The organism is Nocardia alba NBRC 108234, from assembly GCF_001612665.1.
GTDB classification, from domain to species: domain Bacteria; phylum Actinomycetota; class Actinomycetes; order Mycobacteriales; family Mycobacteriaceae; genus Nocardia; species Nocardia alba.
In genome coordinates this window covers 1-57030 of record NZ_BDAX01000017.1, presented here as the reverse complement: position 1 = coordinate 57030, position 57030 = coordinate 1, and the positions used below count along the sequence as shown (strand labels likewise).

The 57030-nt window shown below is 67.9% G+C and carries 56 protein-coding genes and 1 tRNA gene (1 of these 57 only partly in view); 27 read left to right on the top strand and 30 right to left on the bottom strand.

The features are described from left to right. Positions 1 to 694, top strand: the 3' portion of a protein-coding gene (locus tag NA12_RS18870; protein ID WP_243654980.1) for a molybdopterin-binding protein. Its footprint begins 515 nt before the window's first position; the window shows 694 of its 1209 coding nt (coding positions 516-1209); the start codon falls outside the window, past its left edge; it ends in the stop codon at positions 692 to 694. Between the two features lie 48 nt (positions 695 to 742). Here NA12_RS18870 and NA12_RS18865 read toward each other — a convergent pair whose 3' ends face one another. Together NA12_RS18865 and NA12_RS18860 are read right to left on the bottom strand one after the other, a co-directional pair. After that, complete coding sequence (locus tag NA12_RS18865; protein WP_067452684.1) at positions 743 to 1984, bottom strand: SPFH domain-containing protein; 1242 nt, start codon at positions 1982 to 1984, stop codon at positions 743 to 745. Positions 1985 to 1986: 2 nt separating this feature from the next. After that, positions 1987 to 2418 carry an NfeD family protein gene (locus NA12_RS18860; protein ID WP_067452681.1) on the bottom strand — a complete coding sequence of 144 codons (432 nt, stop codon included), beginning with the start codon at positions 2416 to 2418 and terminating at the stop codon, positions 1987 to 1989. Between the two features lie 107 nt (positions 2419 to 2525). Between NA12_RS18860 and NA12_RS18855 the strand changes: the two genes are divergently transcribed. Then, a complete protein-coding gene (locus tag NA12_RS18855) occupies positions 2526 to 3350 on the top strand; it encodes a DUF3097 domain-containing protein (RefSeq protein WP_067452678.1) in 825 nt (274 codons plus the stop codon). A 112-nt stretch (positions 3351 to 3462) separates the two neighbouring features. Continuing rightward, a complete protein-coding gene (locus NA12_RS18850; protein ID WP_067452675.1) occupies positions 3463 to 4275 on the top strand; it encodes an Rv1486c family protein in 813 nt (270 codons plus the stop codon). A gap of 23 nt (positions 4276 to 4298) precedes the next feature. On the opposite strand, the gene NA12_RS18845 is transcribed toward NA12_RS18850, so the two are convergent. From NA12_RS18845 to NA12_RS18805, 9 genes are all read right to left on the bottom strand, one after another. After that, on the bottom strand, positions 4299 to 4694 hold the full coding sequence (locus NA12_RS18845; RefSeq protein ID WP_132370009.1) for a hypothetical protein: 396 nt from the start codon (positions 4692 to 4694) through the stop codon (positions 4299 to 4301). A gap of 86 nt (positions 4695 to 4780) precedes the next feature. Further along, entirely contained in the window at positions 4781 to 5830 is a 1050-nt protein-coding gene (locus NA12_RS18840) for a ferrochelatase (protein WP_067452670.1), read from the bottom strand. After that, on the bottom strand, positions 5830 to 6666 hold the full coding sequence (gene inhA / locus NA12_RS18835) for an NADH-dependent enoyl-ACP reductase InhA (RefSeq protein ID WP_067452667.1): 837 nt from the start codon (positions 6664 to 6666) through the stop codon (positions 5830 to 5832). The genes NA12_RS18840 and inhA overlap by 1 nt, the downstream gene beginning before the upstream one ends. 74 nt (positions 6667 to 6740) lie before the next feature. Then, entirely contained in the window at positions 6741 to 7457 is a 717-nt protein-coding gene (gene fabG1, locus NA12_RS18830) for a 3-oxoacyl-ACP reductase FabG1 (RefSeq protein ID WP_067452662.1), read from the bottom strand. Positions 7458 to 7541: 84 nt separating this feature from the next. Then, positions 7542 to 8546 (bottom strand): VWA domain-containing protein, encoded by a 1005-nt coding sequence (locus tag NA12_RS18825; protein ID WP_067452659.1) that lies wholly within the window; start codon positions 8544 to 8546, stop codon positions 7542 to 7544. Next, positions 8543 to 9493: a DUF58 domain-containing protein gene (locus NA12_RS18820; protein ID WP_067452656.1), complete on the bottom strand. Its 951-nt coding sequence runs from the start codon at positions 9491 to 9493 to the stop codon at positions 8543 to 8545. Before NA12_RS18820 ends, NA12_RS18825 begins: the two co-directional genes overlap by 4 nt. Positions 9494 to 9522: 29 nt before the next feature. Beyond that, positions 9523 to 10680, bottom strand: coding sequence for an AAA family ATPase (locus tag NA12_RS18815; RefSeq protein WP_067452653.1), 1158 nt, complete (start codon positions 10678 to 10680; stop codon positions 9523 to 9525). Between the two features lie 176 nt (positions 10681 to 10856). After that, entirely contained in the window at positions 10857 to 12224 is a 1368-nt protein-coding gene (locus NA12_RS18810; RefSeq protein WP_371856007.1) for an NlpC/P60 family protein, read from the bottom strand. A gap of 322 nt (positions 12225 to 12546) precedes the next feature. Further along, positions 12547 to 13098 carry an Rv1476 family membrane protein gene (locus tag NA12_RS18805; protein ID WP_084472895.1) on the bottom strand — a complete coding sequence of 184 codons (552 nt, stop codon included), beginning with the start codon at positions 13096 to 13098 and terminating at the stop codon, positions 12547 to 12549. 298 nt (positions 13099 to 13396) lie between these two features. On the opposite strand from NA12_RS18805, the gene acnA reads away from it, so the two are divergent. The 3 genes from acnA (at position 13397) to NA12_RS18790 (ending at position 17079) form a co-directional block, all read left to right on the top strand. After that, the gene (gene acnA / locus NA12_RS18800; protein WP_243654979.1) at positions 13397 to 16192 is read left to right on the top strand and encodes an aconitate hydratase AcnA; all 2796 of its coding nucleotides are present in this window, start codon (positions 13397 to 13399) and stop codon (positions 16190 to 16192) included. Positions 16193 to 16322: 130 nt separating this feature from the next. Beyond that, positions 16323 to 16892: a TetR/AcrR family transcriptional regulator gene (locus NA12_RS18795; protein ID WP_067452641.1), complete on the top strand. Its 570-nt coding sequence runs from the start codon at positions 16323 to 16325 to the stop codon at positions 16890 to 16892. A gap of 111 nt (positions 16893 to 17003) precedes the next feature. Then, positions 17004 to 17079: transfer RNA gene (locus NA12_RS18790), tRNA-OTHER, on the top strand. A gap of 69 nt (positions 17080 to 17148) precedes the next feature. Here NA12_RS18790 and NA12_RS18785 read toward each other — a convergent pair. Then, a complete protein-coding gene (locus tag NA12_RS18785) occupies positions 17149 to 17649 on the bottom strand; it encodes a MarR family winged helix-turn-helix transcriptional regulator (protein WP_174551106.1) in 501 nt (166 codons plus the stop codon). 137 nt (positions 17650 to 17786) lie between these two features. Between NA12_RS18785 and NA12_RS18780 the strand changes: the two genes are divergently transcribed. The 4 genes from NA12_RS18780 to NA12_RS18765 all read left to right on the top strand — a co-directional run bounded on the left by NA12_RS18780 (position 17787) and on the right by NA12_RS18765 (position 20388). Next, positions 17787 to 18209, top strand: coding sequence for a cupin domain-containing protein (locus NA12_RS18780; protein WP_207905644.1), 423 nt, complete (start codon positions 17787 to 17789; stop codon positions 18207 to 18209). A gap of 87 nt (positions 18210 to 18296) precedes the next feature. Continuing rightward, positions 18297 to 18716 (top strand): acyl-CoA thioesterase, encoded by a 420-nt coding sequence (locus NA12_RS18775; protein ID WP_067452632.1) that lies wholly within the window; start codon positions 18297 to 18299, stop codon positions 18714 to 18716. 278 nt (positions 18717 to 18994) lie between these two features. Continuing rightward, complete coding sequence (locus tag NA12_RS18770; RefSeq protein ID WP_067452629.1) at positions 18995 to 19414, top strand: hypothetical protein; 420 nt, start codon at positions 18995 to 18997, stop codon at positions 19412 to 19414. A gap of 14 nt (positions 19415 to 19428) precedes the next feature. After that, on the top strand, positions 19429 to 20388 hold the full coding sequence (locus tag NA12_RS18765) for an MvdC/MvdD family ATP grasp protein (protein ID WP_067452626.1): 960 nt from the start codon (positions 19429 to 19431) through the stop codon (positions 20386 to 20388). Between the two features lie 16 nt (positions 20389 to 20404). Here the strand turns inward: NA12_RS18765 and NA12_RS18760 are convergent, their stop codons facing one another. After that, entirely contained in the window at positions 20405 to 20677 is a 273-nt protein-coding gene (locus tag NA12_RS18760; protein ID WP_067452773.1) for a helix-turn-helix domain-containing protein, read from the bottom strand. Positions 20678 to 20802: 125 nt separating this feature from the next. Continuing rightward, entirely contained in the window at positions 20803 to 22434 is a 1632-nt protein-coding gene (locus NA12_RS18755) for an ABC-F family ATP-binding cassette domain-containing protein (RefSeq protein WP_067452770.1), read from the bottom strand. Positions 22435 to 22558: 124 nt separating this feature from the next. Here NA12_RS18755 and NA12_RS18750 point away from each other — a divergent pair, with 124 nt between their 5' ends. Continuing rightward, complete coding sequence (locus NA12_RS18750) at positions 22559 to 23323, top strand: SDR family oxidoreductase (RefSeq protein ID WP_067452623.1); 765 nt, start codon at positions 22559 to 22561, stop codon at positions 23321 to 23323. 54 nt (positions 23324 to 23377) lie between these two features. Here NA12_RS18750 and NA12_RS18745 read toward each other — a convergent pair whose 3' ends face one another. Together NA12_RS18745 and NA12_RS18740 are read right to left on the bottom strand one after the other, a co-directional pair. Further along, on the bottom strand, positions 23378 to 25765 hold the full coding sequence (locus NA12_RS18745) for an MMPL family transporter (protein WP_084472894.1): 2388 nt from the start codon (positions 25763 to 25765) through the stop codon (positions 23378 to 23380). A gap of 207 nt (positions 25766 to 25972) precedes the next feature. After that, complete coding sequence (locus tag NA12_RS18740; RefSeq protein WP_067452619.1) at positions 25973 to 27040, bottom strand: lycopene cyclase family protein; 1068 nt, start codon at positions 27038 to 27040, stop codon at positions 25973 to 25975. 109 nt (positions 27041 to 27149) lie between these two features. On the opposite strand from NA12_RS18740, the gene ku reads away from it, so the two are divergent. The 5 genes from ku to NA12_RS18715 all read left to right on the top strand — a co-directional run bounded on the left by ku (position 27150) and on the right by NA12_RS18715 (position 31344). Then, a complete protein-coding gene (ku, locus tag NA12_RS18735; RefSeq protein ID WP_067452616.1) occupies positions 27150 to 28052 on the top strand; it encodes a non-homologous end joining protein Ku in 903 nt (300 codons plus the stop codon). Positions 28053 to 28067: 15 nt separating this feature from the next. Next, positions 28068 to 28601, top strand: coding sequence for a GNAT family N-acetyltransferase (locus NA12_RS18730; protein ID WP_067452613.1), 534 nt, complete (start codon positions 28068 to 28070; stop codon positions 28599 to 28601). Positions 28602 to 28799: 198 nt separating this feature from the next. Beyond that, positions 28800 to 29672 carry a MetQ/NlpA family ABC transporter substrate-binding protein gene (locus NA12_RS18725; protein WP_067452609.1) on the top strand — a complete coding sequence of 291 codons (873 nt, stop codon included), beginning with the start codon at positions 28800 to 28802 and terminating at the stop codon, positions 29670 to 29672. Then, the gene (locus NA12_RS18720; protein WP_067452607.1) at positions 29669 to 30682 is read left to right on the top strand and encodes a methionine ABC transporter ATP-binding protein; all 1014 of its coding nucleotides are present in this window, start codon (positions 29669 to 29671) and stop codon (positions 30680 to 30682) included. The genes NA12_RS18725 and NA12_RS18720 overlap by 4 nt, the downstream gene beginning before the upstream one ends. After that, positions 30682 to 31344: a methionine ABC transporter permease gene (locus tag NA12_RS18715; RefSeq protein ID WP_067452604.1), complete on the top strand. Its 663-nt coding sequence runs from the start codon at positions 30682 to 30684 to the stop codon at positions 31342 to 31344. Before NA12_RS18720 ends, NA12_RS18715 begins: the two co-directional genes overlap by 1 nt. A gap of 52 nt (positions 31345 to 31396) precedes the next feature. Here the strand turns inward: NA12_RS18715 and NA12_RS18710 are convergent, their stop codons facing one another. From NA12_RS18710 to NA12_RS18700, 3 genes are all read right to left on the bottom strand, one after another. After that, the gene (locus NA12_RS18710; RefSeq protein ID WP_067452601.1) at positions 31397 to 31897 is read right to left on the bottom strand and encodes a DUF4189 domain-containing protein; all 501 of its coding nucleotides are present in this window, start codon (positions 31895 to 31897) and stop codon (positions 31397 to 31399) included. Positions 31898 to 32140: 243 nt separating this feature from the next. After that, positions 32141 to 32695, bottom strand: a complete 555-nt coding sequence (ybiA, locus tag NA12_RS18705) for a riboflavin biosynthesis intermediates N-glycosidase (RefSeq protein ID WP_067452599.1) — start codon at positions 32693 to 32695, stop codon at positions 32141 to 32143. A gap of 145 nt (positions 32696 to 32840) precedes the next feature. After that, positions 32841 to 34118, bottom strand: a complete 1278-nt coding sequence (locus NA12_RS18700; protein WP_084472893.1) for a PucR family transcriptional regulator — start codon at positions 34116 to 34118, stop codon at positions 32841 to 32843. Between the two features lie 156 nt (positions 34119 to 34274). Here NA12_RS18700 and NA12_RS18695 point away from each other — a divergent pair, with 156 nt between their 5' ends. Beyond that, entirely contained in the window at positions 34275 to 34898 is a 624-nt protein-coding gene (locus NA12_RS18695) for a TetR/AcrR family transcriptional regulator (RefSeq protein WP_067452596.1), read from the top strand. Between the two features lie 56 nt (positions 34899 to 34954). Here the strand turns inward: NA12_RS18695 and NA12_RS18690 are convergent, their stop codons facing one another. From NA12_RS18690 to NA12_RS18655, 8 genes are all read right to left on the bottom strand, one after another. Continuing rightward, positions 34955 to 35383, bottom strand: a complete 429-nt coding sequence (locus tag NA12_RS18690; RefSeq protein ID WP_067452593.1) for a DUF4189 domain-containing protein — start codon at positions 35381 to 35383, stop codon at positions 34955 to 34957. Positions 35384 to 35556: 173 nt separating this feature from the next. Continuing rightward, complete coding sequence (locus NA12_RS18685; protein WP_067452590.1) at positions 35557 to 35964, bottom strand: metal-sulfur cluster assembly factor; 408 nt, start codon at positions 35962 to 35964, stop codon at positions 35557 to 35559. Further along, positions 35961 to 36443 (bottom strand): Fe-S cluster assembly sulfur transfer protein SufU, encoded by a 483-nt coding sequence (sufU, locus tag NA12_RS18680; RefSeq protein ID WP_067452588.1) that lies wholly within the window; start codon positions 36441 to 36443, stop codon positions 35961 to 35963. Before sufU ends, NA12_RS18685 begins: the two co-directional genes overlap by 4 nt. Before the next feature lie 3 nt (positions 36444 to 36446). Then, on the bottom strand, positions 36447 to 37709 hold the full coding sequence (locus NA12_RS18675) for a cysteine desulfurase (protein WP_067452585.1): 1263 nt from the start codon (positions 37707 to 37709) through the stop codon (positions 36447 to 36449). A 5-nt stretch (positions 37710 to 37714) separates the two neighbouring features. Then, on the bottom strand, positions 37715 to 38482 hold the full coding sequence (gene sufC, locus NA12_RS18670) for a Fe-S cluster assembly ATPase SufC (protein WP_067452582.1): 768 nt from the start codon (positions 38480 to 38482) through the stop codon (positions 37715 to 37717). A gap of 47 nt (positions 38483 to 38529) precedes the next feature. Then, complete coding sequence (gene sufD / locus NA12_RS18665) at positions 38530 to 39708, bottom strand: Fe-S cluster assembly protein SufD (RefSeq protein WP_067452579.1); 1179 nt, start codon at positions 39706 to 39708, stop codon at positions 38530 to 38532. Continuing rightward, positions 39708 to 41144 (bottom strand): Fe-S cluster assembly protein SufB, encoded by a 1437-nt coding sequence (sufB, locus tag NA12_RS18660; protein ID WP_067452576.1) that lies wholly within the window; start codon positions 41142 to 41144, stop codon positions 39708 to 39710. Before sufB ends, sufD begins: the two co-directional genes overlap by 1 nt. Continuing rightward, positions 41141 to 41935, bottom strand: coding sequence for a helix-turn-helix transcriptional regulator (locus NA12_RS18655; RefSeq protein WP_084472892.1), 795 nt, complete (start codon positions 41933 to 41935; stop codon positions 41141 to 41143). The genes sufB and NA12_RS18655 overlap by 4 nt, the downstream gene beginning before the upstream one ends. 335 nt (positions 41936 to 42270) lie before the next feature. On the opposite strand from NA12_RS18655, the gene NA12_RS18650 reads away from it, so the two are divergent. The 5 genes from NA12_RS18650 to NA12_RS18630 all read left to right on the top strand — a co-directional run bounded on the left by NA12_RS18650 (position 42271) and on the right by NA12_RS18630 (position 47835). Further along, complete coding sequence (locus NA12_RS18650; protein ID WP_084472903.1) at positions 42271 to 43200, top strand: rhomboid family intramembrane serine protease; 930 nt, start codon at positions 42271 to 42273, stop codon at positions 43198 to 43200. 91 nt (positions 43201 to 43291) lie between these two features. After that, positions 43292 to 45010, top strand: coding sequence for a polyprenol phosphomannose-dependent alpha 1,6 mannosyltransferase MptB (gene mptB / locus NA12_RS18645; RefSeq protein WP_067452570.1), 1719 nt, complete (start codon positions 43292 to 43294; stop codon positions 45008 to 45010). A gap of 73 nt (positions 45011 to 45083) precedes the next feature. Beyond that, complete coding sequence (locus NA12_RS18640; protein WP_067452567.1) at positions 45084 to 46016, top strand: ABC transporter ATP-binding protein; 933 nt, start codon at positions 45084 to 45086, stop codon at positions 46014 to 46016. Then, the gene (locus NA12_RS18635) at positions 46013 to 46795 is read left to right on the top strand and encodes an ABC transporter permease (protein ID WP_067452564.1); all 783 of its coding nucleotides are present in this window, start codon (positions 46013 to 46015) and stop codon (positions 46793 to 46795) included. The genes NA12_RS18640 and NA12_RS18635 overlap by 4 nt, the downstream gene beginning before the upstream one ends. Before the next feature lie 68 nt (positions 46796 to 46863). Continuing rightward, positions 46864 to 47835 carry a COX15/CtaA family protein gene (locus tag NA12_RS18630; protein WP_067452562.1) on the top strand — a complete coding sequence of 324 codons (972 nt, stop codon included), beginning with the start codon at positions 46864 to 46866 and terminating at the stop codon, positions 47833 to 47835. 62 nt (positions 47836 to 47897) lie between these two features. Here the strand turns inward: NA12_RS18630 and NA12_RS18625 are convergent, their stop codons facing one another. Beyond that, entirely contained in the window at positions 47898 to 48263 is a 366-nt protein-coding gene (locus NA12_RS18625; RefSeq protein ID WP_067452559.1) for a hypothetical protein, read from the bottom strand. A gap of 76 nt (positions 48264 to 48339) precedes the next feature. Here NA12_RS18625 and NA12_RS18620 point away from each other — a divergent pair, with 76 nt between their 5' ends. Continuing rightward, positions 48340 to 49305 carry a quinone oxidoreductase family protein gene (locus NA12_RS18620; RefSeq protein WP_067452556.1) on the top strand — a complete coding sequence of 322 codons (966 nt, stop codon included), beginning with the start codon at positions 48340 to 48342 and terminating at the stop codon, positions 49303 to 49305. A 73-nt stretch (positions 49306 to 49378) separates the two neighbouring features. Here the strand turns inward: NA12_RS18620 and NA12_RS18615 are convergent, their stop codons facing one another. Continuing rightward, positions 49379 to 49981: a TetR/AcrR family transcriptional regulator gene (locus tag NA12_RS18615; RefSeq protein WP_067452553.1), complete on the bottom strand. Its 603-nt coding sequence runs from the start codon at positions 49979 to 49981 to the stop codon at positions 49379 to 49381. A gap of 96 nt (positions 49982 to 50077) precedes the next feature. Here NA12_RS18615 and NA12_RS18610 point away from each other — a divergent pair, with 96 nt between their 5' ends. Next, a complete protein-coding gene (locus NA12_RS18610) occupies positions 50078 to 51586 on the top strand; it encodes an FAD-dependent monooxygenase (RefSeq protein ID WP_067452550.1) in 1509 nt (502 codons plus the stop codon). Positions 51587 to 51663: 77 nt separating this feature from the next. On the opposite strand, the gene NA12_RS18605 is transcribed toward NA12_RS18610, so the two are convergent. Further along, on the bottom strand, positions 51664 to 52599 hold the full coding sequence (locus NA12_RS18605; protein WP_243655024.1) for a heme o synthase: 936 nt from the start codon (positions 52597 to 52599) through the stop codon (positions 51664 to 51666). A gap of 500 nt (positions 52600 to 53099) precedes the next feature. Between NA12_RS18605 and tkt the strand changes: the two genes are divergently transcribed. The 3 genes from tkt to NA12_RS18590 form a co-directional block, all read left to right on the top strand. Further along, positions 53100 to 55241 (top strand): transketolase, encoded by a 2142-nt coding sequence (gene tkt, locus NA12_RS18600; RefSeq protein ID WP_067452544.1) that lies wholly within the window; start codon positions 53100 to 53102, stop codon positions 55239 to 55241. Between the two features lie 4 nt (positions 55242 to 55245). Next, on the top strand, positions 55246 to 56379 hold the full coding sequence (gene tal / locus NA12_RS18595) for a transaldolase (RefSeq protein ID WP_067452541.1): 1134 nt from the start codon (positions 55246 to 55248) through the stop codon (positions 56377 to 56379). 4 nt (positions 56380 to 56383) lie between these two features. Then, the coding region (locus tag NA12_RS18590; protein ID WP_503826293.1) for a glucose-6-phosphate dehydrogenase at positions 56384 to 57030 on the top strand (647 nt) is incomplete at its 3' end.

Genomic DNA, 57030 nt, shown 5'->3' with positions numbered 1-57030 from the left:
TGCCGAAGCCGAAACCGTTACCGTGCGTGGACCGTTGCGGGCCGATGTGGTGATGACCGGCGACGAGATCCGGGCCGTCGGACCGCTGGGCCCCGGCGAAACCCGCGACTCCCTCGGACCCGTGATGCCGGAGTTCTTGCGCTGCTGCGATATCGAGAGCACCGGGCTGTGGCATCTCGCCGACAGCAAAGACCTGTTGCGCTCCTGGCTCACCCTGAAGTCCCATGCCGACCTGGTCGTCATGGTCGGCGCCACCGGTCGTGGCGCCGCCGACCACCTGCGCAACCTGCTCGCCGACCTCGGCGCCCGCATCGTCGTCGAACGGATAGCCATCCGCCCCGGCGGGTCCACTCTCGTGGCCCAGCTCCCCGACGGACGGGTCCTGCTCGGTCTGCCCGGCAACCCCTTCGCCGCGGTCGCCGCCCTCCTGGCCGTCGCCCCCGCCATCGTCGACGCCCTCACCCTGCGCACCCCCGGCCCCACCATGTGGGGCCGCCTCTCCGACGCCGGTGTCATGGAAGGCGAGGCCACCCGAATCGTCGGCGTCCAACAACACCCCGGCGGCGTCTGGCGCAGCACCGGCCCCGCCCACACCCCCCACCTGGCCGGCCTCATCGCCTGCCAAGCCCTGGCCATCCTCCCGCCCGGCACGGGCCGGGGATCCCTGGTCGAACTGCTGCCCTTACCTCGCTGAGCACCCCATCGGCCCCGCTGATGCCGTAGCGGGCGGGACCGCGCGGGATCAGCTGTGTTGCGGCGGCTGCCAGGGGCGACCGTACGGGTCGTCGGGACGCGGGGCCTGCTGCTCCGGCGCGACGACCGGCGGTGGGGTCGGCAACTCCGGATCAGCCTTGGCCACTGAGGTTTTCGGGCGTGGCGCGGGGGTGTCGAAACCTTCGACGGGGGTGCGCGCGGTGGCTTCGGCGGCGCGCACGGCCTCGGCGATCTTGGGGTCGGAGGCGGTTTCGAACCAGTCGGCCACGTCGCTGTCGTCTTCGATCGTCACCGGCGCTTCGTCGGCGGACGGTTCGTAGCGGAAAACGCCGTCCTCGCCCTTGGTGGCGAAGTTCTGGGCGAATCCCTCCAGCGCCTTGCCGAAATCGCTGGGGACCAGCCACACCTTGTTCGCGTCACCCCTGGCCACCATCGGCAGGGTCTGCATGTACTGGTAGGCGAGCAGTTCCGGGGTCGGCTTGCCGTTCTTGATGGCGGCGAACACCTTCTCGATCGCCTTCGCCTGACCTTGAGCTTGCAGATAGGAGGCGGCGCGTTCGCCCTGGGCACGCAGGATGCGGCTCTGGCGTTCGCCCTCGGCCGACAGGATCGAGGACTGCTTGCCGCCCTCGGCGGTCAGGATCGCCGCCTGCTTGGCGCCCTCGGCGGTCTTGATCTGCGCTTCGCGATTGCCTTCGGCGGTGAGGATCGTCGCGCGCTTCTCGCGATCGGCCTTCATCTGCTTCTCCATCGACTCCTGGATCGACGGCGGCGGATCGATGGACTTGAGCTCCACGCGGGCCACCCGGAGGCCCCAACGGCCGGTGGCCTCGTCGAGCACTCCGCGCAGCTGGTTGTTGATCTGATCGCGCGAGGTCAGCGTCTCTTCCAGGGTCATCCCGCCGACCACATTGCGCAGGGTGGTGACGGTGAGCTGCTCGACCGCGGCGATGTAGTTGCTGATCTCGTACACAGCGGCCTGCGGACTGGTGACCTGGAAATACACCACCGAGTCGATCTGCAGGGTGAGGTTGTCCTGGGTGATCACCGGCTGCGGCGGGAACGACACGACCCGCTCGCGCAGATCCACCTTCGCGCGGACGCGATCGGCGAACGGGACGAGGAACGTCAACTGACCGGACACGGTGCGCGAATAACGTCCGAGCCGTTCGATCACCGCCGCCTCGGCCTGCGGGACGAGGGCGATCGATTTGAACACCACCACCACGACCAACAGGACGAGGACGGCGGCCACGATCAAGGCAACCATTGCTAGGGACCCTTCCAGACGACGGCGGTCGCGCCGTCGATCTTCATCACATAGACAGTCACACCGGCTTCGTACACTTCGCTCGGGTCGAGCGGACGCGCGGTCCAGACCTCACCACCGAGTTTGACCTGACCCGAATACTCCGCGACCTGTTCGAGCACCAGCGCCGACTTACCCGGCAGCGCATCGGCATTCGTCGGAGTGGGCGGTGGGGTACCGAATTTGCGGCGCAGCAGCGGGCGCACCCCGACGAACAGCACCCCTGCCATCGCGGCGAACACCAGGGCGTCGCCCCACACCGGAAGGTCGGTGCCCGCGCTGATCCCCGCTGTGGCGAGTGCGGCCACACCGAGGGTGAGCAGCGTGAGATCCCCGGTGAGCATTTCGGCCGCCGCGAGCACGATCCCCGCGATCAGCCAGATTATTGCGGCCACCCTGCCAGCCTAGCCTCGATGACCGGTTCGGGGGCGGGCTCGCGTAATCGCCGCCTCCCGGTGCGCCGGTACCGCGCGCGCTGTTGCGCGCGCGGTAGTTTCGGGGCGTGAGTGCACGAGACAGCTACGGCGACATCTATTCCGGACACGATCGGACCAAGAAGAAGCCGATACCGACTGTGCAAGCCGAACGCGATCTGGTGGTCGAGGACGCGGCGAGCGGATTCTGCGGTGCCGTAGTCGGTTTCGATCGCAGCTACGACGGCGAGTTCGTGAAGCTGGAGGACGCGCGCGGGGCGGTGCGGTTGTTCGCGATGCGCGAGGCCGCGTTCCTGATCGACGGGAAACCGGTCACGCTGATCAAGCCCACCGCGACCGCGCCGAAACGGCCGACGCGGTCGGCATCGGGGTCGACCCGGGTCGAGGGCCTGCGGGCACGAGTCGCGCGGACCAGCCGGATCTGGGTGGAGGGCGTGCACGACGCGGCGCTCGTCGAACGGGTGTGGGGCCATGACCTGCGGGTGGAGGGCGTGGTGGTCGAGCACCTCGAGGGCCTCGACAATCTCGGCGCCCGGCTCACCGAGTTCGAACCCGGACCGGGCGCTCGGGTGGGGGTCCTCGTCGACCACCTGGTGACCGGCTCGAAGGAGACGCACCTGACCACCGGCCTCGGCCCGCACGTGCTGGTGACCGGCCATCCCTACATCGACGTCTGGCAGGCCGTGCGCCCCGCCGCGCTCGGCATCGACGCCTGGCCGACCGTGCCGCGCGGTGAAGACTGGAAAACCGGAATCTGCGCGCGCCTGGGCTGGGGAACACCGCAGCAGGGTTGGCGCCGTGTCTACGATGCGGTCGGCTCGTTCCGGGATCTGGAAGCCCCGCTCATCGGCGCCGTCGAGCGGCTCATCGACTTCGTCACCGAGCCGGAGTAATCGCACAGCAGGTCAGGCGGGTCCTCGCGCCGAAATCGATGATCCGCGTAGGCACGATCGACCATCTCGGTGCGCGCACGCGATCGCGGGCGAACCTTTATGCTCGATGATTATGTGCTCTCCCAGTGCCACGCTGACGCTGTGGGCCGGCTCCTGGCTGGCCGGTACCAGCGCGCCCGACGACGTGCTGGAGGCACTGCACGCCTGGGCCGCGCGCCACACCATCGCGGCGGGCGACCCGGTGACCGGCGGACGCACGGACCTGCCATGGACCTCGCGCGGCGCGTCGGGCACCGGAGCCATGCCACTGCTCAAGGTGATCCGCGAGGCGATGGCTCCCGCCGGGGCGCAGTTGCGCCTGGTCCTGCCCGCGCCGGGTGACGTCCGTGGGCTGCCGGTCGGCACAGCGTTCGCGGCCGACGCGATCGACGCCGAGGAGGGCCTGCTGCTCGGTGTTCCCGGCGAACCGGGCACCGGCCTGATCCCCCAGTGGGACGACGACGACACCCTGCAGTGGACGGTCTACGGCGTCGATCTGCCCCGGATCGCGGGTCACGACATGTCGCTCGGCGAGGCCGAGTACACGATGCGCGAATCGGTCCGCGACGCCGCCGATGCCCTCATGCAGCTGCACACCACCTCGATCGGCAACGGCGACGACGACCCGCGCGAGCAGATCGAGGCTCAGCTCGCGGCCTACGCGCGCCACGCATACCCGGACTCGATTCCCTTGCGCGCCAAGCGGATTCTCGACACCGCCGATCATGTGGCCGCGATCCTCACCGTCGCCCAGCACGAGCCGGCGTCCTCGCCCACCTCGGCCACCGCGCTCGGCGCGCACGAATCCCTGCTGCGTCCGCTGTGGAACACCCTGCGCGAGGCCCGCCTCGTCGCGGTCCATGCCGCCGCCCGCCGCGACGCCTAGCGACCGAAGGAGCAAGTGCCGGTTCAGAATCCGCCGAGCGCGACTTCGATGTCGGGAACCTCGAGCGAGGCCAGTGTCGCGTCGCGGACTCGCGGACAGGTCTGGATCGTCACGGTGTCGACGATATGGCGGTTGTAGGCGATCGCGGCGTTGGCGACGGTGTCGTTCACGGTCCACAGTCTGATCGCGCCGGTGAACGCCACCCGCGCGACCTGCGGGCCCAGCGCCTTCCACGTCCCCTTCTGCCCGTCGAGGATGCCGCACAGTTCCCGCACGGATGCCTGCGAGATCGTGGGCTCGGTGGGCTGCGGGGGCTGGGTTTGGTAACCGGAGTTCCCACCGCACCCGGTCAGCCCGAGCGCGGCGCCGGTCAGCATCAGGGCGAGCCCGGCAGCGCGGCGCGGCGTTGTCGAAATCATCGGAAATCCTCCGATCAGTCGAGCGCAACTGTGAAAAGGCTACTCCTCGAACCGGGGGCCGCCGGTGAATGGTTATCCGGTTGTGTTCAGCGCCGGACGGGGCGCGCGGGCAGTTCGCAGCAACCGGGAGCGCACAGGGCACCGTCGACGGTGCAGCCGTATCCGGGCACCGTGCCGAGTTCACGCACCGGACCGGCGCTCACGCGTTCGGCGATCAGTTCGACGATCATCCGGGCGAACCGCGGATCGGTGCCGGGTGTTCCCGCGCGGGCGAAGGCCATGCCGAGCTCGGCGGCACGGGTCGAGGCCTCGTTGTCGAGGTCCCAGATCACCTCGAGATGGTCGGAGACGAAACCGACCGGGCACACCACCACGGCGTCGATTCCCTTGCCGTGCAGCACATCCAGGTGATCGACGATGTCGGGTTCGAGCCACGGCACCTGCGGCGGGCCGGAGCGCGACTGCCACACCACATCGTATTCGGCGAATCCTGTTGCCGCGGCGCACAATCGAGCGGCTTCGGCGACCTGCCTGCTGTAGAGGCGGCCCCCGCCGGCCGGTGGGCCCGCCGACAGATCCGCCGAGACGGGAATGGAGTGCGCGGTGAAAACCAGGCGCGCACCGCTGCGACGATCAGCCGGAAGCTGGTGCACCGCAGCGGTGATCGCGTCGGCGAACGACTCGATCAGCAGCGGGTGGTCGAAGTAATGGCGCAGTTTCACCAGCTCGGGCGCACCGGCACCGACGGCCGCGCGGGCCCGGGTGATGTCCTCGTCGTACTGGCGGCACCCGGAATACCCACCCCATGCGGAGGTGGTGAAGACCAGCGCCGAGCGCACGCCGTCGGCGGTCATCCGTGCGACGGTGTCCTCGACCATGGGATGCCAGTTGCGATTGCCGAAGTAGACCGGCAGATCCAGCCCGGCATCGGCGAGGTCGGCCTCCAGCGCCGTGATGATCTGCCGATTCAACGCGTTGATCGGCGAGATCCCACCGAAATGCAGGTAGTGCTGCGCGACCTCGGCAAGGCGTTCCGGCGGCACCCCTCGGCCCCGAGTGACGTTTTCCAGGAAGGGGATCACGTCCTCGGGACCTTCGGGGCCACCGAAGGACAGCAGCAGCAGGGCGTCCGGCATCAGCTCAGGGACATGTTCTCCGGGAACCACATGTTGTGGCTGGCGCCGCCGTCGACGTAGATGATCGAGCCGGTGGTGGCGGGCAGCCAATCCGAGAGCAGCGCCACGATCGACTTGCCGACCGCGCGCGGATCGTTGCCGTCCCAGCCGATCGGCGACGCGCCGTCCCAGTACTGGTCGAGCTGCACGAGCTGCTTGGCATCGTCGGTCGCGGTGCCCGCGATGGCCTTGGCCGCGAGGGTCTTGATCGGGCCCGCGGCGATCAGGTTGGAGCGCACCTTCTTGGCGGCGCCGACCTCCCGCGCCACATAGCGGTTCACCGACTCCAGCGCGGCCTTGGACACGCCCATCCAGTTGTAGTACGGCATCGCCACGCGCGGATCGAAGTCCATGCCGACCAGCGAGCCACCCTCGTTCATGACGGGGAGCACGGCGCGCGCCAGCGAGGCGTAGCTCCACGCGGAGATCTCGAACGACTTGGCGACATCGGGGCCGGGGCCCTCGAGGAACGGCAGCGCGCCGGGTCCCATGATCGAACGCGGCGCGAACGCGATGGAGTGCAGCGCGCCGTCGATGCCCTCGGGCGCCAGCTCACGCAGCTTCTCGGTGAGCGCGGTCAGGTCCTCTTCGTTGGTCACGTCGAGGCCGATGGCGGGCGGCACCTCCTGCGGCAGCCGCTTGGCGATGCGGTCGATGAGCCGCAAGCGGTCGGGGATACCGGTGATGATCACCCTCGCGCCCTGCTCCTGCGCGATCGCGGCCGCGTGGAACGCGATCGACGAGTCGGTGATGATGCCGGTGACCAGGATGGTCTTGCCTTCGAGCAGTCCGCCCATGAGTTTTCGGTTCTCCTGAGATCAGTGTGGGGTGCTGCCACCTTGTCGGTGGCGTGGTGCGATCCGTTAGCGGGTCAGTGACCCATACCCATGCCGCCGTCGACCGGGATAACCGCACCGGTGACGTAGCGGGAGTCCTCGGAGGCGAGGAAGCTGACGACGGCCGCGATGTCTTCCGGCTGGCCGAGACGCTGGAGCGGAATGAACTTCTTCGCCATGTCCTTCAGATCATCGGGCAGATCCTTGGTCATATCGGTCTCGATGAAACCGGGCGCGACAACGTTGGCGGTGATCGAGCGCGACCCCAGCTCGCGACTGATCGAGCGGGCCATACCGATGACGCCTGCCTTGGAGGAGGCGTAGTTGATCTGCCCGGCCTGACCGCTCAGGCCGACCACGGAACCCAGGAAGATCAACCGACCCCAGCGACCCCGCAACATATTGCGGTTGGCGCGCTTGGCACAGCGGAACGCACCGGTCAGGTTGGCGTCGATGACCTTCTCGAACTGCTCCTCGGTCATGCGCATCAGCAGCGTGTCGTCGGTGATGCCCGCGTTGGCGACCAGCACCTCGACCGGACCCTGGTGTTCCTCGACCTCGGTGAACGCACGATCGACCGAATCACTGTCGGTGACATCGCATTTCACGCCGAACAGACCCTCGGGCACCCCCGATCCACGATGGGTGACGGCGACCTTGTGGCCGTCGGCGAGCAGACGCTGCGCGACCGCGAGACCGATACCGCGATTACCGCCGGTGACCAGCACCGACCGGGATGTGACGTTCGACATAGGGTCCAACCTATCTGTTCCGATTCGTGCGCCCCGCGTCAGGGTCGCGCCGTTGCGACAGCTCACAACGCGGGGCGGGGGAAGCTAGGGCAGGCGTTGACGATAGAGCAGACTGACCACGACTCCCGCCGCGATGGCCACCATGCCTAGCAACAGCCATGGCCTGCTCGCATCGCCGCGAGTGGTCTCGTAGCCGATCTGTTCCTCGAGGGTGTCGTAGACCGCGGTGAGCTCGGCCAGCGACGACGCGGTGTAGAAATCGCCGCCGGACAGCTCGGCGATCTCGCGCAGTGAGTCGTTGTCGACCGGCACCTTCACCCGCTGCGAACCCTTGCCGTCGGAGTCCGGGATCTCCACCGTGCCCCATTCGGTGCCGAAGGAGATCGTCGAGACCGGGATGCCCTTGTTCTTGGCCAGGCGCGCGGCGGTGAAACCGTGCCTCGGGTTGTCGACGTCCTTGTCGTCGGGCACGGTCTGCTTACCGTCCGACATCAGCACCACCCGTGCGGGCGGGGGCGTCTCGGCGCCACCGAGTACCGCGGCGAGAGTGTCGATGGATTGCAGGGCCGTGAGCACGCCCTCGCCGGTGGCGGTGCGCTCGGCCAGCTTGATGTTGTCGATCGAGTGCTTGACCGCCTCGCGGTTGGTCGTCGGCGACACCATCACCGAGGCCGTGCCCGCGAACGTGACGAAACCGAGGTTGATCCCGGGCGTCAGACCGTCGACGAAATCCTTGCCCGCCTTCTGCGCGACCTGCAGCCTGCTCGGCTCCACGTCGGTGGCTTCCATCGACAGCGAGACATCCATCACCAGAACGACAGTCGCGCGGTTGCGCGGCACCTTCTGCACGGCGGTCGGACCGGCCGCGGCGATCGTGAGCAGGACCAGGCCCGCCAGGATCAACGCGATCGGGACATGGCGCATCGGGCTCGGTCGCGCCGGGGCGACCCGCTCCAGGATGGCCATGTTGCCGAACTGCAGCATCCGCTTGTGCCTGGCGCGTTGCACCAGTACATAGCCGAGTACGAGCAGGGCGACGATCGCGAGGAAACCGAGCCAGACGACGGCGGTGAAATGCGAAATACTCACTGGCGAGGCACCCGCCCGCTCGGGGCGCCGAGGCTGTGGCGCCGGGTGGACACGAACCGGACGACGTCGGCGATCCAGTCCCGATCGGTCTGCAGCGTGAGCACCGGCGCGCCGCAGCTGCGCAGCGCTTGGGCCACCTGCTCACGCTGGGCCCTGGCCGCGGCCGCGAAATCGGCGCGCAGCGCGGGGGTGACGCTGAACTCGCGGGTGCGGCCCGATTCGGGATCGTGCAGCACCACGTCGCCGCCGTCGGGCAGCGCCACGTCCAGCGGATCGAGCACCTCCACGGCCAGCAGGTCGTGGCGAGCCGAGATCGCGCGCAGCGAACGCTGCCAGTCGACGTCACCGAGGAAGTCGCTGATCACCACGGCCAGCCCACGCTTGCGTTGCGGACGGCGCAGCGATTCGATTCCGGCCTTGAGATCGCCGCGCACGCCGTCGCGGGCGTGCGGGGTGGTGGCGATACCGCGCAGCAGGGTCTGGGCGTGCATGCGCCCACTGCGGGCGGGGATGCGCACGAGATCCTGACCGGTCGCGACGACAGCGCCGATCCGGTTGCCGCCGCCGGAGGTGAGGTGGGTGATCGCCGCGGCCGCCGCGATCGCGAGGTCGCGTTTGTGTACCCGGCCGGTGCCGAAATCCAGGCTCGACGACAGGTCGACGACGAGCCAGGTCTCGAGCTCGCGATCGGCGATCATCTGCCGCACGTGCGGATGGGTGGTGCGGGCGGTGACCGACCAATCCATCTGTCGCACATCGTCACCCGGCTGATACAGCCGCGCCTCCCCCGGCTCCGAACCCGGCCCGGGGATCAGACCCTGGTGATCGCCGTGCAGTACGCCGTCGAGGCGACGTCGCACGGTCAACTCGAGGGTCTTGAGCGCGGCGGCGAGTTTCGGGTCGGTCAGTTCACCGGCGCGAAACGACGGCGGAGCGTGAGACGACACCGGTACGCGGACAACGGGTTCCGGCGCACTCACTGGGGCGCGACGGAGCCGGCGGGCTGGGACTGCTGCCCGTTCACCGCCTGCGGCGCAGGCTGGGACTGGGGCGGCTGGGGCACCGGCGGCTGCTGGGCGACCTGCCCGTTGGCCTGCGGGGCGACCTGCGGAAGGCCGACGGTCTGCAGCACGCGCTTGATGACGTCCTCGGGCGAAACCTCGTCGGCCAGTGCGTCATACGACAGCACCAGACGGTGCCGCAGCACGTCGGGGATGACCTCGACGACGTCCTGCGGAACCACGTAGTCGCGGCCACGGATCAGCGCGACCGAGCGCGCGGCGGCGATGATGCCGAGGCTCGCGCGGGGGGACGCGCCGTAGGAGATCCAGCTCGCCACATCCGCCATGCCGAACTCGGCGGGCGTGCGGGTCGCGGTGATCACGCGGACCACGTAGTCGACGAGCGCGTGGTGCACGAAGACGTTGGCGGCCACCTTCTGCAGGCGGATGATGTCCTCGGGATCGAGGATCTGGTTCGGCTCCGGCGCGCTCACACCCATCCGGTAGATGATCTCGCGCTCCTCCTCGACCGAGGGGTAGTCCACGACGACCTTGAACAGGAAGCGGTCACGCTGTGCCTCGGGCAGCGGGTACACGCCCTCGCTCTCGATCGGGTTCTGGGTCGCCATGACCAGGAACGGATCGGGCATCGGGTAGGTCTTGCCGCCGATCGACAGCTTGCGCTCGGCCATCACCTCGAGCAGTGCCGACTGCACCTTGGCCGGTGCGCGGTTGATCTCGTCGGCGAGCACGAAGTTCGCGACGACCGGGCCGAGCTCGGTGTCGAATTCCTCGCGGCCCTGCCGGTAGATGCGGGTACCGATGAGGTCGGTGGGCACCAGGTCCGGGGTGAACTGCACCCGGGAGAACGAACCGCCGATGACCTTGGCGAAGGTTTCCACCGCAAGAGTCTTCGCGACGCCCGGCACACCCTCGAGGAGCACGTGGCCGCGTGCCAGCACCGCGACGAGCAAACGCTCGACGAGCCGGTCCTGACCGACGATAACCCGCTTGACCTCGTAGATCGCCTTCTCGAGAGTCTGGACGTCACGCTCCAGGGTGCTCGGCGTGGCCGTACCGGCGTCCTTCGCCAGCTTCGGCCCGCTCACACCTTCCGTCGAAGTCACCAACATCCCCGCTTTCGCTTTGGTCCTGTGCGTGCGGCACCAACTATTCCATTGAATCGCCCGGTGCGCCGCAACCGGCCAGTACTAGACGGGGATTCGTCATGCTCGTGACGGCGCTCACGCACGGCGCCCGATGTGGCACCGACCGCACAGATCGGACCCCTACCAGCGGCGATGTGTACTCAACCGGTGACGATACGGACCGCGTACGGCATGATGCCGTCCTCGCGGACCGGGGAAATCTTCACGACATCCCCGGATTCAGGGGCCTCGATCATCTTGCCGTTGCCCAGATACATCGCCACGTGGACGCTGCCGCCAGGACCCCAGAACAGCATGTCGCCGCGCTCGCGGTCGTCGACGTCGACCCGGGTTCCCGCGTTGTACTGATAGCCGCTGTAGTGCGGCAGGGACACCCCGATACCGGCGAAGGCGTAGAGCATCAGGCCGGAGCAGTCGAAGCCCACCTTGTTGAAGTCACCGTGCGCGTCGCCGGTGCCGCCGTCGCGGATACCGAGGGTGGGTCCGTCCTCGTCGCCGCCGCCCCAGGCGTAGGTGACGCCCAGTTGCGACATCGCGCGGTCGACCACCGTTTCGACCGCGGCCGAACCGGTGACCTGCGGCTGCGAGGGTCGCGGTTTCGGTCTGTGCGGGGAGGCCGGGGTCGACTCGAGGTCGGCGTGCGGGCGCTGGCCCTCGTTGAGCTGGGCGGCGCGGTCGCGAGCGGCCTTGTCGGCGGCGGCGCGCGAGGCGGCGGCGTTGGCGGCGGCCAGCAGGGCCATCACCTCGGCTTCACGTTGCTCGTCCCAGACCAGGAAGACCTCGCGCTGGCTCTGGAGTCCGGCGACGGTCGAGCGGGCGACATCGAGGGCGGACTGGGCGGCGCCTCGGTCGCGCTGCAGGGTGTCGCGGGCCACGGCCTGGGTGTCGAATTCGGTTCTCGCGATGTTCACCGCGGTCTGGGCGGCGTCGCGCCTGAGCTCAGCGCCCGCGGCGGCATCGTCCGCGTCGGCCTTGGCCTGGCGGGCGGCGGAATTCTGGTTGGCCTGAGCGAGCTGGGCGCGACGCAGACCGTCGAGCACCTGGCGCTGATTCTTCGACACCATGCCGAGCACCTGCGCGCGATCCATCGCGGCGTCGGGAGTGGCGGAAGCGAGGTAGGTGACGACCGAGCTGGTGGCGGGGCGCACGTAGGCCTGGGTGGCGACCTGATCGAAATCCTGTCGCGCCGCACCGACTTGTGCGCCGGCGTCGGCCAATTGGGTCTGGCTGTCGGCGACGGCCGCGGCGGCCGAATCGGCGGCGTCACGGGCGGTCTGCAGGTCGACGAGCGCCTGGTTGACGGCTTCGCGCTTGCCCGCGAGCTGATCGTCGAGCTCGCGCAATCGCTGATCGGCCGCGGCGACGCGATTGATCAGCACGCCGATCTCACCGACCCGCGCGTCGACCTGAGCGCCCGCCCCGGCGAGCTCGCCGTCGGAGGGATTGGGTGGCGGGGGTGGCACCGCCGCGACCGGTTCCGCGGTGAGCAGCACTGCCACCACCGCCAGCAAACCGATCGCTATTCGTAATAGACCTGGCTCGTCCCGCCTGTCCGCAACGCGCACGGTACCTCCGAGTATCTCGACTCGACATACGCCACCGGCGCATCAGCCGAAACACCGACAACGAGAGTCGACCAATGCCCCCTGTACCACTGCATTCACGATCGCGTTCATCGCAACCGTACGACACATGGTTCTCAAAGGAAACATCCGTCACAGTGGGGCGCGGTATCAATTCATCGATTGCTCAGAATTTGCGTGATAGCGGACGGCTTTCCACGCCAAAGAACAGACCACCGGTCCGGAAATGTGACTGTAGTGAAACCGGTTAGTTGGTGGAACCCGCATCGACGCGCGGTGACAGGGGGACAGCCGGTGCGTCCACCTCGGGACCGCGGCGCAGTTTCACCAGGTAGAGCCCGGCGATCACGAGGGCCACGAGGGTCAGCAGGACAACGGTGATGACACCCCAGGAAACACCCTCCGGCTGCTCGAGCCGATCGACGAAGGCCTGCACCGCCTCTTCGGGGTGGTTGCCCTTGTACTTGGCCGCGTCCTCGGCCCACTCGAGCCGCACGCGGCTGACGGTGTCGCTGTAGGTACCGATCCAGTCGTCGCTGAACACCGCGACGGTGCCGTGGGTGTTCTCGCCGACCTCGGTGGCCAGGTCACGTAGGCTCGAGTCGTGGCCTGGATTGCCGGGAACGACGACGACACTGAGCGGGATCCCCTCGGATCGCGCCTGCGCGACGATCGCCGCCAGTTTCTCCTGATCCTGACCCTTGGGGGCCGCGACGTGATTGTCGGCGAGGTCGGACGCGACGCTGCTCAGCACGGTATTCGGCGGCAGTTCGGCCGCCATCGGCGCAAAAGTGGTCATCTTCCATCCGGTCTGTCGAGCCACGATCGCCGGTGTCGCGACGGGCGTCCAACACTGCCAAGGTGAGCGTTACTGCGTCTTCCCCGACTGCGCTCGACAGGCACAGTACGCGACTCGGCGCCCGACTACGCCCGCGCGCCCATCACCGACTGCCCCCGCGTATTTCATAGGACAAGCGTACTGTTAGGATCGTACGGCGAGGAAACAGGCATCTCACGGTGCCGGATACCCCTCCGAAGACGCGAGTCGCCGGCACAGCCCCGCCGGCGGCACACCCTCACACATGAGTGGAGCTGACGTGACGAAGATTGATACCTTCGGCGCCAAGGGCACGCTCGAGGTCGGAAGCAACTCCTACGAGATCTTCCGTCTCTCGGCTGTTCCCGGCACCGAGAAGCTGCCCTACGCCCTGAAGGTGCTGGCAGAGAACCTGCTGCGCACCGAGGACGGCGCCAACATCACCGCCGATCACATCCGCGAGATCGCGAACTGGGACCCCTCGGCGCAGCCGAGCGTCGAGATCCAGTTCACCCCCGCGCGCGTGATCATGCAGGACTTCACCGGCGTGCCCTGCATCGTCGACCTGGCCACCATGCGTGAGGCCGTCACCGTCCTCGGTGGCGATCCGAGCAAGGTCAACCCGCTCTCCCCCGCCGACATGGTCATCGACCACTCGGTGATCCTCGACGTCTTCGGCCGCGCGGACGCACTGGAGCGCAACGTCGACCTCGAGTACGAGCGCAACGGCGAGCGTTACCAGTTCCTGCGCTGGGGCCAGGGCGCCTTCGACGACTTCAAGGTCGTCCCGCCCGGCGTCGGCATCGTCCACCAGGTCAACATCGAGTACCTGGCCCCCACCGTCATGGTCCGCAACGGCCAGGCCTACCCCGACACCTGTGTCGGCACCGACTCCCACACCACCATGGTCAACGGCCTCGGTGTGCTGGGCTGGGGCGTGGGCGGCATCGAGGCCGAGGCCGCGATGCTCGGCCAGCCGGTCTCCATGCTGATCCCGCGCGTGGTCGGCTTCAAGCTGACCGGTGAGATCGTGCCCGGCGTGACCGCCACCGACGTGGTGCTCACCGTCACCGACATGCTGCGCAAGCACGGCGTCGTCGGCAAGTTCGTCGAGTTCTACGGTGCCGGCGTGTCCGAGGTGCCGCTGGCCAACCGCGCCACCCTGGGCAACATGAGCCCGGAGTTCGGCTCCACCGCGGCGATCTTCCCGATCGACGAGGAGACCATCAACTACCTGCGCCTGACCGGCCGCACCGACGAGCAGCTCGCGCTCGTCGAGGCGTATGCCAAGGAGCAGGGCATGTGGCACGACGCCGCCAACGAGCCCGCGTACTCGGAGTACCTGGAGCTCGACCTCGGCACCGTGGTGCCGTCCATCGCGGGCCCGAAGCGCCCGCAGGACCGCATCCTGCTCAGCGAGTCGAAGTCGGCGTTCCGCTCCGACATCGGCGACTACGTCACCGGCGACTTCACCGCCCTGGACGAGGGCGTCGAGGAGACCTTCCCGGCCTCGGATCCGGTCTCGGTGTCGGCGGGCGCGGCCAACGACAGCTACACCCCCGCCCATTCGGCCGCCAACGGCGCCGCGGGCCGCCCGTCCAAGCCGGTGCAGGTGCGCTCGGCCGAGCGCGGCGACTTCGTCCTCGATCACGGCGCCGTCGTGGTCGCGGGCATCACCTCCTGCACCAACACCTCCAACCCGTCGGTCATGCTGGGCGCCGCCCTGCTGGCCCGCAACGCGGTCGAGAAGGGTCTGTCGACCAAGCCGTGGGTGAAGACCAACATGGCGCCGGGCTCGCAGGTCGTCTCCGACTACTACGAGAAGGCCGGTCTGTGGCCCTACCTCGAGAAGCTCGGCTTCTTCGTCGGTGGCTACGGCTGCACCACCTGCATCGGCAACACCGGCCCGCTGCCCGAGGAGATCTCGGCCGCGATCAACGACAACGACCTCTCGGTCACCGCCGTGCTCTCCGGTAACCGCAACTTCGAGGGTCGTATCTCCCCCGACGTGAAGATGAACTACCTGGCCTCCCCGCCGCTGGTCATCGCCTACGCGCTCGCGGGCACGATGGACTTCGACTTCGAGACCGACGCGCTGGGCACCGACACCGAGGGCAACGAGGTGTTCCTGAAGGACATCTGGCCGTCGCCGCAGGAAATCGACGACACCATCAAGTCCTCGATCAGCCAGGACATGTTCCGCAACTCCTACGCCACCGTCTTCGACGGTGACCAGCGTTGGCAGGGCCTGGCCACCCCGGAGGGCGACACCTTCGAGTGGGACGAGAAGTCGACCTACGTGCGCAAGGCGCCGTACTTCGACGGCATGTCGATGGACCCCTCCCCCGTCACCGACATCTCCGGCGCGCGCGTGCTGGCGCTGCTGGGCGACTCGGTGACCACCGACCACATCTCCCCGGCGGGCCCGATCAAGCCCGGCACCCCGGCCGCGCAGTACCTCGACGCCAACGGTGTGGCCCGCAAGGACTACAACTCGCTGGGCTCGCGTCGCGGTAACCACGAGGTCATGATCCGTGGCACCTTCGCCAACATCCGGCTGCGCAACCAGCTGCTCGACGATGTCTCGGGTGGTTACACCCGCGACTTCACCCTCGACGGCGGCCCGCAGGCGTTCATCTACGACGCCTCGCAGAACTACCAGGCCGCGGGCATCCCGCTGGTCGTGCTCGGCGGCAAGGAATACGGTTCGGGCTCCTCGCGTGACTGGGCCGCCAAGGGCACCAGCCTGCTGGGCGTGAAGGCCGTCATCACCGAGTCGTTCGAGCGCATCCACCGCTCCAACCTGATCGGCATGGGCGTTGTGCCGCTGCAGTTCCCGGCCGGGCAGTCCGCCGCGTCGCTGGGCCTGACCGGCACCGAGACCTTCGACATCGCGGGGATCACCGCCCTCAACGAGGGTGTCACCCCCAAGACCGTCAAGGTCACCGCCACCGCCGAAGACGGCAAGGTCACCGAGTTCGACGCGGTCGTGCGCATCGACACCCCCGGTGAGGCCGACTACTACCGCAACGGCGGCATCCTGCAGTACGTGCTGCGCAACATGATCCGCGGCTGACTGCTCGATCCGGTGACGTGACATCGTGAGGTGTTGCGTCACAAGGGCATTCGTTGCCCGTGAATAATGCGACAACCCCCGTCTCGGTTCGCCGGGGCGGGGGTCCGTGTATCCGCTAGCTGGAGGAATCATGCCCAAGGTCAGCGACGACCACCTCGCCGCGCGCCGCAGCCAGATCCTCGACGGTGCACGGCGCTGTTTCGCCGAATACGGCTACGACGGCGCCACCGTGCGCCGCTTGGAGGAGGCCATCGGCCTGTCTCGCGGCGCGATCTTCCACCATTTCCGTGACAAGGACGCCCTCTTCTTCGCCCTGGCCAAGGACGACGCCGAGCGCATGGCCGAAGTCGCCGCCAACCAGGGCATCGTCCAGGTGATGCGCGATATGCTCGCCCGCCCGGAGGAATTCAACTGGCTCGGCACCCGCCTGGAGATCGCCCGCCGAGTCCGCACCGACCCCGAATTCCGCGCGGGCTGGACCCAGCGCTCGGCCGAACTGACCGCCGCGACGCTGGCCCGCCTGGAACGACGCAAGGCCGCGGGCGCCCTGCGCGACGACGTCCCCACCGACGTCCTGCTCGGCTATCTCGATCTGGTTCTCGACGGCCTCATCGCCCGCATCGCCTCGGGGCACACCAACGAGAACCTGTCCGCCGTACTCGATCTCGTCGAGGCCTCGGTCCGCCGCAAGGAGGCATGAGGCTCGGCGTTCTCCGACCCTGACGTGCGCAGCGAAACATGTTCCGCTGTAATCGATCTCACGGCACCATCGCGACCGTGCGGAGAATTTCGAGGTTAGGCTCGAGTTGGCCATGGAGTAGTTCAGCAGGTAGAACGCCGACTCCGCGGGACGGAGGTCGCGGGTTCGATTCCCGCCTCCATGGCCACCGAACTTTCACCGATTGCGCGCGGTGGGATCATTCTCGGGCGTTCTTTCCCGAGCAGGGATCGGCCGGTCACCGCGCCCAGCCGTCGAGCAGGGTGCGCGAGATCCGTTCCAGGGCAACACGATCCGTGGGCGAGAGCACCGACAGCATCGCCGTCTCGTTCTCGGTGTGCGCTACGACCACCGTGTCGACCAGCGCCCGCCCCTGATCGGTGAGCGCCACCCGCACGGCGCGACGGTCCTCGCGGTCGGCGATACGGCGGACCAGGCCCGCCGCTTCGAGTCGGTCGATGCGGCCGGTCATCCCCGCGCGCGACAGCATCAGGGTGTCGGCCAGCACCGAGGGGTTGAGCTCATAGGGTGCACCCGAGCGGCGTAGTGCCGCCAGCACATCGAACTCACCGCGCTGCAAACCGTGCGCGGTGAACACGGTTTCGATCCGCGCCGTGGCGATGCCCATCAGCCTGCCGAGTCTGCCGAAGACCGCCATCGCCTCCAGTTCCAGATCGGGACGCTCGCGCCGCCACTGCGCGGTGATCGCATCGACCGCATCCGGTTCGTGATCATCCATGGACATGATTCTATTCGGCGAGATATAGTTCGGCAACGAACTATCAACCGACGAATGGAATAGTTGTGACGAACACTCGCGGTATCGCCCTGTGCCGGCCCGAGGATGCCGAGACCCTCGGCACCGACAAGGTTCGGATGCGCCTGCTCACCGACGCGAACGCCAGCGACGGTGCGGTGAGCACGCTCGAGGTCACCATGGCGCAGGGCGCCGACGGCGCCGCTCCGCATTTCCATACCCGCTCCGACGAGCTGTTCTACGTCGCCGACGGCGAACTGCAGGTGATGGCGGGCGACCGCATCCTCACCGTCGGCGCGGGAGGCTCACTCGTCGTCCCACGCCGGATGCCGCACGCCTTCGGCGCCACCCCCGACAGCGGCGCGCGCATCCTCATCGCACTGATGCCCGGCGTCGAGCGTTTCGAGTACTTCCGGCTGCTCGACCGGCTCCTGCGCGGCGAGGCGAGCCACGACGAATTCGTCGCCGCCCAAGAGGAGTTCGACAACCACTTCGTCGACGCGCCCGCGTGGTGGGCCGAGCGCGCCGCCCAGCGCGCCTGATCCGTTCATGCGCCCTGCCGCCGCACTGTGGCCGAGATTGCAGTCCGATCGGGAACAACGGCGCCGAAGCAGCCGGTTGTACGCCGTATGACGTTCTCCGTTCCGGTCCTCGTCCGCGGCTACGAGCTCGACACCCAGGGCCATCTCAACCACGCCGTCTACCACCAGTACGGCGAGCACGCGCGGTGGGAACTGATGCGCGCGGCGGGTATCGCGCAGGACAAGTTCATCGCCACCGGCGTCGGCGCCGTGGTACTCGAGTCGACCATCAAGTACAAGCGCGAACTCCGCGGCGGCGACGAGGTCACGGTGACCTGCGTGATGGACTGGACCGAAGGCGAGAAGGTTTTCCGCTTCCACCACCAGATCGTGAAGCTCGACGGCACCCTCGCCGCGGAGATCACCGTCGTGGCGGGCGCGATGGACCTCACCGCCCGTCGGCTCGTCGCCGATCCGGCCGGACACTTCCGCGGTCTCGCCGAGAATCCCGAGCTGCTCGGCCTCTGACGACCACGCGCGGCGCGGCGGGCGCGGACCCTGACGACGCCTGCCACGCCGATGTCGTCGATGTTTGCTGACCAATTGCCCGTGTGGGCACAGCTGCAACATCAGCGTTGTCCGAAATTCTTTCCCCGCAAGGGGATCACGCGCCGCTCGGCGGATTGCCCGGCGCTCCGAAAATCTCGCGAACCCGCTCGGCGGACCACCCGTTCACGTTATGATCCGAAGCACCTTTCGGCGTTCTGGCAAATCGCGAGCAGACGAGAAGATCGGAGTGAGTGCCCATGACCGACGCCATCCACCTCCCCGCTACCGCGTCGTCGGGTGAGCGGGGCCCCGCCCTGCGCGGGATGCTGGTGGCCGAGTCCGATCGCGACATCTCGGTGCGGGTCGATGGCGGTATCTGGACTTTCGACCGCCGGGATGTCATCCGGCTCACCGAAGACCGCGCGAGCGCGGGAGAACGTCCGGTGCGGGTCGACATCCGCCCCGGCGCCACCGCCGATTTCACCCGGCGCCTGCGCGTGGAACTCGTCGACCGGCCGATCACCCTCGCACCGGAACCGTCGGAAGCGCTCGGCGACGAGCAGCTGGCCCGCGCCACCCGCAGCTGGGCGAGGAAACTGCGCATCGCCGAACGAGGTGGTGTCACCGGGGCGACGTTCACCTTCCGCGACGGCATCAACTGCGACAGCCTCGACTGAACGGCACGACAGGGATGGAAGGCGCTACCGACGCCGTGCTCATCGTCTCCGAAACCGACGACCTGCACGCCGATGCGCTGGCATCGACCCTGCGAGAACACCACGGGCTCGACCCGATTCGGCTCGACCTGCGCGACTTTCCCGCCGAAACAGGAAGTTTCCGGCTCGACAAAGCGGGCACCAACCGGGCGATGTCACATATCCACGGGCTCGACGACGTGCGCGCGGTGTGGTGGCGCAGGCCGCACCCCTGCCGGGTTCCCACCGGCGTGCGCGCGGCCGACGACGAGTTCCGTCAGGCCGAGTGCGACGGATTCCTGCAGGGCATGCTGTGGTCCATCCCGGCGTACTGGGTGAACGATCCGGCCGCCGAGCGTACCGCTTCCCGCAAGATCGTCCAGCTCGAGACCGCGCAGCGGGCGGGCTTCGCGATCCCGGAAACACTGATCACCAACGACCCGGACGAGGCCCGCAGTTTCATCGAATCCCGGTGCGGCCCAGTGGTGTACAAACGCACGGGCACGGGCCGTGGCGAGTTCTCCGAGACCAGGATCATCACGCGATCCGAGCTACACAGGCTCGAGTCGATCCGCTCGACTCCCACCACCTTCCAGGATTATGTGGAGGCAGGCTGCGATCTGCGCGTGGTGTGGGTCGACGGTGTCGAATGGAGTGTGCGGATCGACTCCCAGGCGGGGGTGGGACGCATCGACTCCCGCCTCGACACCTCGGTCGCGTTCGCACCGGCTCGCCTACCGCCGTCGGTCAGCAAGTCGCTCGCGACGCTGATGGGCGCGCTGGGACTCAGCTTCGGAGTCGTCGACCTCCGTCTCGGCAGCGACGGTGAGTACTACTTCCTCGAGGTGAACCCCCAGGGACAGTTCGCGTACCTCGAGATCAAGACCGGGCTGCCGCTGTTCGCCAGTCTGGCCAATCTGCTGGTCCGTGGCGACGGAGCCGTCGCAGGTTGGTAGCGGCTCCGCCTTCGGCTCAGTCGGCCGGCAGCTTGCGCCGATTGGCGCCGCCGCGGCCACGCAGCTCCACATGTGACTCGACCAGCACATTGTGGATGAAGCCGTACGAGCGACCGGTGGACCTGGCCAGGGAGCGAATGGACGCGCCCGCCTCGTACTGCTTCTTCAGCTGGGACTGCAACCGGTCGCGGGACTTGCCCGTCACCCGGGTGCCCTTGCCCAGCGCTGCCTTGCCGATCGTCGATTTACTCTTGGCCGACCTAGCGGCCTGTCTGGCACTGTCGCTCATGGCTTCCTCCGAGTCGCCGAGCACTTCCTCCAGGCTAGACACTCCGCACTCGGTGATCAACGAAAACAGTGATCGAACTCACGCGACCCCGGCGAGTTCCGCCACGACACAGCGTTCACCGCGCATCACGCGAGGTCGATCAACTCCGCGTACTCCGCGGACCAGTGGTCCTCGGTGCCGTCGGGCAGCAGAATGACCCGCTCCGGGTTGAGCGCCTCGGCCGCGCCCGGATCGTGGGTCACCAGCACCACCGCGCCCGCGTAGGTGCGCAGCGCCTCGAGGACCTGTTCGCGCGAGATGGGGTCGAGGTTGTTGGTCGGCTCGTCGAGCAGCAGCACGTTGGCCGCCGAGGACACCAGCCCCGCCAGCGCCAGCCGCGTCTTCTCACCGCCAGACAGCGTGCCCGCGGGCTGTTCGAGCTGCGGACCGGTGAACATGAACGCGCCGAGCAGGCTGCGCAACTCCTGCTCCCCCGCATCCGGGGAAGCATGACGGATGTTCTCCCAGACCGAGGCCTGATCGTCGAGGGTGTCGTGCTCTTGGGCGAAGTAGCCGACCTTGAGACCGCGCCCCTGCTCGACGCCGCCCGCGGTGGGTGTCTCGACACCGGCGAGCAGTTTCAGCATGGTCGTCTTGCCCGCGCCGTTGAGGCCGAGCACCACCACGCGGCTGCCCTTGTCGACAGCGAAGTTCACCCCGGTGAAGATCTCCAGGGAACCGTAGAGCTTGGTCAGGTCCTTCACCATCAGCGGCGTCTTGCTGCAGGCCGCGGGCTCGGGGAACCGGATACGGGCGACCTTGTCGCTCACACGCACGTCGTCGAGCTCGTTGATCAGGCGTTCGGCGCGACGCACCATCTGGTGTGCCGCAGCGGCTTTGGTGGCTTTCGCGCCGAGTTTGGCGGCCTGCTGACGCAGCGCGCCCGCCTTCTTCTCGGCGTTGGCGCGCTCGCGGACGCGGCGCTGTTCGTCGGTGGCCCTGGCGTCGAGGTATTTCTTCCAGCCCATGTTGTAGACATCGGGCTCACCGCGCACCGCGTCGAGGAACCACACCTTGTTGACCACGTCGCCGAGCAGTTCCACGTCGTGGCTGATCACGATCAGGCCGCCGTCGTGGTTCTGCAGGAACCCGCGCAGCCAGGTGATGGAGTCGGCGTCGAGGTGGTTGGTCGGTTCGTCGAGCAGCAGGATGCGGTCGGAGCGCCCGCCCGAACCGTCGGACGCGGAGAACAGGATGCGGGCCAGCTCGATGCGGCGGCGCTGGCCACCGGAGAGGGTGCGCAGCCGCTGATCGAGGACGCGGTCGGGCAGCCCGAGGCTGTTGCAGATGCGCGCCGCCTCGCTCTCGGCGACGTAACCGCCGAGCGAGGAGAACTGGTCCTCGAGACTGCCGTACCGACGGATCGCTTTGTCGCGGGCGGCATCGTCGGCCACCTCGGCCATCTCGAGCTGAGCCTTCTCCATGTCGCGCAGCAGCACGTCGAGCCCGCGCGCCGAGAGGACCCGGTCCTTGGCGATCACATCGAGATCGCCTTCCTTCGGGTCCTGCGGCAGGTAGCCGATGTCGGTGGAGCGCGTGATCTTCCCGGCGTACGGCTCACCCTCACCCGCGAGGATGCGCAGGGTGGTGGTCTTGCCCGCACCGTTACGACCGACCAGTCCGATCCGGTCGCCGGACTGCACCCGCAGCGCCGGCCCGGGGGCCGAGAGCAGGGTGCGGACTCCGGCCCGGACCTCCAGGTCGGTCGCCGTGATCACAGAGTTCTCCTCAGAGTAGGACAAGCGGGAAAGGGTAATTCGGCAAGAACCACTTATTTTACCGGCGACCCCGCCGGAAGCCGAACCCGGCGCCGCGCGATGTGAGCGTGGTTACTCTCTAGCCATGACTACCGATCTGCTCGGCCGCACCGCGCTCGTCACCGGAGCCAGTCGCGGCATCGGGTTCGCAACCGCTGCCGAACTGCTACGCCGGGGCGCGAACGTGCTGATCACCGCCCGTAAAGCCGAACTGCTCGAGGTCGCCGCGACCGAGTTGCGCGAGCTCGGGCACCCGGGTCAGGTGAGCACTTTCGCCGGTAACGCCGGCGATGCCGACGCGCGTGCGCAGGCCGTGGCCAGAGCCGTCACCGAGTACGGCTCGCTCGACATCCTGGTCAACAACACCGGCATCAACCCCATCTACGGTCCGCTGATGGACGCCGACCTCGGTGGCGTGAGCAAGATCTTCGATGTGAACGTGGTGGCGTCGCTGGGCTATGTGCAGCAGGCCTACCGCGCGTGGATGGCCGAGCACGGTGGTGCGGTGGTGAACGTGGCCAGCGTCGCGGGCATCCGGTCGTCCGGGGTGATCTCGGCCTACGGCGCGTCCAAGGCGGCATTGATCCGGCTCACCGAGGAACTGGCCTGGCAGTTGGGCCCGAAGATCCGGGTGAACGCGGTGGCACCGGGCGTGGTCAAGACCAAGTTCGCCGACGCGCTCTATTCCGACGACGAGGAGCGCGCCGCGAGCGTGTACCCCATGAAGCGACTCGGCGCCCCGGAGGACGTGGCCCGGCTGATCGCGTTCCTGGTGTCCGACGACGCCGAGTGGATCACCGGCGATTGCGTGCGGGTCGACGGCGGGTTCCTGTCCACCGGCGGCATCTGAACGCCCAGCCGCGAACTCACGGGGCGGGCGAACGCCCGCCCCGGTGATGTCGGGTCAGTCCGAGGACTCGCCGCTTCCCGTCGAGGCCGAAACACTCTCCTTCGGCCGCGATTTCTCCCGCGCCCCGTCCTGCGTCCGCGCCGAGTCGGCACGCTCGACCTCAGCGCGGGCCGCTTCCGCGCGCGCCGCCTCCGCCCGTGCGAGCGGATCGACGACGACGATCTCCTCGACTCTGGCGGCGAGCGGATCACGCACCACCACTTGCTGTTTCGACCGAGCCGAGCCGCCCTCGTCCAGACCCCACCGGTCGTGCAGGCGACGCAGGAACTCCGGTGCGTACCAGTTCGCGTCGCCGAGCACCTTCATCGCGGCGGGCAGCAGGAACCCGCGCACGAGGGTGGCGTCGACGATCACGGCCAGTGGCAGGCCGATGCCGAACGCCTTCATGAAGGTGATGTCGGAGGCGAGGAAGCCGAGGAACACCAGCGAGATGAGAATCGCCGCGGCGGTGACGATGCGCCCCACCCGCTCCAGGCCGAGCGCGACCGCGGTCTCGTTCTTGCCGGTCCGGTCGTATTCCTCCCGGATCCGCGACAGCAGGAATACCTGGTAGTCCATCGCGAGCCCGAAGGCCGCGGCGAACAGCATCACCGGCACGGTGGCCGACAGATCCCCGGTGACGGTGAAACCGAGCACCCCGGACAGGTGCCCGTCCTGGAAGATCCACACCAGCGCCCCGAAGGTCGCGGTCAGACTCAGCGCGCTGAGGATCACCGCGAGCACCGGCAGCACCACGCTGCCGGTGAGCGCGAACAACACGATCAGCATCATGATCACCACGAAACCGAGCGCCCACGGCAGCGCGTTCTCGATCGCGGCGACCGAGTCGGCGTTGGCCGCGGCCACGCCGCCGACCAGCAGCTCGCTCGGCGTCCGGACCGCGCGTACCTGCTCGACCAGGGCCGCCAAGGCGTCGCTGTCACCGGTGCTCGGCACGATGGACAGGTACACGGCCTTCTCGACCCGGAAGCGCGCGTTGGCGGCGGTGGGTTCGAGCAGCAGCCCGCCCTGGGCGTAGCTGCCGGTGGCGGTGTCGACGCGGCGGACATTGTCCAGATCGGACATGTCACGGGCGATGGTGTCCAGGCCCGCCGCGCTGTAAGCGCTCTCGGGCAGCACCGCGACGAGGGTGTGCTGATCGCTCTCGCCGAAGTCGCGCGCCACGATCTCGGTGACCTGCCGGGAGTTCATCGACTCCGGCAGAGTCCGTTCGTCGGGGAACCCGAGTTTCACGCCGAGGAACGGCGCGCCGAGCAGCAGCAGCAATGCGGTGACAGCGAGTCCGATCGAGATCGGCTTGCGCATCACGGTCGTGGCCAGCCGGTGCCAGGCGCCCTCACCCGGCGCGGGACGCGGTGCGCGCAGGAACCACCAGCCGAGCTGGCCCTTGTCGATGCGGGTTCCGATCAGCAACAGCGCGGCGGGCAAGGCGGTGAGCGACACCAGCGCGGCCAGCGCCGCGACGACGATGCCCGCGTAGCCCATCGACCGGATCGCGAGCAGCGGGAAGAACAGCAACCCGGCCAGCGCCACCGCGACGGTGAGCGCGGAGAACGCGACGGTGCGGCCCGCGGTGCGCAGGGTGGTGGCCACCGCGCCCGCCGGGGTGCGACCATCGGAGAGTTCGTCGCGATACCGGTTGACGATCAGCAGGCTGTAGTCGATGGCGAGACCGAGGCCGAGCAGGGTCGCCACATTGGTGGCGGTGACCGACAGCGGCATGAACAGGGTGAGCAACCACAGCGCGCCCATGGTGGTGAGCACGGTGCCGATCGCGACGAGCAGCGGCAGGCTCGCGGCGACCAGGCCGCCGAAGACGAACAGCAGCGCGATCAGGGTGAGCGGGAACGCGATGGCCTCACCCTTGGCTATATCGGTCTTGCTCTGCTGCACCGTCTCGTGCATGAGCATGGCGAATCCGCCCGCTCTGACCTGCAGGGAGCCCTGTTCGCCCGTCAGTTCTCGCGAGATGGCGGTGACGCGTTCGTCGATCTCGCTCTCGCTGCCGAGCACGCTCGCCACGATCAGACCCTGCTTGCCGTCCACACTGCGCAGCGCGGGCTGGTGGGAGGTCCAGTACGACCTCACCTCCGCGACACCGGCGCGTTCCTGCAGATTCGCGACCAATGCCGTTGCCGCCGCGGTGGACTCGGGGTCCTCGACCGACGACTCGGTTTCCACCAGCAGCACCAGGTTCGGCGGCGCCTGCCCGAACTCGGTGCGCAACACCTCCAGCGCGCGGTGCGATTCGCTCCCGGAGTCGGTGTATCCGCCGCCCTCCACCCGCTCGAACAGCGTGGCGCCCAGTGCGCCGAGCACCACCGCGAGCACCACGAAAACGCCGAGCACCCAGCGACTGCGCCGCCTGGTGAATTCGAACACCGGATTGTCCCCTAACTCGTCACACCGTCGCGCGAAGCGCGTATCGACGTGCGAGGGCTCGGAGTAGTTCCGGGCCGTCCCGCCTCGTCGGCCCGATCCTGTTGGCGGGTCGGCGCGTTCGCGTGGCGATCGTAGCAACTTCGTGGCGGCACCGCCGGGCCTCCGGCAACCCCGCTGAGCGCGGTCGACTACGGGTCGCGACTTCGGCTACCGACGAGCCCCACCGATGACCGAGGCCACGACAGTGCGGCGCAGATTCGGCGGGAGATCGGCGAACAGCGCGCGCATCGCGGCGACGGTGCCGCCGAGATCATCGAGGCCGGAAAGATAGGCGTGTTGCAGGCGTGCGGGCAAACCGAAGAACGTCTCGAAGAAGACCGGCACCTCGCTCGCGGGCAGTGCCAGCAGCGCGCGTAAACCCGCACGGCGCAGGGCCGAGACGGCCCGCGCACGCGGCGTCCACACCGTGCCACCCGCGACAACGGTGTCCGCCGCGGCGAGCGCGGCCGCGACGCTGTACCCGGTCGCGGGGTGGGTCAGCCCGCCCGCCGCGCCGAATCGGCCGCGCCCCGGTGTGCCGCCCTGCACCGGAAACCGCACCCGCTCAACGGGTTCGGTCCCGGTGAGCGAGATTCCCCGCACGCGCAACCGATGCTCAAGGCGGCGGCGTAACACCGCGGGCGCGAGCGCGGGCCGCCCGGCCAGACAGGTCTCCTCGAACAGCACGGTGTCCGCGCTCAACGGGATCGCGTACAGAAACGACGGTGGGTCGGTGGGATCGGCCCCGTTGTCGAGGCGCCAGTCCATGAACAGCGTCGGCTCGTGTCCGGTACGGTCCACGACCACGCCGTAGGCGGTCTGCTCGGCCCGACGCGGGGACCGGGCCAACCCGCGCGCGTCGACCACCTGCCCGGTACGGATCAGCCCATCCGCCGTTCGCACCGATCGCGTCGTCACCTCGACGGCCCGGTCCGCGATCACGGTCGCGCCGTGCAACGTCAGCGACGACTGCAGCGCCGCGGTATCGAACACCTGATAGGCGCGATCGATCCGATGCTCGCGCACCGCCCACGCCATCGGCCCGTCGACCACCGCCGCGACCGCACCGGAATCGAGCCACGTGGGCAATTCATCGGCCCATGCGGCATAGGTCGGGGTCCACACCCGGTCCGGGCGCGGATCGATCACTGTGACGTTGCGGCCCGCCGCCAGCGCACGATGGGCCACGGCCCGCCCCGCGGGACCGAGCCCACACACGATCACATCCACACCCACCCCGTTATTGGATCAGACATGACTATTTCGAGCACCGCCGGATCACGGGCGGGCACCTATTCGAGATCGCTTGCTCGCCCCGGCGCGACATTTCGACCATGATGGGGGCATGAGGTCGATCTGGAAGGGCTCGATCGCTTTCGGGCTGGTCAATGTCCCGGTCAAGGTTTATACCGCGACCGAGGATCATGACATTCGGTTCCACCAGGTCCACGCCGCAGACGGGGGCCGGATCAAGTACGACCGGGTCTGTCAGGTGTGCGGAAAATCTGTGCAGTACTCCGATATCGACAAGGCCTATACCTCGCCGGACGGCGAGCAGGTGGTACTGACCGACGCCGATTTCTCGAAACTGCCCGCAGCGGAGAAACACGAGATTCCCGTGCTGGAATTCGTGCCGTCCGATCAGATCGACCCGGTGCTGTTCGACAAGAGTTATTATCTCGAGCCGGATTCCGCGACGCCGAAGGCCTATCAGTTACTGGCGGCGACCCTCGAACGCATCGACAAGACCGCGCTGGTCCATTTCACCCTGCGCCAGAAGACCCGGCTGGCCGCATTGCGTGTGCGCGACGGCGTGCTGGTCCTGCAGACCCTGCTGTGGCCCGACGAGGTGCGGGCCGTCGAATTCCCGTCGCTCGACGACGCGCCCGCCCCGCGTCCACAAGAACTGAAGATGGCCGAAACTCTCGTCGAGTCGATGTCGGGCGATTTCGATCCGTCCGAATACACCGACGAATACCAGATCGAATTGCAGAAACTGCTCGACGAGGCGATCGCCAGCGGCACCGGCAAGGTCGAACCCGCCGCCGAGACTGCGCCCGCCGAACAGGCCGATGCCGAAGTCGTGGATCTGGTCGCCGCGTTGCAGCGCAGTCTCGAGTCCAGTGGGCGCAGGGAAGCCGCCCCGGCGAAGAAACCCGCGAAGAAGGCCGCCAAGAAAGCCGCTCCTCGCAAAGCCGCCGCGAGCAAGTCCACCGCGTCCAAGACCGCGACCCGCAAGGGCGCGTAGGGCACACTGGCGGCTATGGACACCACCATCGCTGTCGTGCCGATGGGATTGGGACATCTGCGTCAAGTCCTCGACCTCGGCCATCAGGTCTTCGACACCACCATCAAGCCGTACACGTCGTGGTCGCTCACCGCGGTCGCCGAGCACCTCGACAGCCCCGACAACGCCTGCTGGGTAGCACTGGATTCCGACCGGGTGGTCGGGTTCGTGCTCGGGTCGATGGAGTTCGAGCATCGCGACGACTGGGCGTACCTGGAATGGATCGCGGTCGCCCCCGACATGCAGGGCCACGGGATCGCGCGACGACTGGTGAACGTGTGTTCGGAGGCGCTGTTCGCGCGCGGCGCCCGCCATATCGTCACCGATGTCGAGGACCGCAACAGCGCCTCGGCCGCGCTGATGACCAGCAGCGGATTCGTGCCCGCCGCGACCGTCACCCTGCTGGTGCGACCCAATCCCGCGGCCCCCGACGACGTCGCCCTGCCGCCGATCGCCAAACGTGACCTCGTCCGCCGCGGCCGACTGTCGGTCGAGCACCCGCTGCGCTGATCGATCACCCGAGCCGACACCGCCGGCGCGACCGACGACTCGCGCGACGGCGGTGCAGGATTCACGACGCCCGCAAGTTAGACGGTCGTCCCAATCTTTGCGAGGATTCCGCTCACCCCCGGTGAAACCGTTGTCGGCGAGTAGCGCGGGCAGCTTGGATGGCCGAGTTCCTCTTCTGCGAGCGATTCGGGAGTACACGTGAAATTCCTTCGGACACTGTCGATCCCAGTGCTGATAGCGACCGCCGCCCTCACCCTGACCGCGTGCGGTTCCGATGATGACGCGTCGGGCACGGTCGTGCGGATCGGCACTACCGACAAGGACAAGGCTTTCGAGGTCTTCGAACAGAAGGCGAAGGAGCAGGGCATCACGCTGAAGGTCAGCAATTTCTCCGATTACAAGCAGCCGAATACGGCGCTGTCGCAGAAGCAGATCGACCTCAATCTGTTCCAGCATCTGCAGTTCCTCGGCCAATACAATGTGGCGAGCTCGGACACGCTCACCCCGATCGGCTCGACCTATATCGTGCCGTTGGGCCTCTATTCGAAGAAGCACAGGGCGCTCGCCGATATCCCCGCCGGTGGTGAGATCGCGATCCCCAATGATCCGACCAACCAGGCGCGCGCGCTGTTCGTGCTGCAGGCGGCCGGGTTGCTGAAAATCACCGGCAACTCGGTCCAGCCGACCCCCGCCGATATCGACAAGGGGGCCTCCAAGGTGCGGGTGACCCCGGTCGATGCCGCCCAAACCGCGTTGTCGCTGCCGTCGGTCGACGGCTCGATCATCAACAACACCTTCCTCGACCGGTCGGGCGTCGACCCGAAATCGGCGCTGTACAAAGATGATCCGAAGAATCCGGCCGCCGAGCCGTATATCAACGTGATCGTCAGCCGCGCCGAGGACAAGACGAATCCGACGTATCTGAAACTGGTCGAGATCTGGAAGGACCCGGCCGTGGCCGCCGCGCACGCCGAGACCACCAAGGGCACCGCGGTCGCGGTGAACCGCCCCGGCGCCGAGCTCGAACAGATCCTGGACCGGGTGCAGCAAGGCATCCGCACGGCCAAGTGAGCACCGTACCCGCCGCTGTCGAATTCCGTTCCGTCACCAAGGTCTTCGGCAGCGGCGACGACCGGCACACCGCGCTCGACGGCATCGACCTGCGGATCGAACCGGGTGAGATCTTCGGCGTCATCGGCTACTCCGGGGCGGGCAAGTCCACGCTGGTGCGGTTGATCAACGCGCTGGACAAGCCGACGTCGGGCACGGTCACGATTTCCGGCACCCCGATCACCGGCGTGCCGGAGTCGGCCGTCCGCAGGTTGCGTCGCGATATCGGGATGGTGTTCCAGCAGTTCAACCTGTTCCGGTCCCGCACCGCCGCGGGCAATATCGAGTACCCGTTGAAGGTGGCGGGCTGGAAACGGGCCGAGCGCAAGGCCCGGGTGGCCGAATTGCTCGACTTCGTCGGGCTCACCGACAAGGCGCGCGCCTACCCCGATCAGCTCTCGGGCGGACAGAAGCAGCGGGTCGGGATCGCGAGGGCACTGGCGACCTCGCCCTCGCTGCTCCTCGCCGACGAGGCCACCTCCGCGCTGGACCCGCAAACCACGGGCGAGGTGTTGCGGCTGCTGAAGAAGATCAACGCCGAACTCGGGGTCACCATCGTGGTGATCACCCACGAGATGGATGTGATCCGCGCGATCGCCGACCGCGTCGCGGTGCTGGCCGAGGGCCGGATCGTCGAATTGGCCGCCACCTTCGATGTTTTCGCCGCACCGCGGGCGACACCGACCCGGTCGTTCGTGGCGACCGTGCTGCACGACAGGCCCGACGCGACGGAACTCGAGCGGTTGCGAGAACTGCACGGCGGCCGGTTGGTCACCGTCGACGTCGACAACCACAGCGGTCTCGGTGCGGCGCTGGCCGCCGCCACCGCCGCCGACGTCCGCTTCGAGATCGTCTACGGCGGGGTGAGCACGTTGCAGGACAAGACATTCGGCAGTGTCACCCTGGCGCTGCACGGGCCCGATGCCGCACTCGATCGCGTGGTCGCCGACCTGACACGGAAGGCGGGCTGATGGAGACCAACTGGGAGAAGTTGCGGCCCACGCTGTTCGAAGCGATCGGGACCACCGTCTATCTGGTCGGTGTGACGTTCGTCGTGGCGGGGCTGATCGGGCTGGTGCTCGGCACCGCGCTCTACACGACCCGCAGGGGCGGATTGCTGGCGAACGGTCCGATCTACTTCGTGCTGAATGTGATCGTCAATGTGGTGCGCCCTATTCCGTTCATCATCCTGCTGGCCGCGCTCGGCCCGGTCACCCTGGAGGTGGTCGGCACCACGATCGGTTCTGAGGCGGCATTGTTCGTGATGATCGTCGCGGCCTCGTTCGGGATCGCGCGGATCGTGGAGCAGAACCTGGTGACGGTCGATCCCGGCGTGATCGAGGCCGCCCGCGCGGTCGGCGCCGGACCGCTGCGGATCATTCTCACGCTGCTCATCCCGGAAGCGCTGGGCCCGCTGATTCTCGGCTACACGTTCGTGGTGATCTCGATCGTCGATATCTCCGCGATGGCGGGCACCGTCGGCGGTGGAGGGCTGGGCGATTTCGCCATCGTCTACGGGTATCAGCAATTCCAGTGGCAGGTCACGATCGTGGCGGTGCTGATCATCATCGCCGGTGTGCAGGGTGTGCAGTTCTTCGGCAACTGGCTGGCGAGGAAGGTTCTTCGCCGCTGAATACGGTAGTGGCACAGGAGTTTCGATCCGTGCCACTACCGGTTCGAGCTCGCTAGATGTTGGCCGTGCAGGCCGACAGGATGACGCTCGCCGCCCGGGGCGACGCCGAACCCAGGTCGGGGAAGGGCGGGGCGCTGAAGCCGAGCACATCCACCGCCGAACGCTCGGCCGCGGCCCGGGAGTGATCCCAGGCCCACCCGAAGCGGTAGTCCGCACCTTGAGCCACCGCACCACAGGCATTACGGAATTCGACGACGACCCGGCAGTCCCGCACACCGCACTCATCGAGCGCGGCCCGGCTCGCCGCCGCCCAGCTGCCGTAATTCACCGCCGAGGCCACCACGGCCCGGTCCGACGACAACGCCAGCGCCCCGTACAGATCACCCGCCGCCACCTGGAATCCACCATCGCGCGACACAGCGGTGTACCCCGGCGCCTGTGCGATCGCCACCCCACTGGCCCCCGCGGCCGCCGATCCCGCGTTCGCCACGGTGAACGCGCCCACCGCGGCCAGCGCGGCCACACCGAGGGCGTATTTGCCCACAACAGACATCAGAGATTCTCCCCGTCGAAATACCGACTCCGTGCCTCGAAGCCGAACCAATCACGAACGGCCGCGGACCACCCCGGAAATAGCTTTCCGGCATCGCCACGACAACCATTCGGCGGAGCTGTTATAGCGCTGAGATATGCACGGCTACAACAATTCTCGCTCATCGAAACGCGCGATTCCTCCCGAACCGCTCGTCGCCCACAGACTAACAACGCCCACCGACAAGTAGCGGCGGACCGTCGGCTAGGGGCGAACCAGCTCGTCGCGCGCCCGCATCAACGCGAACCCGAGCAGATTGAGGCCCTTCCACCGCCCGGGATCCAGCGCATGCGGGTCGTCTGCGGCCATCCCGATCCCCCAGATGCGGTCCACCGGGCTGGCTTCGACGAGCACTCGCGAGCCGGTACCGACCAGGTAGCTTCGCAGCGCGTCATCCTGCCCGAACTTGGCTACGGTCCCCGCGACCACGATGTCGAACCGCGCTCGCTCCCAGATCTTCTCGTCGAAGTCGAGGATCTGCCTGCCGAGCTTCTTCGCCTGGCTCGGATGGCCCGCGCCGAGGATCTTCGCCGCGGTCGTCGCGTCCTCGAACAGCATCGCCTTGCGCCACATCATGTAGTGCTCGGCGCTGGCGAATTCCACCCCGTCGACGACGAATGTCGCAGGCCACCACTGACTCAGGCTGCTGGACCCGATCGTGCCGTCGCGACGCGGACTGTGCCCCCAGAACGCCAGGTACTTCGGCGACGCGCCCTGCTCGATCGCAAGACACAACTGCTCTACAGATTCGACGGTCATCACCCCTCCTAGTTTTGGTCTATATAACCATATACCGGAGCCGGGTATGGCCCGTTTTCTCGACGCGGAATCGACGGTCGAAGACCCCTGGCACCGCGACGCAGTCAGGGTCGCGGTGCCAGGACGGGAGGTGAGGGGTGGACGTTCAGGCCGAGCGGGCGCGGTCCAGGTCGGCGTAGGGGCGGCGGGGAATTGCGGCTTCGGCGACGGTGACGGAACGGACTTCGGAGGCGGTGTGGAAACTGCGGGCGATCATCGAGGAACGCAATTGCCACAGCCCCGAGGATTGGGCCGGGTCGAGGCCGGTGAGTTGGGCTACCCGACGCAGGCGGTAATCGACGGTGTTGGTGTGGATGTGCAGCAGCCGCGCGGTGCGCTGACGATTCATGTTGTTGGCGATGTGCACGCGCAGGGTCTCGTAGAGCTCAGGGTGGTTGTCGAGGGGCGCCAGGAGTTCACCGAGCCGGGCACGACCGGGGCCGGGGCGGGTGAGCTGGTATTCCAGGGCCAGGTCGCCGAAGCGGTAGAGGCCGGGGGCGCTGTCGAGACGCTCCACCATGTCGAGCAGCTCGTGGGAACGCTGGGCCGCGTCGGGAATCTCGGCGGCGGCAGCGGGCACCAACGCGGCCGTGATGTCGACACGCGCGGCCCTCGACAATGCGTCGACCAGCGCGTCGAGTTGCTCACCGACCAGCAGATCGGCCGGGATCAGCAGGGTGCCGCCATCCACCGACAGCAGCGACAGCACGTGTTCACCGCACCGGTGCGCCAACGCGGCCTGCACCCTGCGCAGCTTGCGCCGGGCCACCACCGCGCCGTTCACCCGCGGGTCGCGCTCGTCGGGGTGGGCCCCGATCGAGAGCGCGAGCACCGAATAGGCGTCGGCGACCGTGATGCCGACCTCGCGGGCCATGGTGACGGTCGACTGACCGGCCAGCAGTGCCGAGGTGAGGGTGTGCACCGCCGTGTGATGCTCGCCGACAGCTTCGCGATGCTCGCGAATATAGGAACGAGTCACGGTGGTACACAACAGGTCCGAGATCGCGACGACCCGGCGGAAGCCGTCGATCAGGCTCGCGCGATCCACGTCGGCCACCCCGTCGTAGACCGCGTCGAAGGAGAGCCGGAAGCCCTCGTGGAAAGCGTGCAGAATCGTGTCGATCGGCACGCCTTCGCGCGCCCACCCCGCCGCCACCACCGCGAGCCGGTTCAGTTTCACCTCTTCATCGCGGCCGTCCAGCATGCCGCCGACGATTTCCAGGCACATCCGGGTGACCGAGGTGACGTCGCCGGCGATCACCTCGCCGGGCAGCGTCCGGCAGGTCGCGACATTGTCGACGAAGTGGCCGACCAACCGGCTGGTCATCGTCCGGACATCGCGTAGCGGCTGCCACAGGGCCGTCTCGTCCAGTGAGATCGTCATCGTCGACTCCTCCTTCTACACCCCGGCACTGCCGATGGTGGTTGTACTTCCGCCAGATCGGCCGATGTGATGGCCTACACTGCGGTTTCTCTGTGATCATGACTGTAGGGTGAGCAACCGCTCACCTTCTACTCCTCTTTCCGCCGAGGTCGATAGATGCCCCCGCACGCCGATAAGCAGCGCAAACGCCCCAAGCAGGACCGGGCGAAAGAGACGAGAGCACGTATTCTCACGGTGGCCGCTCACCTTTTCGGCACCCGCGGCATCGGCAATACCTCGACCAACCGGATCGCGACCGAAGCGGGCATGAGCATCGGCACCCTGTACCGCTATTTCAACGATCGCGACGAGATCGTCAAAGAGCTCAACAACAGCCTGTTTCTGCAGGTAGAGGAGCGCTACAGCCAGCTGCTGACCGCCGGTGCCAACCAGGCCCCCCGCGATGCCGTGATCGATCTGATCCGCTCCGCCGTCGACATCCTCGTCGCGAACGGGCCGCTCGTGCGCGCCCTGGTCGCCGATCTGCAGTTCTACGGCAGCGGTATCCCCGAATTCGAACCCCGGCTGCGGATGCTCGTCAAGCTCTACATCATCCAGTTCATGGGACCGATCAAGCACGTCGACATCGACGTGATGGCCTTCGTCGTGCTGAACGCGGGCTTCGCCACCGCGTTGCGTTCGGTCGAGCTCGACGATGCCGAACTCGACGCCATCATCGTCGGTACCGCCGACATGATCGGCGCCTGGGTCGACTCGGTCGCCGCGATCGAAAACGCCTAGCACAGCAAGAGGCCCGGATCCTCGTCGAGGATCCGGGCCCGTTCGCTACGCGATGGTCAGCGCGCGTTCGCCGTGCAGATCGCGTCGACGACTTCGGAGCCGCTCATGCCCGCCGAGCCGGTGTTGGCCAGCAGCGCGGTCGGGGTCAGCTCGGAGAGGTTCTCGTACGCCTTCCGCTCGGCCTCGGCCCGCGTGGCGCCGCTCGCCCACGCGATGCCGTTGTCGCTCTCGACCAGCACGGCGCAGCCGTTGGCCCACGTCGTGACCACTTTGCAGTCCGCCAGGTGGCAGCTGGCGATCGCGGCGGCCTGGGCGGCCTCGGCACTGGCCTCGTTGACGCCGACGCCGTAGATCGCCTGGCCGTCACTCAACGCGATCGACGCCCACTGGTCGCCTGCCGCACTCGCCGAACCGGCACCCAGCACCGACCCGGCCGCAAGAACCGACGCCGCGACGGCGAAGACGGCCTTACCCATGAAACTCATTCGAAAGATCTCCTCTGAAACTGCTCCGAAAGTTCGGAACCATCAAGATGATCATGGGCGGCCGAAAGAAGCCAGATAACGAGTGTCAGATCACACCGCGACGGTCGGCGCATAACCCCCGAACGCGGAAGGGCCCGGATCCATCGAAGGATCCGGGCCCGAGAAGTGCGGTGCTAGACCGTGAAGCCGAGGGCGCGCAGCTGTTCGCGGCCGTCGTCGGTGATCTTGTCCGGGCCCCACGGGGGCATCCAGACCCAGTTGATCTTCAGGTCCTCGACCAGGCCGCTGCGCACCAGCGCGTTGCGGGACTGATCCTCGATGACATCGGTCAGCGGACAGGCCGCCGAGGTGAGCGTCATGTCGAGGGTGCAGATGTTCTCCCCGTCGACCGACAGACCGTAGACCAGTCCGAGATCGACGACATTGATGCCGAGTTCGGGGTCGACGACATCACGCATCGCCTCCTCAAGGTCCTCGAGGTGCTGGACCTGTTCGGCCGTCAACTCGACCTCGGCGGGCTTGTCGACCTCGACGGCCTCCACGACATCCGGGGTCTGTGCGGTATCGGTGCTCTCACTCATGTGGCAGACTCCCCATTTCCCATCGGTGCTGTGGTTTCCTCGGCCGAACTGATCTGCACGACAGCGTCTTTGAACGCCATCCACCCCAGCAGCGCGCACTTGACCCGCGCCGGGTACTTGCTCACACCGGCGAGGGCGATGCCGTCGCCGATCATGTCCTCATCGCCTTCGACAGCGCCGCGGCTGGAGATCATCTCGCTGAACGAGTCGACCACCTTCAGCGCCTGCTGCACCGGCAGACCGATCACCTGATCGGTGAGGATCGAGGTGGCGGCCTGGCTGATCGAGCAGCCCTGGCCGTCGTAGGAGACGTCGGCGACCTCGCCTGCGTCGTCGATCCGCACCCGCATCGTCACTTCGTCACCGCAGGTCGGGTTCACGTGGTGCACCTGGGCACCGAACGGTTCCCGCAGCCCGCGGTGATGCGGGTGCTTGTAGTGATCCAGGATCACTTCCTGGTACATCTGCTCCATACGCATGTTCTATGCAACCCCGAAGAAGCTCTTGGCCTTCCGCACGGCGGCGACCAGTGTGTCGACCTCGTCGAGCGTGTTGTACACGGCGAACGAGGCACGTGCGGTGGCGGCGACCCCGAACCTACGGTGCAGCGGCCAGGCGCAGTGGTGCCCGACCCGGATGGCGACACCCTGGTCGTCGAGGATCTGGCCCACGTCGTGGGCGTGGATCCCGTCGACCACGAACGACACCGCGCCACCACGATCGACATTCTCGGTGGGCCCGATGATCCGCACACCGTCGATACCGGACAGACCATCGAGCGCGGCACCGGTGAGCGCGTGCTCATGGGCCGCGATCGCGTCCATGCCGAGGTCCTCGAGATAGCGCACCGCGGCGGCCAGCCCGACGACCTGCGAGGTCATCGGCGTGCCTGCCTCGAAGCGCTGCGGCGGCGGCGCGTAGGTGGTCTTCTCCATGGTGACGGTCTCGATCATCGATCCACCGGTGATGAACGGCGGCGTCTGCTCGAGCAGCGCGCGGCGGCCGTACAGTCCGCCCACACCCATGGGGCCGAGCATCTTGTGACCGGAGAACGCGGCGAAATCGACGCCGAGTTCGTGGAAGTCCACTGCCATGTGCGGCACCGACTGGCAGGCGTCGAGCACGACGAGCGCGCCGACTTCCCCTGCCCGGCGGACCAATTCGGCCACCGGAGCGACCGCGCCGGTCACGTTGGACTGGTGGGTGAACGCGAGAACCTTTGTCGCGGAGGACAGTTCCAGCGAGTCCAGGTCGATGCGGCCGTCGTCGGTGATGCCGAACCACTTCAGGGTCGCACCGGTCCGACGTGCCAGCTCCTGCCACGGAACCAGATTCGCGTGGTGTTCGAGCTCGGTGATGACGATCTCGTCGCCGGGGCCCACGTGATAGGGGAACCGGTCGTCACCGAACGCGTTGACCACCAGGTTCAGCGACTCGGTCGCGTTCTTGGTGAACACGATCTCGCCGGTGTCGGCGCCGACGAAGCGGGCGATATCGGCGCGCGCCTGCTCATAGGAGTCGGTCGCCTCCTCCGCCAGCTGGTGGGCGCCGCGGTGCACCGCCGAGTTCCGGGTGAGCAGGAACTCACGCTCGGCGTCGAGCACCTGGAGCGGACGCTGCGACGTGGCACCGGAATCCAGGTACACCAACGGTTTCCCGTCCCGCACCGTGCGGTGCAGGATGGGGAAGTCGGCCCGGATCCGGGCCACGTCGAGGGCCTGACCCGGGAGAGACACAGCGGTCATGGCGGTCAGGCTCCAGCGGTCGCGGACGTGAAGCGCTCGTAGCCGTTCGCGTCGAGTTCCTCGGCCAGCTCGGAGCCACCCTCGGCGACGATCTTGCCGTTGACGAACACGTGCACGAAGTCGGGCTTGATGTAGCGCAGGATGCGGGTGTAGTGGGTGATCAGCAGCACGCCGCCCTCTTCGCGCTCCTTGTAGCGGTTCACGCCCTCGGAGACGATGCGCAGCGCGTCGACGTCCAAACCGGAGTCGGTCTCGTCGAGGATCGCGATCTTCGGCTTGAGCAGACCCAGCTGCAGGACCTCGTGACGCTTCTTCTCGCCACCGGAGAAGCCCTCGTTCACCGAGCGGTCGGCGAAGGCCGAGTCGATATCGAGCTCCTTCATCGACTCCTTCACCTCCTTGACCCAGGTGCGCAGCTTGGGCGCCTCGCCGCGGACGGCGGTGGCGGCGGTACGCAGGAAGTTCGACATCGAGACGCCGGGGACCTCGACCGGGTACTGCATGGCCAGGAACAGGCCGGCGCGGGCGCGCTCGTCGACCGACATGTCCAGCACGTTCTCACCGTCGAGGGTGATGGTGCCCTGGGTGACGGTGTACTTCGGGTGGCCCGCGATCACGTAGGACAGCGTGGACTTGCCCGAGCCGTTGGGGCCCATGATGGCGTGCGTCTCGCCGGACTTCACGGTGAGGTTCACGCCGTTGAGGATCTGCTTGGACTCACCCTCGGGGGTGGTGATCTCGGCGTGCAGGTCCTTGATTTCCAAGGTGGTCATCGAATTCGAATCCTTCGTGGGGAGATTGAGGGAGTCAGATAGCGGTCTTAGATTCCGACAGTGGCGAGTTCGGCCTCGATGGCCGCCTCGAGCCGCTCCCGGACCTCGGGGACCGCGATCTTCTGGATGATCTCGAAGAAGAAGCCACGCACCACCAGGCGGCGGGCGACGTCTTCGGGGATGCCGCGAGCGCGCAGGTAGAACAGCTGCTCGTCGTCGAAACGGCCGGTGGCACTCGCGTGTCCGGCACCGGCGATCTCGCCGGTCTCGATCTCCAGGTTCGGCACCGAGTCGGCGCGCGCGCCGTCGGTGAGCACCAGGTTGCGGTTCGCCTCGTAGGTGTCGGTACCCTCGGCGGCCGCGCGGATCAGCACATCGCCGATCCAGACCGTGCGAGCGTCACCCTTGGGCGAAGACGGATCGCCCTGCAGCGCACCCTTGTACAGCACATTCGACTTGCAGTTGGGCTCGGCGTGATCGACCAGCAAACGCTGTTCGAAATGCTGGCCCGCGTCGGCGAAGTACAGACCGAACAGCTCGGCCTCGCCACCGGGACCGGCGTAACGCACGGTGCCGGACAGGCGAACCAGGTCGCCGCCGAGGGTCGCCGACACGTGGCGCAGGTTCGCGTCCCGGCCCAGCTTCAGGTGGTGCGCGGTGACGTGCACGGCGTCTTCGTTCCATTCCTGGACCGCCACGACGGTGAGCTTGGCGCTGTCGCCGAGCACGAATTCGACGTTCTCGGCGTAGGTTCCGCTGCCGCGCTGGTCGATGACCACGGTGGCGACGGCGAAGTTGTCCAGGCGTACCTGCAGGTGACCGTAGGCGGTCTTGCCCTCACCGGGACCGGTGATGGTGACCGTCACGGGGTCCGACACCTCGGTTTCCGGGCCCACGGTGATCACCGTGGCCTCGGAGAAACCCGAATAGGCCTGGGCGGCGACACGATCGGCGGGAGTACCGGCCTGGCCGAGACGAGAGTCGGTGCGGCCCACGGTTTCCACCGTGACACCGGCGACTTCGCTCACCTCGACGGTGGCTACACCGTCGGCCACGGCGGTGCCGTCGTGCAGACCGCGCAGGCGACGCAGCGGGGTGAACCGCCATGCCTCGTCGCGACCGGACGGGATCTCGAACTGGTCGACGTCGAAGGAGGTGAAGACCTCGCCCTTGTTGACCGCGGCGCCCGCGCCAGGATTCTGGATCGGCGTCTCAAGCGTCGACATCAGCCCACGGCCCCTTCCATCTGCAGCTCGATGAGCCGGTTCAGTTCCAATGCGTATTCCATCGGCAATTCCTTGGCGATCGGCTCCACGAAGCCACGCACGATCATCGCCATCGCCTCGTCCTCGGTGAGGCCTCGGCTCATCAGGTAGAACAGCTGCTCCTCGGAGACCTTGGAGACCGTGGCCTCGTGACCCATCGTCACGTCGTCCTCGCGGATGTCGACGTAGGGGTAGGTGTCGGAACGGCTGATGGTGTCGACCAGCAGGGCGTCGCACTTCACGGTCGACTTGGAACCGTTGGCGCCCTTGTTGACCTGGACCAGACCGCGGTACGACGCGCGACCGCCGCCACGCGCCACCGACTTCGACACGATGGTCGAGGAGGTGTGCGGGGCCAGGTGCAGCATCTTGGCGCCGGTGTCCTGGTGCTGGCCGGGGCCCGCGAAGGCGACGGAGAGGACCTCGCCGTGCGCGTGCTCGCCGGTCATCCAGACCGCCGGGTACTTCATGGTGACCTTGGAGCCGATGTTGCCGTCGACCCACTCCATGGTGGCGCCCGCTTCGGCCTTGGCTCGCTTGGTGACCAGGTTGAACACGTTGTTCGACCAGTTCTGGATGGTCGTATAGCGGCAGCGACCGCCCTTCTTCACGATGATCTCCACGACGGCGGAGTGCAGCGAGTCGGACTTGTAGATCGGGGCTGTACAACCCTCGACGTAGTGGACGTAGGCGTCCTCGTCGACGATGATCAGTGTCCGCTCGAACTGGCCCATGTTCTCGGTGTTGATCCGGAAGTAGGCCTGCAGCGGGATGTCGACGTGCACGCCCGGCGGCACGTAGATGAACGAGCCACCCGACCAGACGGCGGTGTTGAGCGCGGAGAACTTGTTGTCACCGGCGGGGATCACCGAGCCGAAGTACTGCTGGAAGATCTCCGGGTGCTGCTTGAGCGCGGTATCGGTGTCGAGGAAGATGACGCCCTGCTTCTCCAGGTCCTCGCGGATGGAGTGGTAGACGACCTCGGACTCGTACTGCGCCGCGACACCGGAGACCAGCCGCTGCTTCTCCGCTTCCGGAATACCCAGCTTGTCGTAGGTGTTCTTGATGTCCTCGGGCAGGTCTTCCCAGCTCTCGGCCTGCTTCTCCGACGAGCGCACGAAGTACTTGATGTTGTCGAAGTCGATGCCGTCGAGATTGGAACCCCAGTTCGGCATGGGCTTGCGATCGAAGATGCGCAGCGCCTTGAGGCGCACGTCGAGCATCCACTCGGGTTCACTCTTCTTCGCCGAGATATCGCGGACGACGGCCTCCGACAGACCACGTTGCGCACTGGCACCGGCCACATCGGAGTCGGACCAGCCGTAACCGTAGGTGCCCAGCGAGGCGATGGTTTCGTCCTGGGTGAGTGGTTGCACCTGGTCGGTAGAGGTCGTCATTCGGCACTCCTTCCGGAGTCGTTCGTTCTTCCCGCCGCGGGCTGTGCGGCGGATGGGATCTTCGGCACCGCGACCAGCGGTACGTGGGTGGTGCAGGCGCAATCGCCGTTGGCGATCGTCGCAAGGCGCTGCACGTGGGTACCGAGCAGGTCGCGGAAAGCGTCCAATTCGGCCGCGCACAACTGCGGGAACTCCTCGGCGACGTGGGCCACCGGGCAGTGATGCTGACAGATCTGCACACCGGCGCCGACCTGACGGGTAGTGGCGGCGAAACCGGCCTCGGCGAACGCTTCCGCGATTTCGGCGACCTTGGCCTCGATCACCGGTGCGGTGTGCTCGGCGACGGGTTCGATGCCGTCGACGATGACGCGCACCCGTTTGCGCGCGAATTCGGCGATCGCGGCGTCGCCACCGATCTCACCGAGCTGACGAATCGCCGCCCCGGCCAGATCGTCGTAGGCGTGACCGAGATTGCCCCGGCCCGCCGCGGTGAGCTGGTATTGCTTGGCCGGCCTGCCGCGCCCCTTCTGCTGCCACGGCGCCGAGCGGCTCGCTCGAGCCTGGCCCGCGTCGATGAGCGCGTCTAGGTGCCTGCGCACCCCGGCGGGCGCGAGGCCCAGTTCGGTGCCGATCGCCGTCGCGGTGATGGGCCCCTGCTCGAGGAGCAACTGGACGATGGCCGCCCTGGTCTGCCCCTCGTGCGCGGCCGCCGCGGGGACAGCCGACGACCGAGCGCCGGTCGTCCCACGACCGTCACTTTCCACGCCTGTCCGCAAACCCACGGTTTTCACAACACCAGTGTGGCGGAATTGCTTCCTTAAATCTAATAAGGGTCACCTGACAAAGGGTGCCCTGACCTGCGATGAAGATCATCGAGGGGTTCCCTCGCTCGACAAAACCCCTGGTGCGCACCCTGCGGCCGGGTCGCCGACGCGGGAGCGCGTGACCCATCGCACACGCCCGCGACCGCCGCCACCCGGTGTTCAGCAACGCCGGAAAGTCCGCCCGTCACGCTGGCACGGCGTTGCTCGCTAGCGTTATCCGCACCGACAGCGCGACGGTCGCCGGGCCGGGTACGCGGTGGCGAACGCGGCGGGCGGCGGGCGGGGTCTGGCACGATGGCAGGGTGTCGAACCCGCTCACACCCACGTGTGTCCGCCATCCTGACCGGCCCACCGGACTCGCGTGCACGCGATGCGGGCGGCCCGCCTGCCCCGACTGCCTGCGTCCGGCGGCGGTCGGACAGCACTGTGTCGACTGTGTGCGACAGGGGCAGCAGGACGTGCGGCCGGTGCGGACCGTCGGCGGCGCGCGCCAAGGCGGCGCGGTTCCGTACGTGACCTACGGGTTGATCGCGGTCAATGTGCTGGTCTACGTGCTCACCGCGGTGCAGGCCGGCAGTCCGATGTACAACTACCGCGGGTCGTCGGTGTTCCGGGAGTTCGTGCTGGTGCCGCTGCTGGTTGCCGACGGCGAGTGGTGGCGGCTGCTCGGATCGGGGTTCCTGCACTACGGCGCGATCCATCTGCTGGTCAATATGTTCGCCCTCTATGTCGTGGGGCGCGACCTCGAGCAGGTACTCGGCCGGGTCAGGTACGGCTGCGTCTACCTGGTCTCGCTGCTGGGCGGTTCGGCGGCGGTGATGGCGCTGTCGGATTCGGTGACGGCGACGGCGGGCGCCTCGGGCGCGGTGTACGGCCTGTTCGGCGCGGTCACGGTGACGCTGATCCGGTTGCGGCAGAGCCCGACCCCGATGCTGGTGGTCATCGGCATCAACGTAGTGATCAGCTTCTCGATCCCGGGACTCTCGCTGTGGGGCCATCTCGGCGGGCTGGCCGCGGGCACGCTGAGCACGCTCGGCATCCTGTTCGTGCCCGGCTGGCTGTCGGCCCGCGACCAGCGGTCCGCGCGGCGCATCGGCTGGGCTGCGCTCGGCGCGGTCGCGCTGATCTGCGTGGGCGTGATCATCACCGCCGCGCTCTCGCTGCGCTCGGACCCGATGTTCGTCGGACCACCGGCCGTGTCCGCGCCGACCCTTGTCGAAGTACCGAGGTAGCCCTCGCCACACTCCCTCTGCACCGCCGCACCACCCGCGCCCGAACGACTGACGGACCTCGTCGTGTTCGCGCACACTAGGCTCTGACTTCGTGGCAGTACTGGAGGGCGCGGTGCGCAAGACACTGGCGTTCGGGCGGCGAGCTCTCGGACTCGACGTATCGGCGCCCGATCACACCGTCGCGGTGCTGCATCGCGACGAGACCGAGGTCCCCGGGCTCGACAAGCGCGAACGCGCGCAACTGGACCGGATCCGGCTGATGGGCGCGACCGGCGCGGTGCTGATGGCGATCGCGGCACTGGGCATCGGCGCCCAGCCCGTGCACCAGAATCCCGTCTCGGGCGTGCGGGTGCTCGGCATCTTCGCGCGAGCCCACACCGGCTCGCTGGCGATGTGCATGTTCGGTACCGCGCTGGTGATCGGCGCGTGGTTGCTGCTCGGACGTTTCGCGATCGGCGGACTCGCGGGTTCGCCCCTGCACCGGCTGACCCGCTCGCAACTGGATCGCACCCTGCTGCTGTGGATCATTCCGCTGTCCGTGGCGCCGCCCATGTTCAGCAATGACGTCTATTCCTATCTGGCGCAGAGCGAGATCGCCGCACGCGGCATCGACCCCTATTCCGAGGGCCCTGTCGCCGGACTCGGCATCGACAATGTGCTCACCAACAACGTGCCGACGATCTGGCGCGATACGCCCGCGCCATACGGTCCGCTGTTCCTGTGGATCGGTCGCGGTATCGCCGAGCTCACCGGGGACAACATCATCGCCGGGGTGTGGGTGCACCGCTTGCTCGCCCTGGCCGGGGTGGCGCTGATCGTGTGGGCGTTGCCGCGGTTGTCGGTGCGTTGCGGGGTGGCGCCGGTGAGTGCGCTGTGGCTCGGGGCGGCCAATCCGCTGGTGCTGTTCCACCTGGTCGGCGGCGTCCACAACGACGCGCTGATGATCGGGCTGATGCTGGCCGGGATGGAACTGACGCTGCGCGCGATCTACGGCGAAGGCAACGGACCCGACCGGCTCAACGCCCAGAATCTGCCACCTTTCGACGCCCGTGCCTATGTGCTGTTGATCGGCGGCGCCGTGGTGATCACGCTGTCGTCGTCGGTCAAACTCACCTCCATCATCGCGCTCGGCTTCGTCGGCATGGCACTGGCCCGGCGCTGGGGTGGAACGGTGATCGCTGTCGTCAAATCCGCCGCGATTCTCGGCGTGATCGCAACGGTGACAACGCTTTTCGTGAGCCTGGTGAGCGGCCTCGGCTTCGGCTGGGCGTTCACGCTCGGCGTCGCGGGCGCCGTGCGGAGTTGGATGTCACTGCCCACCATCGTCGGAATCGTCACCGGATTCGGCGGCGTGCTCCTCGGTCTGGGAGACCATACGACGGCACTGCTGTCGATCACCCGCCCGATCGCCGGAGCGGTCGCGGCCTTCATCACGGTCCGCATGCTCGTCGCCACCGGCAAGGGCCGACTCCATCCGGTCGGCGCGCTCGGCGTCGCGCTCGCGGCGATCGTGCTGCTGTTCCCGGTGGTCCAGCCCTGGTATCTGCTCTGGGCGATCGTGCCGCTGGCGGCCTGGGCCACCCAGCCGGTGTTCCGCGTGCCCGCCGTCGCGTTCTCGGCGGTGGTCTCCATGCTCGTGATGCCGCGCGGTGCCGAATTCCAGGTCTTCCAGATCATCGGCGCGGCGCTCGCGGCCGTCGTGTGCTTCGCGTTGTTCTTCGCGCTCACCCGGCACACGCTGCCGTGGCGGGCGCAGCCGGGGGTGTCGGCTCCGTCACAGGAGGGCACGGCTTACCGTGTGACAACGTGAGGGAGCGCAGCGAGCGAACCAAGGGCACAGCACCTTTTGGCGCGACGGAGCCGAGCGTCAGCGAGGCGCGGTTGTGACGACACGCCGTGGACCCGCCGTCAGCGTCGACGGTGTGGTGAAGCGCTATGGCGAGACCACAGCGGTGGACGGCCTCCGGTTCGACGTCGAGCCCGCCCAGGTGTTCGCTCTGCTGGGACCCAACGGCGCGGGCAAGACCACCACCGTCGAGATGTGCGAAGGCTTCGTCCGCCCGGACTCCGGTACGGTCCGTGTCCTCGGCCTCGACCCGATCGCCGACTCCGAACAGCTACGTCCGCGCATCGGCGTCATGCTCCAGGGCGGCGGCGCCTACCCCGGCGCCCGTGCCGGCGAGATGCTCGACCTGGTCGCGTCCTACTCCGCCGATCCCATCGATCCCGACTGGCTGCTGTCGACCCTGGGGCTGCGCGACAATCGCCGCACCCCCTATCGACGCCTGTCCGGTGGTCAGCAGCAGCGACTGGCGCTCGCGTGCGCGCTGGTGGGTAAGCCCGAGATCGTGTTCCTCGACGAGCCGACCGCCGGTCTGGACGCGCAGGCCCGGCTGATCGTCTGGGAACTCATCGACGCCCTGCGCCGCGACGGGGTGAGCGTCGTGCTCACCACGCACATGATGGACGAAGCCGAGCAGCTCGCCGACCAGCTCGTCATCATCGATCACGGGCAGGTGGTCGCACAGGGCACGCCCGCCGAGGTCACCGCGCACGGCGCGGCGGGGCAGCTGCGGTTCTGCGCCCCACCGAAACTCGATCTGAAACTGCTCACCTCGGCGCTCCCGGAGGGCTTCTCGCCGCGCGAGACGACACCGGGCACCTATCTCGTCGAGGGCGAGATCAATCCGCAGGTGCTGGCCACCGTCACCGCCTGGTGCGCCAGGATGGACGTGCTGGCCACCGATATTCGCATCGACCAGCGTCGCCTCGAAGACGTCTTCCTCGAACTGACCGGACGGGATCTGCGCGGATGAGCGAGACCACCAGCCGTTTCCTGCCCGGCACCTTCGCCCCGGATCCGCGGCCGGCCTCGCGCCCGGCGATGCTCACCGCGCAGACCGGGCTCGAGCTGAAACTGTTGTTGCGCAACGGCGAACAGCTGCTGCTCACGATGTTTATCCCGATCACCCTGCTCGTCGGTCTCACGCTGCTGCCGTTCGGCGACCTGGGCGAGCACCGGGTGGACCGGATCGTGCCGATGGTGATGATGACCGCGGTGATGTCGACCGCGTTCACCGGTCAGGCCATCGCGGTCGGCTTCGACCGCCGCTACGGCGCGCTCAAACGGCTGGGCGCGACACCACTGCCTCGCTGGGGCGTGATCGCGGGCAAATGCGCGGCCGTGCTCATCGTGGTGGTGCTGCAAGCGGTACTGCTCGGGGTGATCGGCGTCGCGCTCGGCTGGCGGCCCGGGCTCGGTGGACTCGCGCTCGGCGCGCTGGTGATCGCGCTCGGGACGGCCACCTTCGCGGCGATGGGACTGCTACTGGGCGGCACGCTCAAGGCCGAGGTCGTGCTGGCACTGGCCAATATCCTGTGGTTCATCATGCTCGGCATCGCCAGTCTGGTTCTCGTCGGCGACACCCTGCCCACCGCGCTGACCGTGATCGCGCGGCTCGTCCCGTCCGGGGCGCTGGCTTTCGCGCTGGATACGGCCCTGACCGGGTCGATCGACTGGTTCGGGGTGGCCGTGCTCGCGGTGTGGGGCGTGGTGTGCGGGTGGCTCGCGACCCGGCTGTTCCGATTCCACTGACGTGACCAACGACGCACTGTAGTAGCCCTGGTATCAGGGTCGGATTCGCGGCCGGTACCATTCCTGACGTGCTGTATCGCGCCTTCATCGGCCTCGTCGACCGGCTGCCGCTCCCCTCGCTGCGGGTGCAGCGGCTCATCGCCATCGCGGTGATCCTGAGCCAGGCGGGCATCTCGGTGACCGGCGCGATCGTGCGCGTCACCGCCTCCGGCCTCGGCTGCCCGACCTGGCCGCAGTGCTTCCCCGGCAGTTTCACCCCCATCGGGGTATCGGAAGTGCCCGTCCTGCACCAGACCGTGGAGTTCGGCAACCGACTGCTCACCTTCGCCGTGACGCTGTGCGCCGGGCTGATCGTGCTGGCCGTCCTCCGGGCCCGACGGCGCAGGGAAGTTCTCGTCTACGCCTGGCTGATGCCAGGGGGCACGGTCGTGCAGGCGGTCATCGGCGGTATCACCGTGCGCACCGGGCTGCTGTGGTGGACCGTCGCTGTACACCTGCTCGTCTCGATGGCGATGGTCTGGCTCGCGGTAGTGCTGTACGCGAAGATCTGCGAACCCGACGACGGCGTCGAGACCGTCCGGGTGCCCGCTCCCCTGCGCATGCTCACCGCGCTGTCGGGCGTCGCGCTCGCGGGTGTGCTCATCGCGGGCACGATGGTCACCGCGGCCGGACCCCATGCCGGCGACAAGAGCATCGAGCGGCCGGTCGAACGACTGGAAGTCGAGATCGTCACGCTGGTGCACCTGCACTCGCAGTTGCTGATCGGCTACCTGGCGCTGCTGATCGGGCTCGCCTTCGGCCTGTACGCCGTCGGCATGTCGACAGCCATCCGCACACGGTTGTTCGTGCTGCTCGGGCTGGTGCTGGGGCAGGCGCTCGTCGGCGTCGTGCAGTACTTCACCGATGTGCCCGCCGCCCTGGTCGCCATTCACGTCGGCGGGGCCGCGGCCTGCACCGCGGCGACCGCCGCACTGTGGGCGTCATTGCGGACCCGCGAGAAGATCGACGCGCCCGCGCGCTCGCAGACTCCCGTGCACTGACCCCGGACAACGAAAAAGCCCGCGTCGCAGTGCGATTCGCGGGCTTTTCGCGCTCTCGGGGGTCAGGCTCCCGCGAACGCGTCCGCGTTGCGCGCCTTCGGGAACTTGGTCTGACGGGCTACCCAGCCCGCCATCTTGGCCCAGTGCGTCGCCGCGGGGGTGACGATCGAGCCCAGCTCGCGGCTCCACTCGTCGGTCTCGGCGAGGCCGTCGACCCGCTCCACGAGCGCCTTCGCGATCGCCATGTCGCCGACCACCCGGTCGCCGAGGATGCCGTCGGCACCGACCAGGGTGATCCGCACCCCCTGCTTGCCGATGTACTGCAGCACGGCCGTTCCCGAACCACCGTGCTGGGCGAGGAATTTCACGATGGACTTCTCGACCTCGGCCGGCACCTTCACGGCCTCGGGGGCGGCGGTTGTACTCATGGACCGGAGTTTACCGGCAGGTAGTTTCCAGTCCAGCCCCGAGTGGCCGGGAACACGAGGTGTAGAAAGGGGACTCATGCGCGCGATTCAGGTTTCCGAGCACGGCGGTCCCGAGGTCCTGCGATACGTCGAGGTGGCGGACCCGCAGGCCGGGCCCGGTCAACTGCTGGTCGAGACCCAGGGCGTGGGTGTGAACTACATCGACATCTACTTCCGCACCGGCCAGTATCCCCAGGCGACGCCCTACCTCCCCGGTTCCGAGGGCACGGGCATCGTGGTCGCGATCGGTTCCGATGTCACCGAATTCGCGGTCGGTGACCGCGTCGCCTGGGCATCGGCGCCCGGCAGCTACGCCGACCTGGTCGCCGTCGACGAGTCCGTCGCGGTGCGGGTGCCCGACGACGTCGAACCCGCCGTCGCGGCCGCCGCACTGCTCCAGGGCATGACCGCCCACTACCTGACCGAATCGGTGTTCTCCCCCGAACCCGGCGACCCGGTACTCGTCCACGCGGGCGCGGGCGGCGTCGGGCTGCTGCTCACGCAACTGGCCGTCGCCAAGGGTGCCCGCGTCATCACCACGGTCTCCACCGACGCCAAGGAGAAGCTGTCGCGCGAGGCGGGCGCCACCGACGTGCTGCGCTACGGCGACGACCTCGCCGCCCGTGTCCGCGAACTCACCGACGGGATGGGCGTCGCCGCCGTCTACGACGGCGTCGGCGCCGACACCTTCGAAGCGAGCCTCGCCTCGCTCCGCGTTCGCGGCACCCTCGCCCTCTTCGGCGCGGCCAGCGGCGCCGTCCCACCGTTCGACCCACAACGCCTCAACCCGGCGGGTTCACTGTGGCTGACCCGTCCCTCCCTGGGCGCGTACGTCCGTGACCGGACCGAATTCCTCTGGCGCGCCACCGATGTCTTCGATTGGATCGCCGCGGGAACCCTGAACCTGCGTATCGGCGCCACCTATCCACTGGCCGACGCGGCGCGGGCCCACGGTGATCTCGCGGCGCGCAAGACCACCGGCTCGATCGTGCTGTTGCCGTAGCCCCGACTGCCACGCTCCCGACGACCACGCACATTCGAACCGACCACCGGAGTTCGTAACCCCAGGATCGAACCTAGAAGTCGCGGCCGGTCAGGCCGCGGTAGACGAACCGCGTGATCGACTCGATCGCCTCCTCGTCGGCGAGGACCACCGAGCCGTCCTCGATCATGCGCAACATCCCGTCGACCGCGGCGAACATCATCGCCAGGCTGGCGTCGACCGTTCCGGGCAGCCGTAGCCCGCGTTCCGGGAAGTCCGACACATGGTCGGCGATGTCGGCGCGCTGTTCGGCGCCGAAGCCCGAGATGATGCGGGCGAAATCGGGGCTGACCTGCGCCGCCTGGCCCATCGCCCGCAGGACCGCGGCGTGTTCGCGCGCGAAGGTCCAGTAGCCACGCACGTGGTATCGCACCGCGGCCGGGTCGGCGAAATCGCCGTTGTGTTCCGGGTCGGCCGCTCGCGCGTCGCTCGCCACCGCCATGTCACGCAGAAGTGCCTGCAGCAGTTCCTCTTTGCTCGCGAAGTGGTTGTAGAACGAGCCCGCCGCGCGCCCGGCGGCGGTGGTGATGTCGGTGATCTTCGTGTTCAGGTAGCCATGTTCGGCGAAGACCTGCCGGGCGGCGTCCTTGAGCGCCTGCTCGGTCTCCGCGGATTTCTCGCGCCTGCTGCCCACCACCGGACATCACCTCCTTGACAAGCACGGTACCAACACTGAAACTGAATTCACATTCACTGAATTAGAGTTCAGTTATCGTTCCAGGAGGCAAATCCCATGTCAGAACAGGTACTCATCGCCGGTGCGGGCCCCACCGGTCTCACCCTCGCCCTCGATCTCGCTCGGCGCGGCATCGACGTCCGGCTGGTGGACCGGGCCGATGCGCCGTTCCAGGGGTCGCGCGGCGACGGCCTGCAACCACGCACCCTGGAGGTGTTCGACGACCTCGGCGTCATCGAGGCGGTACTGACCGCCGGGCGCGCGGTCCCGGTGATGCGCGCGTATTTCGCGGGGACCTTCGTCGGCGAGCACCGGATGGCCGAACCGGTCGAGCCGACACTGGATGTGCCGTACCCGAATGCCTGGGTGCTCGGCCAGTCCGACACCGAGGCGATCCTGCGGTCGCGGCTCGCCGAGTTCGGGGTGGCGGCCGAATTCGCCACGGCGCTGGTCGATTTCACGCAGGACGAGACCGGCGTCACCGCCACGCTGCAGCGCGACGGCGCCGCGGAGACGGTGCGCGCCAGCTATCTCATCGGCGCCGACGGCGGCGCGAGCACGGTGCGCAAGCGCCTCGGAATCGCGTTCGAGGGCAGCACGGACGACTCGATCAAGATGCTGCTCGGCGACGTCGGTGCCGACTCCCTCGACCACGAGTACGGCTATTGGTTCGCCGCCGCGGCCGACCGACCGATGACCGGCTTCGCGCTGTCCCCGCTACCGGGCGGGCGGCGCTTCCAGTTCGCCGCACCGTTGAGCGAGGACCGCTTCCCTGATCTGTCCACCCTGCAGGAACTCGCCGACCGCCACGGCCCCGCGACAGGCTTGGCGCTGAGCGACCTGTCGTGGATCACGGTGTGGCGCCCCAACATTCGACTCGCCGCACGCTTCCGCGACGGCCGGGTGTTCCTCGCGGGCGACGCGGCCCACGTCCACCCGCCGACCGGCGGGCAGGGCCTCAACACCGGGGTCGGGGACGCGTACAACCTGGGCTGGAAGCTGGCCGCGGCCCTCGACGGCAACCCGGCACCGCTCGACACCTACGAACCCGAACGTCGCACCGTCGCCGCCCGCGTTCTCGGCTTGAGCACCGACCTGCTCGACAAGCTCGTCGACGGCGACGAGGACGCGATGCGGCGCGGCCCCGAAACCCGGCAACTCGACATCACCTACCGCTCCCCGGCCGACCACGGTCACCTCGTGGCGGGCGATCGCGCACCCGACGCCACCCTGCACGACCAGACCGGGCATCCGATCCGCCTGTTCGACCTCTTTCGCGGCCCCCACGCGACCCTGCTGCGTTTCGCCCCGACCACCGACTCGCTCGACATCGAACTCCCCACCTTCGCGGTAGGCACGAACTCGAACTCCTCCGAGACGGCGATCGACGAATCCGGCGTGCTCACGGTCGAGATCCGCCGCGTCGGCGCCCCGTCCGAGCCCTCCGCCCGACCCGCGGCGGCGACACTGATCGACACCGACGGACACGCCTTCACCGCCTTCTCGGCGACGGCGGGCACAACCATCCTGATCCGGCCCGACGGCCACCTCGCGCAACGCTGGTGAACCCCACCCTCGACCCGCCGTAGTCCGGAAACGACAGTGGCCGGGCATCGCCGCCCGGCCACTGTCCCGAGCATCGCCTACAGCCCGACGAGGCTACCGATCGTGTCCCACCCCAGCACCGAATCGACGGCCAGACCACAGAACACCACCGCGAGGTAGTTGTTGGACTGCAGGAACAACTTCAGCGGCTTCACCGACTCGCCACGGCGCACCCCGGCGTAGAGCTGATGCGCCATCAGAAGGAACCAGGCGCCGGCCACGAGGGCGACCGCCGCGTAGATGACACCCGTCGCGGGCACCAACGCCATCGTCGCGAGGACCGTCAGCCAGGTGTAGATGACGATCTGCTTGGTCACCACCTGCTCGGTCGCGACCACCGGCAGCATCGGCACACCGGCCGCGCGGTAGTCCTCCTTGTAGCGCATGGCCAGCGCCCAGGTGTGCGGCGGCGTCCAGAAGAAGATCACCGCGAACAACACCACCGAGGGCCAACCGATGGTGCCGGTCACCGCGGACCAGCCGACGAGAGCGGGCATGCAGCCGGCCGCACCTCCCCACACCACGTTCTGCGAGGTCCGGCGCTTGAGGCCCTTGGTGTAGACGAAGACGTAGAACAGGATCGTCGCGACCACCAGCAACCCGCTGAGCAGGTTTGCCTGCCACCACAGCCAGGCGAAGGAGATCGCGCCGAGCACGACGCCGAAGACGAACGCATGCGAGGTCGGTACCGCCTCGCGCGCCAGCGGGCGGCGCGCGGTCCGCTTCATCACCTTGTCGATATCGGCGTCGGCGACACAGTTGAGGGTGTTGGCGCTCGCCGCGCCCATCCAGCCACCGAACAGGGTGACCAGGATCAGCCGGATGTCCACCGTGCCGCGGTCGGCCAGCAACATCGTCGGAATGGTGGCGACGAGCAACAGCTCGATGACACGGGGTTTGGTGAGCGCGATGTAGGCGAGGGGCTTGCGCACGATCCGCGCGGCGAGGCTGTCGCCCTGGAGTCGGTCGGCCAGCGCCGTCGACGAAGTTCCGTGCGCACCGCTACTACCCGGCTCGTGACCGATCCGCACTGTTTCTCCTCGCACGCTGTGCTTTGCTTCGCATCCGGTAATGGAACGAGCAGCGCGCGGCTGCGGCGCGGCCACTACTACAGAGGATGGTAGACCCACTCACCTGCCGCTCCGCGCCAGACCCCCGACACCGTGGGCGCGATCACTACACCCCGGGAACCCCCATCCCGGGCCCACGCGGCGGTGAACCCGCATCGACGCGCAGGTGAACGGCATCGCGACCGGTTCCGCCCGCGCCACGGTCACCGGCTACACCGCACACCGCCGACTCGGGGCGATCCGCACTAGACTCAACGCCAGGGTTCGCGCCAACCGCTGTAGCAGCACCACTAGGGTATTCCTGTACATCGGTACGCATCCCGGCCGCGTGCGACCCACTCCCAACATCATCGCCGCTGCCACGCTATCGCCGTCGACGAAACTAGGTCAGGAGAACTACGGTCGTGCCAGTCACAGACGACATTCGCGCCCTCACTCAGCGGAACTATCCCAGCGACTGGACGGACATCGACACCAAGGCCGTCGACACCGCCCGGGTACTGGCCGCCGACGCCGTGCAGAAGGCGGGCAACGGGCACCCCGGTACCGCGATGAGCCTCGCGCCGGTCGCCTACACCCTGTTCCAGCGCACGATGCGCCACAACCCGGCGCAGCCGCGCTGGGTCGGTCGCGACCGGTTCGTGTTGTCCTGCGGGCATTCCAGCCTCACCCTCTACATCGAGCTCTACCTGGCCGGCTTCGGTCTGGAGCTGACCGACCTCGAGAACCTGCGCCAGTGGGACTCGCTCACCCCGGGTCACCCCGAGTTCCGCCACACCGACGGCGTCGAGATCACCACCGGCCCGCTGGGTCAGGGCCTGGCCTCGGCGGTCGGCATGGCGATGGCCGCGCGGCGTGAGCGCGGGCTGTTCGATCCGAACGCCGCCGAGGGCACCAGCCCGTTCGATCACTTCATCTACACGATCGCCTCCGACGGCGACCTGCAGGAGGGCGTGACCGCCGAGGCCTCCTCGATCGCGGGCACCCAGCAGCTGGGCAATCTCGTGGTGATCTACGACGACAACGAGATCTCCATCGAGGACGACACCGATATCGCCTTCACCGAAGACGTGGCCAAGCGCTACGAGGCCTACGGCTGGCACGTGCAGATCGTCGAGGGCGGCGAAGACGTGGTGGCTATCGAGCAGGCGCTGGACGCGGCCAAGGCCGAGACGTCGAAGCCCTCGATCATCATCCTGCGCACCATCATCGGTTTCCCTGCCCCGAACAAGATGAACACCGGTGGCGCGCACGGCGCCGCGCTCGGTCCCGACGAGGTCGCCGCGGTGAAGAAGGCGCTCGGCTTCGATCCGGAGAAGTCCTTCGACGTCGACCCGGCTGTCATCGAGCACACCCGCGGTGCCCTGGCCCGCGGCGCCGAGGCACAGGCGCAGTGGCAGCAGAGCTTCGACGCGTGGGCCGAGGCCAATCCGTCGAACAAGGCGCTGTTCGATCGCCTGCAGACCCGCGCACTGCCCAAGGGCTGGACCGAGGCGCTGCCGAGCTTCGAGGTCGACCCCAAGGGCATGGCCACCCGCAAGGCATCGGGCAAGTTCCTCGCCGCGGTCGCCGACGAGCTGCCCGAGCTGTGGGGCGGCTCCGCCGACCTGGCCGAGTCCAACAACACCACGATGCCCGGTCAGCCGAGCTTCGGCCCCGAGTCGATCTCCACCGGCGCGTGGAAGGCCAACCCGTACGGGCGCACCCTGCACTTCGGTATCCGTGAGCACGCGATGGGTTCGATCCTCAACGGCATCGCGCTGCACGGCCCGACCCGCCCCTACGGCGGTACCTTCCTCGTGTTCAGCGACTACATGCGCCCGGCGGTCCGGCTGGCCGCGCTGATGCGGGTGCCCGCCATCTACGTGTGGACCCACGACTCCATCGGTCTCGGCGAGGACGGCCCGACCCACCAGCCGGTCGAGCATCTGGCCGCGCTGCGCGCGATCCCCGGCCTCAACGTGGTCCGCCCGGCCGACGCGAACGAAACCGTCCACGCGTGGCGCACCGTGCTCGAGCGTGACTCCGACGAGCACACCTCGCACTTCCCGGTGCACGAGACGCCCCAGCAGGACGGCCCGTCCGCGCTGGCGCTCACCCGCCAGGACGTCCCCACCCTGGAAGGCACCAGCTACGACGGTGTCAGGAAGGGCGGCTACGTTCTGGTCGAAGCATCCACCGGCACACCGGAAGTGATCCTCATCGGTACCGGCTCCGAGGTTCACCTCGCGGTCGCCGCGCGCACTACGCTGGAAGAGCAGGGCATCCCGACCCGCGTGGTCTCGATGCCGTGTGTGGAGTGGTTCGACGTGCAGGATCAGGGATACCGCGACGAAGTACTGCCCCCGTCGGTGCGGGCCAGGGTCGCGGTGGAGGCCGGTATCGCGATGCCGTGGCACCGATTCGTCGGTGACGCGGGCGAGGTCGTCGGCATCGATCACTTCGGCGCGTCGGCCGATTACAAGACTCTGTACCGCGAATTCGGTATCACCCCCGATGCCGTCGTCCGCGCGGCACTGCGTTCCACCGACAAGGTGAAGGGGTAAGACCATGGCACAGAACGAGAATCTCGCCGCGCTCTCGGCCGCGGGCGTCTCGGTGTGGCTCGACGATCTCTCGCGTGATCGCATCCAGTCCGGCAATCTCGCCGACCTGGTCGCGACGCGCAGCGTCGTCGGTGTCACCACCAATCCGAGCATCTTCCAGGCCGCGCTGAGCGTGGGGCACGCCTACGACGCGCAGCTGAAAGACCTGGCGGCCCAGGGCGCCGACGCCGACGCGGCGATCCGCACGCTGACCACCGACGACGTGCGCGCCGCCTGCGACGTGCTCGCGCCGGTGTTCGAGGCGACCGGCGGCGTGGACGGACGGGTGTCGATCGAGGTCGATCCCCGGTTCGCCTTCGACGCCGAGAAGACCGTCGCCCAGGCGATCGAGCTGTGGAAGATCGTCGACCGCAAGAACCTGTTCATCAAGATCCCGGCCACCGAGGCGGGCCTGCCCGCCATCACCTCGGTGATCGCCGAGGGCATCAGCGTGAACGTGACGCTGATCTTCTCGGTGCCGCGCTACCGCGCGGTGATGGGCGCCTACCTCGACGGTCTGCGCAATGCCGGGATCGGTGGCCACGACCTGGCCAAGATCCACTCGGTGGCGTCGTTCTTCGTCTCCCGAGTGGATACCGAGATCGACAAGCGCCTCGAGGCGATCGGCACCCCGCAGGCGCTCGCCCTGCGTGGCAAGGCCGGAGTGGCCAACGCCCGTTTGGCCTACGCCGAGTACCAGGACGTATTCGACGGTGGCGCGCACACCTCCACCTACCGTCACCTGGCCGCTCAGGGTGGCAACCGGCAGCGGCCGCTGTGGGCGTCGACCGGGGTGAAGAACCCGGATTACCCCGACACCCTCTACGTCACCGAACTCGTCGGCCCGAACACGGTGAACACGCTGCCGGAGAAGACGCTGCAGGCGTTCGCCGATCACGGTGAGGTGCTGGGCGACACGCTCAGCGGCCGTGGCGCCGAGGGCGCGCAGATCTTCGCCGATCTGACCGCGGTCGGTATCGATCTCGATGATGTGTTCGCACTGCTCGAGCGCGAAGGCGTCGACAAGTTCGAGAGCGCGTGGGGCGAACTGATCGAGGCCACCACCGGCCAGCTCGACATCGCGGCGGAGGGCAAGTAGCACGATGGCCGGCACAGCGTCCACGGATCAGGCGGCGGGGCTGTGGCACAACCCGCTGCGCGACGAACGCGACAAACGGGTCCCCTTCATCGCGGGCCCGTGCTGCCTAGTGATCTTCGGCGTCACCGGAGATCTGTCTCGCAAGAAGCTGATGCCGGCCATCTATGACCTGGCGAACCAGGGGCTGTTACCCCCCGGGTTCGCTCTGGTCGGCTTCGCTCGGCGCAACTACGCCGACGAAGACTTCGCCTCGGTGGTCCTCGAGGCCGTGAAGAAGCACGCGCGCACCCCTTTCCGCCAGGAGGTCTGGGACCACCTGGCGGAGGGTGTGCGGTTCGTGCAGGGCAGTTTCGACGACGACGCGGCCTTCGCGACGCTCGCCCAGACCTTGCGTGGCCTCGACGAAACCCGGGGCACCGGCGGCAATTACGCCTTCTACCTGTCGATTCCGCCGAACATGTTCCCCGTGGTCCTCGACCAGCTCTCCGAACACCAGCTGGCCCAGGCCACCGCGGAGCCCGACGGGTACACCCCGTGGCGGCGGGTGGTGATCGAGAAGCCGTTCGGCCACGACCTGGCCAGCGCCAAGGAGCTCAATGCCCTGGTCAACCGGGTTTTCCCGGAGGAACAGGTCTTTCGCATCGACCACTA

Excerpts from the sequence above, each read along its gene's own strand:
- NA12_RS18865 (WP_067452684.1), bottom strand. The coding sequence starts at position 1,984 with ATGGTTGCCTTGATCGTGGCCGCCGTCCTCGTCCTGTTGGTCGTGGTG.
- NA12_RS18850 (WP_067452675.1), top strand. The coding sequence starts at position 3,463 with ATGTGCTCTCCCAGTGCCACGCTGACGCTGTGGGCCGGCTCCTGGCTG.
- NA12_RS18845 (WP_132370009.1), bottom strand. The coding sequence starts at position 4,694 with ATGATTTCGACAACGCCGCGCCGCGCTGCCGGGCTCGCCCTGATGCTG.
- NA12_RS18840 (WP_067452670.1), bottom strand. The coding sequence starts at position 5,830 with ATGCCGGACGCCCTGCTGCTGCTGTCCTTCGGTGGCCCCGAAGGTCCC.
- inhA (WP_067452667.1), bottom strand. The coding sequence starts at position 6,666 with ATGGGCGGACTGCTCGAAGGCAAGACCATCCTGGTCACCGGCATCATC.
- fabG1 (WP_067452662.1), bottom strand. The coding sequence starts at position 7,457 with ATGTCGAACGTCACATCCCGGTCGGTGCTGGTCACCGGCGGTAATCGC.
- NA12_RS18815 (WP_067452653.1), bottom strand. The coding sequence starts at position 10,680 with ATGTTGGTGACTTCGACGGAAGGTGTGAGCGGGCCGAAGCTGGCGAAG.
- NA12_RS18805 (WP_084472895.1), bottom strand. The coding sequence starts at position 13,098 with ATGACCACTTTTGCGCCGATGGCGGCCGAACTGCCGCCGAATACCGTG.
- NA12_RS18795 (WP_067452641.1), top strand. The coding sequence starts at position 16,323 with ATGCCCAAGGTCAGCGACGACCACCTCGCCGCGCGCCGCAGCCAGATC.
- NA12_RS18785 (WP_174551106.1), bottom strand. The coding sequence starts at position 17,649 with ATGGATGATCACGAACCGGATGCGGTCGATGCGATCACCGCGCAGTGG.
- NA12_RS18780 (WP_207905644.1), top strand. The coding sequence starts at position 17,787 with ATGCGCCTGCTCACCGACGCGAACGCCAGCGACGGTGCGGTGAGCACG.
- NA12_RS18775 (WP_067452632.1), top strand. The coding sequence starts at position 18,297 with ATGACGTTCTCCGTTCCGGTCCTCGTCCGCGGCTACGAGCTCGACACC.
- NA12_RS18770 (WP_067452629.1), top strand. The coding sequence starts at position 18,995 with ATGACCGACGCCATCCACCTCCCCGCTACCGCGTCGTCGGGTGAGCGG.
- NA12_RS18765 (WP_067452626.1), top strand. The coding sequence starts at position 19,429 with ATGGAAGGCGCTACCGACGCCGTGCTCATCGTCTCCGAAACCGACGAC.
- NA12_RS18760 (WP_067452773.1), bottom strand. The coding sequence starts at position 20,677 with ATGAGCGACAGTGCCAGACAGGCCGCTAGGTCGGCCAAGAGTAAATCG.
- NA12_RS18750 (WP_067452623.1), top strand. The coding sequence starts at position 22,559 with ATGACTACCGATCTGCTCGGCCGCACCGCGCTCGTCACCGGAGCCAGT.
- ku (WP_067452616.1), top strand. The coding sequence starts at position 27,150 with ATGAGGTCGATCTGGAAGGGCTCGATCGCTTTCGGGCTGGTCAATGTC.
- NA12_RS18730 (WP_067452613.1), top strand. The coding sequence starts at position 28,068 with ATGGACACCACCATCGCTGTCGTGCCGATGGGATTGGGACATCTGCGT.
- NA12_RS18715 (WP_067452604.1), top strand. The coding sequence starts at position 30,682 with ATGGAGACCAACTGGGAGAAGTTGCGGCCCACGCTGTTCGAAGCGATC.
- NA12_RS18710 (WP_067452601.1), bottom strand. The coding sequence starts at position 31,897 with ATGTCTGTTGTGGGCAAATACGCCCTCGGTGTGGCCGCGCTGGCCGCG.
- ybiA (WP_067452599.1), bottom strand. The coding sequence starts at position 32,695 with ATGACCGTCGAATCTGTAGAGCAGTTGTGTCTTGCGATCGAGCAGGGC.
- NA12_RS18700 (WP_084472893.1), bottom strand. The coding sequence starts at position 34,118 with ATGACGATCTCACTGGACGAGACGGCCCTGTGGCAGCCGCTACGCGAT.
- NA12_RS18695 (WP_067452596.1), top strand. The coding sequence starts at position 34,275 with ATGCCCCCGCACGCCGATAAGCAGCGCAAACGCCCCAAGCAGGACCGG.
- NA12_RS18690 (WP_067452593.1), bottom strand. The coding sequence starts at position 35,383 with ATGAGTTTCATGGGTAAGGCCGTCTTCGCCGTCGCGGCGTCGGTTCTT.
- NA12_RS18685 (WP_067452590.1), bottom strand. The coding sequence starts at position 35,964 with ATGAGTGAGAGCACCGATACCGCACAGACCCCGGATGTCGTGGAGGCC.
- sufU (WP_067452588.1), bottom strand. The coding sequence starts at position 36,443 with ATGCGTATGGAGCAGATGTACCAGGAAGTGATCCTGGATCACTACAAG.
- NA12_RS18675 (WP_067452585.1), bottom strand. The coding sequence starts at position 37,709 with ATGACCGCTGTGTCTCTCCCGGGTCAGGCCCTCGACGTGGCCCGGATC.
- sufC (WP_067452582.1), bottom strand. The coding sequence starts at position 38,482 with ATGACCACCTTGGAAATCAAGGACCTGCACGCCGAGATCACCACCCCC.
- sufD (WP_067452579.1), bottom strand. The coding sequence starts at position 39,708 with ATGTCGACGCTTGAGACGCCGATCCAGAATCCTGGCGCGGGCGCCGCG.
- sufB (WP_067452576.1), bottom strand. The coding sequence starts at position 41,144 with ATGACGACCTCTACCGACCAGGTGCAACCACTCACCCAGGACGAAACC.
- NA12_RS18635 (WP_067452564.1), top strand. The coding sequence starts at position 46,013 with ATGAGCGAGACCACCAGCCGTTTCCTGCCCGGCACCTTCGCCCCGGAT.
- NA12_RS18625 (WP_067452559.1), bottom strand. The coding sequence starts at position 48,263 with ATGAGTACAACCGCCGCCCCCGAGGCCGTGAAGGTGCCGGCCGAGGTC.
- NA12_RS18620 (WP_067452556.1), top strand. The coding sequence starts at position 48,340 with ATGCGCGCGATTCAGGTTTCCGAGCACGGCGGTCCCGAGGTCCTGCGA.
- NA12_RS18610 (WP_067452550.1), top strand. The coding sequence starts at position 50,078 with ATGTCAGAACAGGTACTCATCGCCGGTGCGGGCCCCACCGGTCTCACC.
- tal (WP_067452541.1), top strand. The coding sequence starts at position 55,246 with ATGGCACAGAACGAGAATCTCGCCGCGCTCTCGGCCGCGGGCGTCTCG.